The organism is Collinsella aerofaciens, from assembly GCF_015553355.1.
Taxonomy (GTDB): Bacteria; Actinomycetota; Coriobacteriia; order Coriobacteriales; family Coriobacteriaceae; genus Collinsella; species Collinsella aerofaciens_V.
On sequence record NZ_JADNGN010000013.1, the window covers coordinates 1 to 51,670 of the forward strand.

Sequence of the window (51,670 nt, forward strand, 5' to 3'; positions counted from 1 at the left end):
GATCTGGGCATTTTTGCCCCGCCGGCCCCTATTCCAGCGCTATTCCGGCTTGGTTTCTACCGTGGGAGTCTTATCCACCGCGACTGGGGTGCGGGCGGTGTCCATACTCAGGCAGTGCTTGGGGCAGCTTTCGATGCACTCGCCGCACACCACGCAGGCGTACGGGTCGATCGACCAGGTGCCGTCCTTGCGATCGACCGCGAGCGCACCCGCCGGACAGCGACGTGCGCACATGCCGCAACAGATGCATACATCCATGTCGTTAACGATATGCCCGCGCAGGCGCTCGGGCGATGCAAGCTTTTCCTGCGGATAGCACACCGTGACCGGCTGCTTGACCATAGAACCCAAGGCCGTCTTGGCAAATGTCAGTAAACTCATGCCACGCCTACCTTTCCGTGCAGCTAATGCAGGGGTCGATGGTCAGGATAATCATAGGGACGTTGGCAATGAGCACACCCTGCAGCGCATGCGTCAGGCCCGCAAGGTTTTGCGACGTCGGCGTGCGCACACGGAAGCGGTCCAGGTTCTTGGTGCCGTTGCCGCGCACATAGTAATACGCTTCGCCGCGCGGCTGCTCAATCACGACCTCGCCGCGCGCGCCGTCAGCCGGCGTAAGCTTGGTGCGCCCGCCGATACCGTCGTGCGGAATCTTGCTGACAAGCTCCTTAATGATGTCCATGGCCTGCGTGACCTCGGCACAACGCACCTGGCAGCGGGCATAGCAGTCGCCGTCGGTGGCAACGATGGGCTCAAACGCGGCCAGATCCGCATAGGCACCGTCGCCGAACATGCGCACGTCGTAATCCACGCCCGAGGCGCGCCCAAACGGGCCGACCATCGAAAGCTCCAGCGCGTCCTTCTTGCTGATCACGCCCACGCCATGCAGGCGCTCGCCGCAGCTATTGTCGTCCAAAAACGTATGCACCAGAGCCTCGTAATCGGGGCGCATGGCGTCGAGCGTCTGGACAATACCCGCCAGCTCGGAGTCCTCGATGTCGTGTTTAAGGCCGCCGATCTCGTTAATCGAAAGGATCACGCGGCCGCCGCAGGTGCTCTCGAAGATCTTGAGAATCTGCTCGCGCAGGGTCCACGAACGATAGAACAGCGCCTCGAAGCCAAAGGCATCGGCGAGCAGGCCCAGCCACAGCAGGTGCGAGTGAATGCGCGAAAGCTCATGCAAAATGGTGCGGATATACTGCACGCGGCCGGGCACCTCGATGTCGAGCATGCGCTCGCAGGCGCTGGCATAGCCGTAGCTGTGGCCCACGGCGCAGATGCCGCAGATGCGCTCGGCGATGTAGCCAAACTGGTGCATGTCGCGCTTTTCGGTGAGCTTCTCGAGTCCGCGGTGCACAAAGCCGATCTGCGGAATTGCCTCGAGAACGTGGTCGTCCTCGATCACCAGGTCCAGATGAAGCGGCTCGGGCAGCACCGGGTGCTGCGGGCCAAACGGAATAACGGAGCGATGTGCCATGGACCTTACGCCTCCTTTTTCTGCTTGTCGCGGGCGGCCTTTGCGGCAAGCGCCGCGCGGACCTTGGCCGCTTTCTCGGGATCCATGGCGGCGAGCTTTGCTTCCAGCTCGGCGGCTTTGAGCGCCGCCTTGGCAGCAGCCTCATCGTGCTGAGCATCGGAACCGGCAGCCGTAGCGGGCTGAGCGACAGCAGCACCTGCAGCGCCCTCCCCTGCAGCGGCCGCGGCAGCAGCGGCCTTCTCGGCCGCGGCCTTGCGCGCCTTGGCCTCGGCGGCGGCACGGACCTTCATGGCCTTCTCGCGCGCGGCCTTCACCTCGGGCGTGATAACGCTCATGGGCTCGGCAGTCGAAACCTGGTAGAAAAAGCCCTTAAAGTCGATCTGCATGTCGGTAATGGCAAGACCAAACAGGTCGTGCGCCTCATTTTCAAACGGGAACACCGCCGGATAATACGAGCTGATGGACGGAATCTCCTGGTACTGGTCGATGCCCTCGACTGCCAGGTTCTCAATCGCATAGTTTCCGTCCCGCGCGATCTGCTCCTGAGCAGCGCGAACGTTGATAAACGTATAGACCAGGCGATACGATCCGTCGTCCACACAGCGCTCGGCATGCATTTGCACAAAGCGCGCGCCGACGCCCTTGAGCGCCTGGACATGCGGCAGGAGCTCGTCGATCCCGACAGTGGTATAGATAGCCTTTTGCATTACTCGGCCTCCTTTGCAGCGGCGGGCGTCTCAGCAGGTGCGTCGCCAGCGGCGGGTGCGGCGGACCTGGTGGACACGTTGGCCTCGTCACCGTCACCGGCACCGTCAGCCCCGGCCCCCGCAGCCACAAACCCGTCCTCGCCCAGCTCAACGCCACCGTCCCAGGTAGCGGCGCCGCCCACGGTGAGCGGGTCACCGCCGGCACGCATCACGGCCTCCTTCTGGTCCAGGATGCCGCACGCCTCCACAATGGCATCGATCACCGTCTCGGGACGAATGGCGCACCCGGGCGCGTACACGTCCACGGGAATCGCGCGGTCCACGCCGCCGATCACGTTGTAGGCATCGCGGAACACGCCGCCCGAGCACGCGCAGATACCGCATGCCACCACGCACTTGGGCTCGAGCATCTGGTTGTAGATCTGGCGCACGACGGGCAGGTTCTGGGCATTGACCGACCCCGTCACCAAAAAGATGTCCGCATGCTTGGGGTTGCCGGTGTTGACCACGCCAAAGCGCTCCGCATCAAACAGTGGCGTGAGCGAGGCCAGCACCTCGATATCGCATCCGTTGCAGCTCGAGCCGTCGTAATGAATAACCCACGGCGAGCGCGACATTTTATGATCCATGGATGCCGCCTCCTAAATAAACACGTCGACGAGGATGGGCATAAGGTTGAGCAGGCCAAACACCAGCGCCACGCCCCAGCCGAGCTTAAAGCAGCTGCGCCAGGTGCTGCGTGCGAAGGTGTTGTCGATCAGCACCTCGACAAAGTACGTCGCAGCCATCACGACCAGGGCGACGACCCAGCTCACCGGGTTGTCCCAAACAAAGAACATGCCCACCCACATCAAAAACAACACGGTCTCGCACCAGTGCATAAGGGTCATCTTGGCCAGCGTGCCGCCGCTCATCTCGGTGGCGACGCCCTGGACGATCTCCTGATGCGCGTGATGCGAGTACGAAAGGTCAAACGGCGACTTGCGCAGCTTGATGGTAAGCACCGCGAGTAGCGCGAGGAAAATGGGCGCGCTGTACACGATGATGGGGGCCGACTGCCCCGTCACGGCGATGGAATCGAAGCTGCCGGTGGCAAGGTACAGGCCCACGCTCATCAGCAGAACGGCGGGCTCGTAACTCATGACCTGCAGCAGCTCGCGGTCGGCGCCGACCTGGGCAAACGGGCTTTGCGTCGAGGCGGACGCCAGCACCACAAAGATCGCGGCGAGCGTCACCATAAAAGCGCACAGCAGCGTATTGGAGCCCGACACAAAGATGCCGCCGCCCACGACGGTAAAGATGAGCGCGCACGCCATGTAGGTATCATCCATGGTATTCACGCTGGCGGGCGCCTTGCGCAGCAGCTTGGCAACGTCGTAGAAGGGCTGCAGCAAGCGCGGGCCCACGCGGCCCTGCATGCGAGCCGAAAGCTTACGGTCAACGCCGTCGATCAGGCCGCCCACAAGCGGCGCCAGCAAGGCAAACGCCACGGTGCCAATAAAGATGCCCACGACGCCCGAGCCTTCGAAATACTTGCCGCGCAGCACCGAGGGCGCACTCATGGCAAGTCGATCGGGCCCAATCCACGCGCAACACAGCAGCGCAAACACGATAATGCTGCAGCACACGACGCTACCCGCGGGGCCAATACGCTTCTCGCCAAGGGCGTCCTCCGAGTACCAATTGCGCTTTTCGGCCTTCACCTCGTGTCCCATCGAGCCGCGGAAATGGCGATATTTGTCGGTTCCCACGCCCGAAAGGTACACGTTGACGTGCGGCTTATTGCTCACGCGGAACGACGTCAGCAGCACCACGGCGATAAACGCCACGATAACCACCATCAGATACATAGCGTCCTTGCCAATAACATACGGCACGCGGCCAAACACCATGGCCAAGTAAGGCGACACCAGGCCGCTCGAGATAACCGGGAACGCCACGCAGCACAGAATCAGTAGCGCGGCGATGGTGTTGAGCGCCATCCATTCGGTCTTATGGACATTGACCTCAACGTTTTGAGCCGTGGGATCGACGCCCGAAAGCTTGGCAAGCCACTTGCCCCAGAAGAAGAACGTCGCGGCCGAGCCGAAGGCCAGCACCATGATCATGAGCACGTTGCCGGTCTGCGCAAACGCCACCAAGGCGCCCCACTTGGACACGAGCATGCCAAACGGCGCCACAAACATACCCATGATGCCCAGCATCATCAGACGCGTCAGGTGCGGCATGCGGCTGAACATACCGTCCATGTCCTCGATATTGCGGCTGCCGATATGATGCTCGGCGGTGCCCACACACAGGAATAGCAGCGACTTGGCCACGGTATGGAACAAGATCAGGAAGATGGCGGCCCACACGGCCTCGGGCGCGCCGACACCCAGGCAGGCACTGATGAGGCCCAAGTTGGAAATGGTGGAGTACGCGAGCACACGTTTGGCGTTGCTCTGCGAGATGGCCATGAGGGCAGCGAGCAAAAACGTGATGGCACCCACACTCGTGACCATAAAGCCAGTCACGGGATAGATGGCATAGAGCGGGCTCAGCTTGACCATCAGGAACACGCCGGCTTTAACCATGGTTGACGAGTGCAGCAGGGCGCTCGTGGGCGTGGGGGCAACCATGGCGCCCAACAGCCACGTGTGGAACGGCATCTGCGCGGCCTTGGTGAGCGCGGCGAGCGACAGCAGGATGACCGGCATCACCAGCAGCGCGGATTGCGCGGTTCCGGCGCCGGAAAGCTCGATCATGCCCGAGATGGTCAGCGGCATGCCGTTAACGTGCAGATACATGAGTCCGGCCAAAAACGCGATACCGCCCAGCATGTTGAGGATGATCTGGGTGAAGGCGTTCTTGACGGCCTCGGGCGTGCGCGTGTAGCCAATCATGAGGAACGAGCACACGGTGGTGATTTCCCAGCCGCAGAACAGCCACTCAAGGTTGTCGCTCGTCACGATGACGAACATGGCCGAGAGGAACAGGAACATAAGCGCCGGGAACTGCGGGCGACGGTCGGGCGCGGTCTGCCCGCGCAGCGCTGCCTCGTGCTCATCGTGGGCCTGGAAGTCCTTCATGTAGCCCAAGGCATACACGCAGATTAGGCTGCCGACGATGCCGACGGCGAGGACCATGATCACGCTCATGTAGTCCAGGTAGAGCGGCGTGGCGGTGACGACCTCGGCCGCGGGCAGCGTCATGACCGCAAAGGCGAGCGAGCCCACCAGCTGGGCTATGCCGAGCACCGTGGTGAGCGCGTTCCTATATTTGTACGCGTTGTACAGGATGACGGCGCACAGGATGACATCGATGGCGGAGCTGATGATCGAGAGCACATGCGAGGTGCCGGGGGCAACCTCAAAGCTCTGCGGGCCCGTGCCAAAAAACATGACGGCGACTACAGCTGTCACCGCCATAATAATGCCGGAACCTATGAGCCCCACCGCATCGCGGGCGCGGTCACCGCGCGCGACCAGCATGCCCAGCGCCGGTACCAGCGGAAACAGGGTAAGGAAATACAGTAGCGTCATACCATCACTCCCCCATGCAAAAACGCTGCAATTGTTTAACGTTATAGCTCAATTGAGGAGTAGCGGCGGCAGGTTTTCGGTCAACTGGGGAGTTTTAGGCGTACAGGGCAAGGAGTCTGTCCGCTTTGGAGCAGAGGAGTGACGTTCCCTTGCCGCAGCGACGGGCACGCGGGCCACCGCCCGCGGTTTATTGGCCACGTTGAAGGATGTCCCGATAGGCTCGCGGCGGTCCGAAAAGTTGGCGCGGCAAGAAAAATGCGCCCCTGTGGGCGCACCATCCCGTTCGCTATTCCGCCTTTTTAACGCGCGGCTTGCGACCCCGCGGCTTATCGACCAGCGCGGCCTCGCCGCCATCGCGGTACAGGCGGCACCAGGCCTTGACCGAAGACTCACTGGGAATCTTGTGCTTGATCATAGCCTCGCGAACCGTCAGGCCGTTTTCCAGACGGTCCTTAACCACGGCGAGCTTTACGTCGTACGAATATGTGTGATGGCGAGTGCCCGCATTGAGCACGGCATCGGCACCGCCCACGGCATACGCGCGGGCCCACTGACGAGCCGTGGCCTGGGGAATGCCGAGCTCCGCGGCGAGGGCACGATGACCGACCCCCTCTTGGAGGACCTCGACGGCGCGCTGCCTAACCTCGGGCGCATGCGTACGAGTCCTAGTTGCTTCCGACATACCTGCCACTTCTTAGCCTTAACCGTTAATCTGCTTTCTTACGTGCATGTTAGATAGTAGCATTTTGCTGTTTGCTCAAAACAGTTAATTAAAATAGACGCGGCGTTATCTGGGCATTTGGCACCAATTTACGACATTTCTTTATCGATTATTTACGCTGGTAGCCGACTCGCAGCTAATCGTCATTCGCTTGTCACCAAAATTGGCATCTCTTTATGTCTTTTGGTATAGAGGATATAATTATTAACCCCTCCACCAATAATTTTGAGCGGCCTGCAAGGTAGTAGATGTCCTCACTCCTCATGATTACCGCGCATTGCCATCCACCGGAGCAAACAAAAAGGGCGGGACCTGCTGCGCCGCAGACCCCGCCCCGGTTGACACCCCATGGGACGCAGTCGGGCGAGGCAGATCCGTGCTACCGCCCCGCCTGGCCGCGAAGTTAACTACAGCTCGTTGGCCGCGTGATATGCCGTGCGAATGGCACTCGCGATGTCGGCGGTGCGCTCGCCCGAGCAGTCGCCCACACAGGTCACGGGCACCGTCACGCCGTCCAGGTCAAACGCGTTGGCCTTGGAGCCCACGGCCATCACCACGTAATCGCAGGCGATCTTCACCGGCTCCTCGGTGCCGTCTTCGGCAGTACGAATAGCCTCCACGCCCTCGTCGGTAATGGCGGTTAGACGGGTCTTCACGTGCTGCTCCACGTTGTGCTCTGCAAAGTCGCTCATAATCAGCGGCAGAATGGTCTCGGACTCGCCCGCGGCAATCTTGTCGAGCATCTCGACGATCGCCACCTCGCAGCCGTGCTGCAGCAGATACTCGGCAGTCTCGGTGCCCACCAGGCCACCGCCAATGACGGCGACGCGACCGCTGAGCTCCACCTTGCCGGCCAGTACGTCCCAGCTCGAGACGACCTTCTCCGAATCGGCACCCGGAACGGGGATGACCACGTCGTGTGCGCCTACGGCCACAATCGCAGCGTCGGCGGCGTTGAGGTCCTCAGCGGTAGCGGCATGACTGAGCTCAACCTTCACGCCCAGGCTAGGCAGAATCTTCTCGTAGTACTCGACCGAGCGCATAATCTCGTCCTTGCGCGGAGGCGCAGCCGCCAGCACAATCTGGCCGCCCAGATGATCGCTCGCCTCGTAGACGGTCACGTCGTAGCCGCGCTTGGCCGCCACGCGCGCGGCCTCCAGGCCGGCGATGCCGCCGCCCACCACGGCGATCTTCTTGTCGCCCTCGCCCGGCTTGATGGCGATGGTCGCCTCGTCGCCGTTCTCGGCGTTGAGCACGCACGAGATGTACTTGCGGTTTTGAATCGCGTCGACGCAGCCCTTGTTGCAGTTGAGGCACTCGCGAATGGGCTCGCCCGTGGCGGCCTTCAGCGCAATGTCGGGGTCGCACATGAGCGAACGGCCATAGGCGATGATGTCGGCCGAGCCATCCTCCAGGATCTTCTCGCCGGCCTCGACCGAGACAACACGGCCCACGGTTGCCACCGGCACGGAGACCAGGGCCTTGACGCGCTCGGCCACGGGCAGCGTCCAGTTGTAGGGCATGGCGCCCATGGGCGGAATGGTGTCGCCCATGTTGCCGGTGTGGTTGGCCTGTGCGACCTGGATCATGTCGATGCCCGCGCCCTCGAGCAGCTTGGCGAACTCGCAGGCCTCGTCGGGTAGCAGGCCGCCCTTGCCGCGCGGCGTGCCGTCGGGGTTCTCCATGATCACGGGGAGCTTGTACTCCACCATCAGCTGCGGCGCGGCTTCCTTAATGGCAGCGACGACCTCCAGCGCATAGCGAACGCGGTTCTCGAACGAACCACCGTACTCGTCGGTGCGCTGGTTGAGGATGGCCGAGCACAGCGAACCCACCAAGCGGTCGCCGTGGACCTCGATGGCGTCGATGCCGGCCTGCTGCGCGCGAGCGGCCGAGGCAGCGATGGCCTCCTTGATCTGGGTGAGCTGCTCTACGCTCGCCTCGTTCACAAAGTGCTGCATGTCGTGATGCAGCTTGGCGTAGGCCTGGTTGCGGATCTCGTTGGACTCGGCCATCTTGGCGGCAAAGGTCTCCTCGTCGCCGGCGGCCTTGGCCTCCTGCGCGGCCTTGGCGGCGGCCATGGAACCCATGACCATGCGGCCGACACCGGGCACATCGTACTCGGGGTGGAACAGCTGCAGCGCGACCTTGGCGCCGTGCTTGTGGACGGCATCGGCCAGCGCCTTAAACGTGGGGATCTGGGCGTCGGTTGCCAGCTTGGGCGTGGGGCTTGCGGTCATGACGGGAGCGACGTCGCCGATGACGATGTAGCTCACGCCGCCACGGGCCAAGCGCTCGTAAAAAGCCAGGCTGCGCTCGCCGATGGAACCGTCGCGCTCCTCGTAGCCGGTGGTCAGCGGCGGAAACATAATGCGGTTCTTGAGCTCAAGGGGACCAACCGTAATGGGCTGGAGCAGCTTGGATGCAGGTGCGGTCATGGACATTCCTCTCTTGTAGGCGCGGCGGCGATGATGCCGCGTAGTTGTCTAGAGGATATGGCATGGGGGCACAGCGGCACAACGGAAATCGGCGAATATCAGGTGGCGGCAGGTGGATGGGGCGGGGCGGCCCGTCGGTTTGTCTCAATCTGTAACAACCACTCGGCAAAACCGGGTCTTGCTGTTACAAATCAAGATATTCCTCTCAACCCATCCTCAACAATCTAGATCTGTAACATCTAGACCTACTTTTGACCCCAACCTGTTACAGATCGAGACAAACCAAACCCGCCTGCTAGAAAAGCTCAATCTATAACAACAACTCGGCAAAATCCGTTCCTCGTGTTACAGATTTAGACAAACACGACCCAACCCACCGGTATATCTCGATCTGTAACACCTAGCCGCCCAAATCGGGTCTAGATGTTACAGATCGAGATTTTGTTTGAGAGGCCGAGAATTGGACCGAAAACACGGTCCCGAAATAACAAAAAAGCTCGCCGGCTAGGCCGACGAGCTGCAAGTTCTTGGTCGCGGGGGCAGGATTTGAACCTACGACCTCCGGGTTATGAGCCCGGCGAGCTACCAGACTGCTCCACCCCGCAATGTCTGGGCACCTCATGTGCGCAAGAAAGAATATTACGCGGGAGTTCGGTAAACGGCAAGGAAAATCTCGTAGAGCATAATTCCTTCATATTTAAACCCCTCAGCCCCTATCACCGTAAACGAATCGCAGCCGAGCGCCGTCGACGGCACGTATACAATGGTGCGCGTCCTTTTATGCCAACACTGGGAGTAGACATGCTGCTCGCTATCGATATGGGAAACACGCAGACGGCCATGGGCCTGTTTGACGGAGACGAGCTGGTGCAGTCGTGGCGCATGCCCACCGACCGCTCTTATACCGCCGACGAGATCCATGTGCGCCTGATGGGTTTCTTTAAAATGTACGGCCTTTCGCTCGACGCGGTCGACGCGATCGCCTTTGCGGGCGTGGTGCCGCAGCTCTCGCGCGAATGGCACGCCGTGGCCGACCGCATTGCCGCGGACGCCATCGTCATCGGGCCGCAGACGGCCGCGGTGACCAAGCTGCACGCGGCGCGCCCCCAGGCCGTAGGTGCCGATCGCGTCGCCAACGCCGTTGCGGCCGAGACTTTCTACGGCGCGCCGGCAATCGTGGTGGACTTTGGCACCGCGACCAATATCGACGTCATCGATGAGGACGGTTATTACATTGGCGGAGCGATCGCGCCGGGCATCCGCATCTCCATGGACGCGCTTGCCGCCCGTGCCGCCAAGCTCGCCAGCGTGCCGCTCGAGGCACCCGAGCACGCCATCGGCCGCGACACCGAGGAATGCATCAAGGTCGGCGCCGTGGTGGGCGCCGCCGCCATGGCCGAGGGCCTGGTCGCGCGCATGAAGCGCGAGCTGGGTCGTGAGGACGCCACGGTTATCGCCACAGGCGGTCTCGCCAGCATCGTCGCCGATTCGACCGATGCCTTCGACGTGGTCGACGGACAGCTCACCATCAAGGGTATCTGCGAAATCTACCGCCGCATGCAGGAGCTGGGATAGAGCAGGGGCTTAAGTCAAGCACGCCCGATGCCACAGTCCCCGCAAACGTTCGCCAAGCCCATTCCTCAAAAACGAAAATTTTTCATTTTTGAGGAATAGAGCGCTGGCAACCCCGTTCCCCAGATAGGCGAGACCCTCCCCGGCACAGGCCGAGGAGGGTCTTGTTGTCGTCGTTATCTTTGGGCGCGGGCGCTACGCGTTACAGTCCGCGAATTCGTACAGCCTCGGGCGGAAACTCCTGCTCGCCGGCATCGGTCTTGATGGTCGCGCGACCCCAGATGTCCAGGCCCGCAAACACACCGACCGCAAGCGGCAAGCCGTTGGGCGACACCGCCGCAACTTGGCGACCGAGCAGCGGCACCATATCGAAGTACTCGCCCAACACGGGGGCCAACGGCCCTGCGGCGCCTTGCGGCGTGTTGGCAACAACCGCCCAGGCGTCCACGCGGGCCAGCACGGCGGCGGCCAGCGCCTCGACCAGCGCTTCGTCAGCCACGTCCACACCAAGCTCGCTCAACGCCGAACGCTCAATATCCACCGTCACGGCACCGAACATGCCCGCGGCACCGGCACCGCCGTTCACGGCAACACGCGCGAGCGACGTCTCAAACGCAGGCGCACCGCACACGATATCGCTCGGCCACCGGATACCCACCTTGCCGGCAAGGCCCAGGCCCGGCGTCGACACTGTGCCCACAAGCGCATCCATCATGCCCATCGCGGCCACAAACGGCAGGCCGTGGAAGGCGTGCATATTCACATCCGGACGCACGACCAGCGAAAACGTCAGCGAAGCATCGCCCGCGCTCCACGCGCACCAGCCCGCGGACACGCCCTCGCGGCCCGCGTTACGCGCCGCGTCGAGCTCGGTGCCGGCGGCAACAGCATTCATCTCGATCATCTACATACGCCCCAATTCGCCAACGATATGGCCCACGCGGTCCTCGGGCTCCTTGACCTCGACACCGTTGTAGCGGAAGAACCGCGCCGGGTCGTGCATCAGGTCCTCGAGCGGCACCAGCACAAAGTCGCGCTCGCCAATGAGAGGATGCGGCAGGCGCAGCTTTTTGCCGCCGTGGGTCTCGCCATCCATCCACAGCAGGTCCAGGTCGATGGTGCGCGGGCCGTTGACCTTGGCCTTCTTGGAGCGGTCGCGTCCCAGCTCGGCCTCGATCTTCATGAGCTCGTCGAGCAGCACCAACGGCGCCAGCTCGGTCTTGATCTCGATGACGGCGTTGGCAAACGCGTCCTGGCGCGTCTCGTAGGCCGGCTCGCTCTCGTAAATCTTGGAGGAGTTGGACACGCAGGTGAGTGGAATCTCGGCGATCATCTCGCGTGCGGCGCGAATGTTGTCGCAGCGATGCCCCAGGTTGGAGCCCACGGCCACAAACGCGCGGCGCGGCTGCGGCTTGGCAACCGCCCAGTAGCCGTTCAGGAACTGCGCAAAACCCGCGGCGTCGTGCACGCGCACGATGTTGGCACCGGCCTGGATGGCGCCCAGGCACACGCCAAACGTAGCGGCATCGCGCTCGGCGGCCTCGGTCACGCCCGAGACGGCACCCACAAAGCGCTTGCGCGACACGGCGCACATGAGCGGATAGCCCAGTGACGCCATCTTGGCAGTCTCGCGCTGGATGACGATGTCCTCGTTAGCCGACTTACCAAAGCCCGGGCCAGGATCGATGCAGATGCGGTCGCGCGACACGCCGGCATGGATGAGCGTGCGGGCCTGGTCGGACAGAAAGCCCATAACGCGGCGCATGATGGGCGCCGAATCGGGCAGGGTGAAGCGGCGGAGCTGCGAGGTGGGCACGTAGGCTTCCTCGCGGCGGGCGCTGCGGCGCATCATGGTGGCCAGGCGGTCATTGGGCTCCGATGCGGCCTCGGTGGCTGCGGGCGCGGCCTCGGGCGCGAGCGCGACGGTCTCGGCGGCAGCAGCCTGCTCGGCGGCCGGCGTCTCCTGCTCGCTTGCAGGCTCGGACGTGGGCTCCGGTTCGCCAAACGGCAACGAGGGCTGCACCACGCCGCCCGGAAGCTTGGCCTCCGACTTAGGCTCACCCAGCAACTTGCCGCGACGGCGGCGAGCCGGCTTCTCGGCCTCACGCGCGGCCTCGGCAGCCGCCTCGCGCGCCTTCTCGGCAACAAACGCCGCTGCCGAGGTATCGAGCTGCACCGTTGCGTGCGTGCGGGTGGGCGCGGCGACCTCGCCGGCATGCATCACGATGATGCCGCAGGTGCTCGTCTTAACAAACTCGACCATCTTGGGATCGGTGAAGCCGGTCACGTCGTTGACGATCGAGGCGCCGCAGCGCACGGCCGCCTTGGCAACCGCCACATGACGCGTGTCGATCGAGACGATGGCGCCCTCCTTGGCCAGCGCGCGCACCACGGGCAGCACGCGGCGAGCCTCCTCGTCGGGGTTGACCGGGGTAAAGCCGGGGCGCGTGGACTCGCCGCCCACGTCGATGATGTCGGCGCCGGCGTCGAGCATCGCCAGGCCGTACTCGATGGCGGCATCCGGGTCGAAGTGCTCCCCGCCATCGCTAAACGAATCGGGCGTCACGTTGAGGACGCCCATGATGCGCGGACGGTCAAAGCTGAGCTCGTACTTTCCGCACCGCCATGTCTTGCTGTCGTTCGCCATGAACATCCTCCTAAAATGCCCACGCCGCCGAGCTTGGGGAGCTGGCGGCGGGGTCGCTTTGCAATCAGTCTTTCTATTGTATCCGCGCGCGCGGGCTAGAACGCAAACGCGGCCGCGATGTCGCAAGAAATCAGCAGGTCGGCATTTGCATCCTGATCGGTGGGAGCAAGGTTGCATATGGCCAGCGTATCGCCGGTAAAGTAACGCGTAAGGCCCGCCGCCGGATACACCACGAGCGAGGTCCCGCCTACAATGAGGGCATCGGCCGCGGCGATGGCGGCAACGGCACCGGTCAACACATGCTCGTCGAGCGGCTCTTCGTAGAGCACTACATCGGGCTTGATGCGGCCGCCGCACGCGGGGCACGCGGGCACGCCCGCGGCATCCTCGTGCTCGCGCGAGCAAATCCACTCGGCGCTATAGACCGCGCCGCACGACTGGCAAATGTTGCGATGGACCGATCCGTGCAACTCAAACACGCGCTGTGAGCCGGCCATCTGATGCAGGCCGTCGATGTTTTGCGTCACCACGGCGTCGAGCTTGCCGGCGCGCTCCAGCTCGGCCAGCTTGGTGTGGCAGCGGTTGGGCTTGGCGCCAAGCGCGATCATCTTGGTGCGGTAGAAGTCGAAGAACTCGGCCGGGTGCACCTCGTAAAAGCTATGCGAGAGCATGGTCTCGGGCGGATAGGCAAACTGTTGGTGATATAGGCCGTCCACGCTGCGGAAATCGGGGATGCCACTCGCCGTGGAAACGCCCGCGCCGCCAAAGAAGACCACGCGCTTGTGGGTGCCGAACAGCTCCGCCAGCGCGGCGGAGGCCTGTTTGGAGTCCGTTATCGCCTGCGTCATATGAGTCCTCCGTCCTTGTTGGTCGGGCAGCGTCGGGCGATGTCCCAGCATGCGGCCTTTGGGTCAGCACGCGCGGTGCCCACCACCGCCCCTGTTGCGCTAATCTTAAGCCTGCCAACCCCGTCGAAAGGACACCATGCCTCAGACTTACACTTTCGCCTCGTGGAACGTCAACGGCCTGCGCGCCGTGCTCAAAAAGGACCCGAGCTTTATCCAGATCGCGCAAGAACTCGACGTCGATATCCTGGCGTTGCAAGAGACCAAGTTGCAAGAAGGCCAGGTTGATATTGACCTGCCCGGCTATCGCCAAACCTGGAGCTACGCCGAGCGTAAAGGCTATTCGGGCACTGCGGTCTTTAGCCGCCAGGAACCGCTGCGCGTGCTGCACGCCGACGCGCTGTTACCCTACGCCGGCGAGGGCGAGGCGGCCGAGCTCGTCGCCCAAGCCGCAACCGAGGGCCGCGTCTGCGCGTTGGAGTTCGACAAGTTCTGGTTTGTGGATGTCTACACTCCCAACGCGCAAAACGAACTCGCCCGCATCGACGTGCGCATGGCCTGGGATGATGCCTATCGCGGCTTTTTGAGCGCGCTTGAGCGCGAGAGCGGCAAACCCGTCGTGACCTGCGGCGACTTTAACGTGGCGCACGAGGAGATCGACCTTAAGAACCCCAAGTCCAACCGCGGCAACGCCGGCTTTTCGGACGAAGAACGCGGCAAGTTTACCGAGCTGCTCAACGCCGGCTTTACCGATACCTGGCGCACGGCTAATCCAGACGTCGAGGGCGTCTACAGCTGGTGGAGCTATCGCTTTAATGCCCGCAAGAACAACGCAGGCTGGCGCATCGACTACTTCCTGGTAAGCGACGCAATCGCCGACAACGTACGCGACACCGGTATCCGTGGCGACATCTTCGGCAGCGACCACTGCCCCGTCACCCTCACGCTAGAGCTCTAGCCCCCAAATGATCCCCCGGGGACGAAGGAATACAGATCACTTTTGCCCGCGCAAGGGCGCCCGCGTGACCCCGTCCGCCACGAAACCAGCCCATCTACTACGTTTAAGCCACTACCCTCAACCACAGCGAACAACGCAAAAAGAAAACCGCAGGTAGAAAGCCTGCGGTTTTTCATAAAACGCGGTCATGGTCGGGGGTATCAAGCTAAACGTAGTAGATGGGCCAGTTTCGTGGCAAGCGCCGTCAACTGATTTCCTGGGGACATCTGGAGACGGAAGAAAATGGATCAATTTGGCTCTCTGGGGGCCACGATGCCCGTCGTATCAGCCGGCCATTTTAAAACTATGCCGGTTTACGGGGCTGAATCGCGAACCCCCAGCCATGCGCAATTCCGTAATAATAAAACCGCAGGTAAACGGCTTGCTCTATTTTGAAAAAAGCCGGTATGGTCGGCCTGCGCCAATCTAGCCCCGTAAACCGGCATAGTTTTAAAATGGCACTTCGGCAGTATTGATTCCCGCTCCGACGCAACCAGCCTTACAGCCCGTATTTCACGACGACACGGTTAATGCGGCGACACCAGGGCTTGTACAGGGCGACCAAGAACACGCAGGTCGCGAGGCCGTGTGTGATATCGAACGGCACCGCCGTGGCAAGACGCGCCACGGCACCCGCCCAGGTAAGCGGCTGCACAAAACCAATGATGTCATACGCGTTGATCACGACGCCATAGAGCAGGCCCGACGCAAAGCCGTACGCCAGCAGTGCTGGCATGCGCACGGTGCCGTCGGCGCGGTCGAACGCACCCGCGTACGTCAGCGCACCGCCAACGTATCCCACGAGCCCCCAGGCATACATCTGCCACGGCGTCCACATGCCCTGCCCAAAAAAGAAATTGCTGGTCAGCGCCGCCAACGCACCGACCATAAAGCCGTTACGACGACCGAGTGTCGCCCCGGCGATAATGGCGATGGCACTCACGGGTTTAAAGTCGGGAATGGGCCCAAACAGGATGCGCCCCGCCGCCGCCAGCGCCGCCAGCACCAGCGTGGGCATAATCTGGCGCAATCCCGGACGAGATGCCTCGTAACCCGCAAAGAACAGCGCGAGCACCAGCGCCACCACGACAAGCATGGCAAGCGCCGCCTGCTCAACACCCGCCAGCAACGCCGCAGCCATTACCGCCGGCACCGCCAACAACAGCGGGATCTCCAGTTTTGCAAGCAAACGCGAGAAACGACAGTCCGTCATCCCATCACGCCCTATAGAACACGTTGTCGGCAAAGAAGTCGGCCGGCGGCTCCATGCAGGCAATCTCGCCGTCAAACATCATGGCGACGTCGTCGGCTACCTGCTCGGCAAAGTCCAAATCGTGCGTAGCCATGATGACGGTGCCGCCAGCCTTCGCATGGTCACGCAGGGCGCGGGCGATGATGCGGCGGCTGAACAGGTCTAGACCCTTGGTGGGCTCATCGAGCAATAGCAGTTCGGGGCCGATTAGCAGCAGTTTTGCCAATGCAAGCAGTTGACGCTGCCCGCCCGAAAGATCGTACGGATGGCGTCCATCCAGACCCGACAACCCCAAGCTCGCCGCACGCTCCCGCGCCACGGTCTCGTCATATCCGCAGGTCGAAGCCCATTCCATCAGCTCGTCGCGAACCGTATCGGCAACCAGCAATGCTTTGGGATTCTGAGGCAGCAGCGCCGCCGAGGCCGCTCCGCGCACCATGCGGCCGCGCTGCAGCTTGGCGGTCTTCGCCAGCACCGAGAGTATCGTCGACTTACCGCATCCGTTGCCGCCCACGATCGCATGCACCGCACCGGCCGAAAACGCCACGTCGAGCCCGCGCAGCACCCAACCGCCCGCGCGATCGTAGCGAAACCAGCCTTCCGACAGGGTGGTAGCCGACCCGCCGTGCATTTTTTGGAGTATTCTGCTTCCATCCGTGCGCGGGAAGGCTTCCGAGCCATTCTCGAGTGACGTTTGCGCCACAAATTCGGACGATTTGTCCAATTCTGAACTTTTTTTCGCGCTCGATACGTCCCCGGGCGGCTCCAGAGAGCCCAAATTGTCCTCACGCCTGCTGAATACTCCGTTTTTTGCACATCGGATGGCACCCCACCCCAACATGTCATCGGAAAACAGCGATTCTCGGCGTCCCAAAGAAGCCATATCCGCCACCTCGCGCACGCGACCGTCCTCAATCCGGTACGCACGCGTCGCGTATTCGAGCATTGGGCGCGGCTGATGCGTCGCCACAACAACCGTGCAGCCCAGCTCGCGATTCACACGAAACAGCGCGTGCAGGAAATTCTTCTCAGCAACGGGATCGAGCTGAGACGTGGGCTCGTCGAGCAGCAGCACGCGCGGGCGTAATGCCAGCACAGCCGCCAGCGACAGCAGCTGTTTGCGTCCGCCCGAAAGCGTATCGGTGTCGCGGTGGAGCCAATCTTCCAGCCCAAAGAAATAGCTGGTCTCAGATACGCGACGGCGCATCTCATCACGCGCTAGCCCCAAGTTTTCCAGACCAAACGCCATCTCGTGCCACACGGTCTCGCACACAATCTGGTTCTCGGGATCCTGGAACACATAGCCCACGCGCTCCGCCGATGCCCGCGCGTCCATGTCGGCAACGTTCTCGCCCAGCACGCGCAGTTCGCCAGTGCGCTCGCCCGCCGGCGCGATCTCGGGCTTGAGCAGCGACAGCAGCGTCGACTTAGCCGATCCGGTACCGCCAACAAGCAACGCAAATGCACCTTGGGGAACAGACCAGTCGAGCCCCTCGAGCACCGCAGCATCAGCATCGGGGTAGGCAAAGCTCAGGCTCCGCACCTCAATCGCCGGCATATCCGGGCCGCACGCCGCGCCCGACACCGGGCCCCTATCCAACCGAGCCATCAGCCAAACCTCTTCTCATCAATCGCGTGCAACGCGCAAGGCAGCACCATCCAGGCAGCGTACACGACATAGCCCAGCCACGGCGCCGGCACCGAGAGCTGCGGATAAAACGAATACTGCGTCGTCGCGGTCCACGCCACTGACGCCGTGGCCACGCCAAACAGCGCAAGCCCAACCAGCGCGGCAACGTCGCTGAGTCCCAGTCGATACCGCGCATACGTCGTACGACGCGTCGCGGCACCCCACCCGCGTGAGCGCATCGCGTCCGCGCGATCCAGCGAATCTTCCATGCCCCAGCCCATCAACACGCTTGACGCCCGCAGACGCGAGCGCACGGGATCGGCCGGCGCGCGCCCCGGCACGTCAATCGCATCCTGCACCGCCAGCACCGTACGACCGCGGCGCAAAAACTGCGGGATAAGCCTCATGCACATCGAGATCATGAGCGCAATCACCGGTGCGGCATTGCCCAGCAGCGCGAGCACCTTGTCGTATTCGAGCATCGACGCCGCTGCCTCAAACCACAGCACGCTCGCCACAAACAGTCCACCCATGCACAGGCCGTAAACCATGCTCTCTAGATACACCGCGCGCATACCAATACGAAACAGCTCCGTCGAGCCCGATGCACTAAACAGCGGATTGACCAGCGCGATAATCAAAATCACCGGCAGCTGCCAGCGAAGTGCGCCCAGCGTGCGGGCAGCCCCACGCGTCGCAAATCCATACGCCAGCCCGCCCGCAAGCGACAGCGCGATCAGCACCGGTTGCATCGAGAACATGGTGAGCCCCAGCGTCAGCACTATATAGAGTGCCGGCACAGCCGGATGCGACATCGAGAATGCCGCGACGGGCCCGCCGCCAAACTCTTCTCGTATGTTGTCCACGGGCACCCCCGTCCCCTAGCTCAAACGACAGCTCCGTAGCACCGCCAACGCCGCACGCAAGCAGTACAAACGCCACACCAGCGACGCAAGCCTCAACCGCCGCAAACCAATCGTTACGCGCTCAACATATGCCTGCGGTATCATATTGCGCCGTGTATCGTTTCCAAACACACGTCTCTATAACGTAACAGGAGATCACATGGACGCAACCGCAATTATCCTCGCCGCCGGCGAGGGCACCCGCATGAAGTCGAACCACTGCAAGGTTTCGCACAAGATCCTGGGTAAGCCCATGGTCCAGTGGATCGTCGACGCCACCATCAAGGCCGGCTGCAGCCGCGTCGTGGTCGTCATCGGCAGCCACGCCGACGAGATGCGTGCCCTTATCGACGGCGCCTACGCCAACAGCGCCACCAAGGTCGAGTGCGTCGAGCAGACCGAGCGCCTGGGTACCGGCCACGCCGTAAAGGTCGCGCTCGAGGCCTGCGGCATCACGCAAGGCCCCGTCGTCGTGCTCAACGGCGACCTGCCGCTCATCACCGCCGACACCGTCGCCAAGTTCGCGCAGACCGTCGCCACCGGCGAGCTCGCCTGCACCGTCATGACCATGACCCCGCCCGACCCCTTCGGCTACGGCCGTATCAAGCTGGGCGCCGACGGCCAGATCGAGCGCATCATCGAGCAGAAGGACTGCACGCCCGAGCAGGCCGCCACGCTGCTGGAGTGCAACGCCGGCTGCTACGCCTTTGACGGCGCGCAGCTCGCCGCCCACATTAACGAGATCGGCAACGACAACGCGCAGTCCGAGTACTACCTGCCCGACATGCTCGAAATCCTCAAGGGTCACGGCCAGGCGGTCTCCATCTTCCACTGCGATGACTACCGCGACGGCCTGGGCGTCAACAGCCGCATCCAGCTCGCGCAGCTCACCGCCATTGCGCGCGACCGCATCAACGAGCACTGGATGGCCGAGGGCGTCACGTTCATCGATCCCACGCAGGCCTGGATCGGCCCCGACGCCGTTATCGGCCGCGACACCGTCGTGTGGCCGCAGACGCATCTGATCGGCCACGTCACCGTGGGCGAGGAATGCCAGCTCGGCCCCAACAGTCGCCTCACCGACACCACCGTCGGCAGCGGCTGCACCATCGATGAGACCATCGCCATCGAGGCCGTCATTGAGAACGGCGTCGACTGCGGCCCGCGCGCCTACCTGCGCCCGGGCACCCACATGCTCGACGGCTCCAAGGCCGGCACACACGTGGAAATCAAGAAGTCCACGATCGGCGAGGGCTCCAAGGTGCCGCACCTGTCCTACATCGGCGACACCACCATGGGCTCCGGCGTCAACGTGGGCGCAGGCTCCATCACCTGCAACTACGACGGCGTGCACAAGCACAAGACCGTCATCGGCAAGGACGCCTTCATCGGTTCCGACACCATGATGGTCGCGCCCGCCCAGATCGGCGACGGCGCGCTCGTGGCCGCCGGCTCCGTCATCACCGAGCCGGTCCCGGCCGACGCACTTGGCCTGGGTCGTGCCCGTCAGGTAAACATTGAGGGTTGGGCCGCCGATTACCGCCGCCGTCTGCACGAGGACGACGAGGTATAACGTTTTAACAAGCATCTAAGGAGCTGTTCCCATGGGGGCGGCTCCTTTTTCTATCGTGACCTGCGCAACCGGATGAGTGGTCGGTTCGTGTCCGTTGACGGTAAAGACGTTATCAGGACTCGATAAACCCCGTCGCGCGGTTACAATGCAAAAAGGCATCTATATGGCATTCGATATAAAGGAGAAGGGTAATGCCGATTAATGATCCCGAGAAGTCGGAGAATATGCGCAAGTCCATCCGCGTGTATTCCGGTTCCTCCAACCGTCCCCTCGCTCAGAAGATTGCTGAGTACCTTGGGGTCGAGCTTTCGGGCCTTACGCTAAAGCAGTTCGCCAACGGTGAGATTTACGCCCGCTACGACGAAACCGTCCGCGGCGCCGACGTCTTCCTGATTCAGTCCGTGGCCGGCGGCAACGTCAACGACATGCTCATGGAGCTGCTCATCGCCACCGACGCTGCCAAGCGCGCATCCGCCCGCTCCATCACCGCCGTCATCACCCACTACGGCTATGCCCGCCAGGACCGCAAGGCCGGCCCGCGTGAGCCCATCACCGCCCGCCTCGTCGCCAACCTGCTCGAGCGCGCCGGCGTCAACCGCATCATCACCCTCGACCTGCACCAGGGCCAGATCCAGGGCTTCTTCGATATCCCGGTTAACCACCTGTCCGCGCTGCCGCTGTTTGGCCAGTACTACAACGACATGCACTTCGACACCGACAACCTGGTTGTCGTCTCCCCCGATGTGGGCCGCGCCAAGGCCGCCAAGAAGCTGTCCGACATGCTCGGCTGCGACCTGGCCATCGCCCACAAGGGCCGTCCGCGCCACAACGCCGCCGAGGTCATGGGCATCATCGGTGACATCAAGGGCAAGACCTGCATCATCAACGACGACATGATCGACACCGCTGGCACCCTGTGCGCCAACGTCAAGGAGCTCAAGGCTATGGGCGCTGGCGACATCTACGTCTGCGCCACCCACGGCATCTTCTCCGGTCCGGCCATCGAGCGTCTGAACGACGCCCCGATCGTCGAGTGCCTCGTCACCGACGCCATTCCCGTCGAGGTCGGCGGCAAGATCAAGACCATCTCGGTCGCCGAGGAGTTCGCTCAGGCCATCTCCGCCGTTTACCACGAGGAGCCCGTCTCCACGCTCGTCGGCGGCGACTTCGCGCTGTAATCCAGCGTGCATCTCATCATCTTTGGTGTTTTTAAAGGGTCGGAAGCTCGCTTCCGACCCTTTTTCTACCCCTCGACAACCTTCCCTGGACAATTAGTTCAGATACGTATTTTTTAAAGCTCCAAAGGCCGTTCTGAGCCTTCTGAGCTCCCCGGCGAACGCCATACTGCCCAAAGCTCATCGCTTTCGAGTACGACCGCCGCATATTTACCCTCAAATCGCCCTCGAAAGCCCTTAGAAACGCCTCGAACGCCCGCCGTCTTATACGTATCTGAACTAACTGTCCAGTAGCTATCGTCAACCTTCGCGGCAGAGCTCAATTTCCTGCAATCCCCTCAACCGATTCCACCGATTTCATAACACCCAGCCGTTCATGGCGCGCAGCGCCCCGCTGAGCGAAAAGAACGGTATGGCGGTCGCATTCTGCCGCCAACTTAGTACGTTATAGCTATGACGACCGTGATTTCACATCTCTCCGCCCTCCGCGCAATTCGTCGCGCACGACGGGCGTACTCTGCCCTACCCTGGGACTCCGTTGATAGCGAACAGCAAGCACAGGCCTTGGCTGGCTGCATTCCCAACAATGACGCGATAGACTTTGGCGCACTTTCGATACTCGACGCCTGGAATGAAGATGATTCCGAACTGCTCGATCTTCTCGTTTCAAACGAAGACAACAGGCGCCCCGACAAGCGACTTCTTCAGCATATTCTCTCCACTCCTCTTCCTGAAGGTGCAATTATGCACGTCGAGGCCGACATCTACGCAACGTCTCCTGCCATGACAGCCATGCTTTGTTCCAAAAATGAATCAGTCGCCAAAACCTTGATGCTCCTTATGGAGCTGCTCGGAACCTACTCCCTTCCTCCCGGGGCAACATACCCCATTGCCTATGACGACATCTGGCCCAAGGGCGATGACTACGAAGCGATGGACGACCTCGATTGCCGGGGCGACCAGTCGGCGACCGAACAGCAGAACGAAACCCGCTACGAACAGGCACACTACAAATGCGAGCCCGCCACGACCATCGAAGAGCTCGAGGCGGTCGCACGCTTCGCCAAAAGTAGCTCATACACCTCGTTTCGCACGGCAGTCAAGCTCGCCCGACCCGGATCTGCATCCCCAGCCGAATCCCTAATGTTTGCCGTTCTCGGAGCGCCCATGCGCTTTGGCGGATTCGGATGTTGCAGCCTGCCCATGGGAGGCCTGCTACTCAACTATCGAATCGACTTCGACACCCTTGCGGTCAACATGTCCTCGGGCATCCCCTATGCCATCTGTGACCTATATTGCCCGGCAGCCGGAATCGACAACGAATACAACGGAATTGGGCACGAGCTTCAAAACGCTCGCATCCACGATGGCAATCGAAATAATGGCCTCAAGGCAATGGGCATCCACGTCCTGGTTATCAATCGCGACCAAATGAAAGACCTTGTTGCACTCGAAGCCTTCGCCCAAACGATGCATCGACTCGCGGGAGTCCGATTCCGATACCGTATCAAGGGCTATCGCAAGCGTCAGGCCGCTTGGCTCAACGCCCTGCGGGCCGGAATCGGCCTTGCGCCGGTCTAAACGGCGAATCACCCGTGCACCGTCGAGCAGGGCTGGACAGTTAGTTCAAATACGTATAAATGGACACATTGAATTAGGCTGTTTTGCAGTTATCTCTATACCATTCGCCCGATTTGAAGGCAGGGTAGACTTCAAAACAGCGTCATATGGACTAACTAAAGCTCCAAAACAACGTATCGGCATTGAATCGAGCAATTCGAGTTCTCAGAACTTATACGTATCCGAACTAACTGTCCACCTCGATTTCGACGGCCGTCCAAACGCCCTCAAATAACCTCAATTGCCCTCCATTTGACAGCGGCAACAGGGTCGCTCACCATAGCAGGCGACAAATCAACGAAAGGATGAACATGGCAGCTACACAGCCGCTTAAGATTCGCATGGTTGCCGGACTTGGCAACCCTGGCGAGGAATATGCCGAGACCCGTCACAACGCTGGTTTCAAAGCAATCGACGAGCTGGCCCGTCAGGCCGGCGTCACGTACTGGAAAAACCAAGCAGGCGCCGAGATCGCGCTCATCAACATCAACGATCCCGAGGAAGAGGGCGGCAAGCGCCAGATTGTACTGGTCAAGCCGCAGTCGTACATGAACACCTCGGGCGGGCCCATCTCCAAGCTCTGCCGCGAGTACAAGATCAAGGCCGAGGAACTGCTCGTGATTCACGACGAGCTCGACATTCCCGCCGGCGACGTACGTGTTAAGGTGGGCGGTGGCCACGCCGGCCACAACGGCCTGCGTTCCATCATCGACAAGATGGGCAGCCGCGACTTCAGCCGCATCCGCACCGGCATCGGCAACCCTCCCGGCAAGATGGCCGTCGCCGACTACGTGCTTAAGCAGCTGCGCGCCCGCGAGACCGAGGATTTCCAGGACACCTGCGCCCGCGCGGCCGACGCCGCCGGCCTGGCGATCGTGCACGGCGTGGTCTATGCCCGCGACCATGTTAACGGCGCCGCCTCCGCCAACGGCAAGCACTAAAACCTATCATTTAGGGATAGGTTTATTTTGGCAGGTTTTACCTGCGGAAACGCCCCAGTTGCGGCATCGCAATCAACCGCGCGCCGACATACATGCATAGCACCCCAAAGGGGGCCGGCCTCATCACAACCCGAGGCCGGCCCCATTTGCCGTTTTACCTGATAAAACCGACCAAAATAAACCTCTCCCCCTTTGGTAGGCCAAAGTGGATAAACCCTGCTCCCAACAGCCGAAGACACACGTAAGTGACATGTCCATGAGGGTATAATTTGCACCGTATGTCTGCACAACGCCTGTGCGCGTACGGTTTTATTCGGGCTACCGTCCATTTCCGTGGAGGCACGGTTCGGCGGCCCTAACAAGAGAGGGGTTCTATGTATAAGATCCTGGAGAAGACGCAGTTCTCGGAGAAGGTGTTCAAGTTCCGCATCGAGGCGCCCGCAATCGCCAAGCATGCGCACGCTGGACAGTTCCTCATGGTCCGCGCCAACGAGACGGGCGAGCGCGTCCCGTTTACCCTGGCCGGCTGGAACGGTGACGAGGGCTGGGTCGAGTTCATCTTCATGGTGATCGGCAAGACCACCGAGATGCTTTCCACCTACGAGGCCGGCGAGTCGCTGCGCGACGTCGTGGGCCCGCTGGGCGTTCCCACCGAGATGGCCGAGGGCCCCTGCGCCGTCATTGGCGGCGGCGTTGGCCTGGCAATTGCCTTCCCGGTCGCCAAGCACCTGGTCGAGACCGGCCACGAGGTGCACGCCATCATGGGCGCCCGCACCAAGGACCTCCTGCTCATGGAGGACCAGTTCCGCGAGCTCCTCGACGAGGACCACATCCACATCACCACCGACGACGGCTCCTACGGCGAGCAGGGCGTTGTCACCGCTCCGCTGGAGCGTCTGCTGCAGGACAAGGCCGTGAGCCAGGTCTTCTGCGTCGGCCCCGTTCCGATGATGAAGTTCTCGACCCTCACCGCCCAGAAGTACGACACCCCCATCACCGCGTCCCTCAACCCCATCATGGTTGACGGCACCGGCATGTGCGGCTGCTGCCGCGTCGAGGTGGGCGGCGTGACCAAGTTCGCTTGCGTCGACGGCCCCGACTTCGATGCCACCCTGGTCGACTGGGATGACCTTCGTGCCCGCCAGGCCGCTTACCGTTCCGAAGAGGGCGAGTCCCTCAAGGCCTATGAGGAAAAGAGCTGCGCATGCCACTAGTTAACGGTCGTTTCGTTGCCGATATGAAGTCGCCCCGCACCCCCGATAACGAGGAGCCGGCTGCCGAGCGCGCCTGCGACTTCCGCCCCGTCGACAAGGGCTTCACCGAGGAGATGGCGCTGGCCGAGGCCGAGCGCTGCCTCAACTGCAAGAAGCCGTTCTGTGTTGAGGGCTGCCCTGTCAACATCAACATCCCCCGCTTTATCGAGCAGATCCGCGAGAAGGACTTCGGCGGCGCTCTCGATACCATCCGCGAGGACTCCATGCTTCCCGCCATCTGCGGCCGCGTCTGCCCGCAGGAGAACCAGTGCGAGGGCAAGTGCATCCGTGGCAAGAAGTCCGAGCCCGTGGCCATCGGCCAGCTCGAGCGCTTCCTGGGTGATCGCCCCGAGCTCGCCTCCACGCCCAAGATGGCTCCCAAGAACGGCAAGAAGGTCGCCGTCGTCGGCTCCGGCCCGTCCGGCATCACCTGCGCCGGCGAGCTCGCCCGTAACGGCTTTGACGTTACCGTCTTTGAGGCCTTCTTCACCGGCGGCGGCGTGCTGGTCTACGGCATCCCCGAGTTCCGTCTGCCCAAGGCGGTCGTCAAGCGCGAGATTGACGGCCTGGAGGACATGGGCGTCAAGTTTGAGTACAACTCCGTCGTGGGCAACATGGCCACGGCCGAGGAGCTGTTCGAGCAGGGCTTCGACGCCATCTACGTGGCGACCGGCGCTGGCCTGCCCAAGTTCCTCAACGTCCCCGGCGAGAATCTGCCCAACGTCTTCTTCGCGAACGAGTACCTCACCCGCGTGAACCTGATGAAGGCCAACAAGTTCCCCGAGTACGACACCCCCACCAAGCACGGCAAGAACGTCGTCGTCTTTGGTGGCGGCAACGTGGCTATGGACGCCGTCCGTACCGCCAAGCGCCTGGGCGCCGAGCACGCCATCATCGCCTACCGTCGTACCGAGGACGAGATGCCCTGCCGTCGCGCTGAGCTGCACCATGCCAAGGCCGAGGGCGTCGAGGTTCTGCCGCTCGTCTCCCCGCTCGAGTTTGTCGCTGGCGAGGACGGCTCCGTGTGCGCCGTCAAGGTCCAGAAGATGGAGCTCGGCGAGCCCGACGAGTCCGGCCGCCGTCGCCCGGTGCCCATCGAGGGCGCCATCGAGGAGATCCCTTGCGACGTCGCGATCTCGGCTATCGGCACCAACGCCAACCCCTTCGCTGCCAAGATCGGCGGCAAGATGGAGCTCAACAAGTGGGGCTACATCGTCGCTGACGAGGAGACCGGCCAGACCACCGATCCCCGCATCTGGGCTGGCGGCGACATCGTCACCGGTGCCGCTACGGTCATTCTGGCGATGGGCGCCGGCAAGAAGGCCGCCGCTTCCATCACCAAGAGCCTGCTGGGCGAGTAATCACCTACAGCGCTAGCCATCAAACGGCAAAGTCCCCGTCGAGCACGCGCCCGGCGGGGACTTTTTTATACCGGCCGCCCGACCACCATAAAGGGGCGGCGCCTTCGTGGCGGTTTTGGTCGGTTAGCCTTCGAACTGCGCTACTTTGTAGCGGTAGGCCGCGGCGATGACGTCCTTGCAGCCTTCGCGGCCCAGCTTGGCGCGGTTGACGACGATGTCCTTGCCGCTCGTCATCTTCCACTTTCCGGCACTGTAGCGCTTATAGAACGCCTCGCGCGCCTTCTGCTGCTGCTTGACCAGCTTGGCGCCCTTCTTTTTGTTGAGGCCGCGCTTCTTGCGCACGATCTCGACGCGGTCCTCAAAGGGCGCAGTCACCAGCACGGCGATGTGGTTGGGGTTGTTGCGCAGCAGATAATCGGACAGACGGCCTTCGATAATGCAGCTCTCGGTCTCACCCAGATCCAAAATCACCTGGCTCATCTTTTGGAACAACTTGTCCGAGTACGAACGCGCATCGTAGCGGTCGGGCAGAAACGCCATGTTCTCCACGGCCAGACGCTCATCATAGGCAGCCATCTTGTCGAGCGACTCGCCCGCGCGCAGCGAAGCACGCACCAGCAACTCGTTATCGTACAGCGGAATCCCCAGCTCATCGGCGAGGATACGACCAATCTCGTGGCCCTCGGCGCCAAAGTCGCGCGCGATGGTAATGACCACAGGACTCTTCTTATTCTCCAGATCGCTCATCGCGATTCCTTTCTCTATGTGACAAAGGGGCTGTCCCTTTGCCACATTCTACGCTGCCACCATTCGCCTCTGATATGCGCGAACCAGCAACGAGATACCAAAGTTGAGCACAAAGTACATCGCAAATACCAGGCCGTAGAGCATAAGCACCTGCGATAGGTCGATCGCGTGGGCCATCACGACGTTTGCCGTGTACATGAGCTCGGCCACGTTAATGCCCGAAAGATACGAACTGTCCTTGATGACAGTCGTGCACTGGCTAAACAGCGCCGGAATGATCGTCTTAAACGTCTGAGGCAGAATGATGTAGCGCATGGTGGCAAAGAAGCCGAAGCCCTGGCTCTGCGCTGCCTCAAACTGGCCGCGCGGAATCGAGTTGAGGCCACCGCGCACAATCTCGGCCATAACAGCGCTGGTAAACAGCGTAAAGGCGATGGTCGAAATCACAATGTCCAAACCCTGCACCGTAAAATAGATAAACAGGATCCACAGCAGGTTCGGCGTGCAGCGGAACAGCTCGATATAGGCGCTCACCAAAATACGGAACGGGCGGGGCGCATAGCTTTTAACGAGTGCCAGCACCGTGCCAAAGATGAGCGAGAAAAAGATCGACAGCGCCGAGATCTCGATCGTCTTAACAAAGCCGCCCCAAATGTAGAGCAGGTTGGTCGCGTTGAAGATTTCCATGCGCTAGGCCTCCTCTACGTTGTCGAGCCCCAGCTCGGCCAAGCTCACACCGCGCGGACGCTCCTTTGAGCGGCGCTCGAGCCACTGCACCAGCATGGCGAGCGGAAAGCAGATGATGAAGTACATAAGGCAGCAGACGATGTATCCCTGCAGGTAACCGTACAGACTCACAAAGTTGTCGGAACGGTACATAAGGTCGCCGCCGGCCACAAGCGCCAGCACCGACGTGTTCTTGACCAGGTTGAGCGCCTGGTTACACAGCGGCGGCAGAATGATCTTGAACGTCTGGGGCAGCACGATGTACCAGTAGGCCTGCGCACGGGTGAAGCCCTGGCTCTGGGCCGCCTCCATCTGACCGCGCGGAACCGCCTCGATACCGGTGCGGATGACCTCCGAAATGTAGGCCGCGTGATACAGGCCCACACCCAAGAAGCCCAGCACGAACGGAGCGATGCGCACCGGCTGGTCGGCACCGGTTATGGCCTGCAAAAACTGCGGACCGGCCATGTACATAAAGAGCACCTGTACGGGCAACGGGGTGTTCTGGTAAAACTCCACGTACACGCGGCTTATGGCGCGCAGCACGCGCGAACGAGTGGTAGAGAACACGCCCAGCAGCGTGCCCAGCACCAGCGACAACAGCAGACCGGCAACGACCACCTGCAGCGTCACGCCAAAGCCCTCCCAGAAGGGCCCCATGTTTTGAAATGTCGTCGACCAACGGTCGGCGTCAAATAATCCTTCGAGCATTTGATTCCTTCCCTGGACGATGCGCCTATACAAGACCCCAGGTCTTGACCTCTTGGTCGAGCCAGCCGTCGGCCAGGCGATTGCAAATCACCTGATCGACCACGGCCGAAAGGTCGCAGCCTTTCTTGGTCGCCACGCCGTAGCCCTGCTCGCCAAACTTGACCTCGGGCTGCAGCAGCTCAACGGTCTCGTTCATGTAACCGGCCAGCGTGGAGCGGTCCATGGCAAAGACGTCGATATTGCCGGCATCGAGCGAACTCTTGATGATGGGATAGCCGCTAAAGGCCCTAAACTCGGGCTTACAGCTAAAGCCGTTGTCCTTGATCATCTGCTCGATGAGGCCCTGTGTGGTGGCACCCTGGCTCACGCCAATGACCTTGCCATCCAGATCCTCAATCGAGGTAAAGCCCGAACGCTTCTTGACCATGAGTCCCACGTAGTCGGTGCGGTACGGCGTCGAGAAATCCCAGCTCTTCTTGCGCTCGTCGGTGATGGTGTAGGTCGCCGCGACCACGTCAAGCTGGCCGTTATCGATCAGCGGGCCGCGCGTCTTGGGTGTTACGTCGGTAAACTCGACAAGCTCCTGGGCACGGGCCTCCTTGTAGCTCACGCCAAAGACGGCAGCGGCGATCTGATAGCACAAATCGACTTCCATGCCCTCAAAGCGGCCCTTGGCGGTGTCGTAATAGCCATAGCCGGGAACGTCCTTCTTAACGCCGGCATTCAGATGGCCGCGCGACTTGATGGCCGCAAGCTTGGACCCCTTGTCGGAGCCCTCGCCGCTGGTGGAGTTGCCGCAACCGGTAAGCGCGGTCCCCGTCAGCGCGAGCATGCCGGCGCCCGCCAGCTGCAAAAAATGACGGCGCGACACGGCCGCCCTCGTCATATCCGTCATGTCCATCACCGCGCCTAGTGCAGAATCTTGGACAGGAACTCGCGGCAGCGCGGGTTCTCGGGGTTATCGAAGAAGTGCTCGGGCGTGCCCTCCTCCAGAATGCGGCCGTCCTCCATAAAGATGACGCGGTCGGCCACCTGGCGCGCAAAGCCCATCTCGTGCGTCACGCAGATCATGGTGATATCCTCCTGCGCGAGCTCAATCATAACGTCCAGAACCTCCTGGACCATCTCGGGGTCGAGCGCCGAGGTCGGCTCGTCAAACAGGATGATGGGCTGCTTGGTGCACAGGGCACGGGCGATGGCGATGCGTTGCTGCTGACCGCCCGAGAGATTCTGCGGATACTCGCCGGCCTTATGCGCCATGCCGACACGCTTGAGCGCGGCGATAGCGATCTCGGTCGCCTCCTCCTTGCTCTTCTTTTGCAGTTTGATGGGCGCGAGCGTCAGGTTGCCCAGCACCGTCATGTTGGGATACAGGTTGAACTGCTGAAACACCATGGAGCTATACTTGCGAGCCATCTCCAGGTGGTTCTTTTTGGTGAGCGGCGTACCGTCGATGACTACCTCGCCCGACGTGGGCTCCTCCAGATAATCGACGCAACGGATGAGCGTCGACTTACCCGAACCGGAAGGCCCGATCATTACGAGCTTCTCGCCGCGCTTGACGGTGAGGTTGATATCTTTGAGCACATGCAGGTCGCCAAAGTACTTGTTGAGATGCTTGATCTCGATCATGTCTGCCATGAATGTCCCTTCCCTGCGTTTACACGAGTTGAACTATTGTACGGAAAGAACCACGTTTTCGCAGCCCACACTACATTCCCGTAAAGAACCCGCAACCTTCCACCCACTCATTTAAGTCTGTCCCCAATGAGCGCCGAAAATAATACAACCGCCCTTGTTGAGCATAAGTCAGCGAAAACCCGTACACGCGAGCAAGGTGACGTGAAATGAAAGGGCGCAGACCTTATGGTCGCGCCCTTGAAATTGAACGTCAGATTGCCGCGTGTACGGGTTTGCAGCGTCGAGCCGTTACGCGGTTTGGTAAAACCGCGTAACAAATTACGCAAGCTTGGCGCCGACGATCTTTGCCGCGGCCGGCTTATCGAAGTTGCCGCCGGTGGCCTTGCCGAGTGCACCCATAACCTGGCCCATCTGCTTCTTGGACGTGGCACCCAGCTCGGCGATAACCTGCTCGATCAGGGCCTCGAGCTCCTCACCCGAAACCTGCGCGGGCAGCAGGCTCTCCAGAATCTTGACCTGCTCGGTCAGGTTGTCGGTACGCTCCTGGTCGGTGCCGGCCTTGATGGACATCTCCAGCGTCTCGCTCGTCTGCTTAATCAGACGCTTGATCATGCTGTTGACGTCTTCCTCGGTCACGTCGCGGCGCTCGTTAACCTCGATATTCTTCACCTCGGCCTTGACCTGGCGAATGATGGACAGGCGAACCTTGTCCTTGGCCTTCATGGCCGCGATCATTTCCTTCTGCAGCTCTTCGTTGGTCATCTGCAAATCCTCCTCAATAGCGTGGGCGGCACTCGCACGGGTACCGCCCCATGATTACTCAGTTGTCGACGCGTCATCGGTCGAACTCTTGGTGACACCCTTCAGGCTCACGTTGTACGGCACGTCCTTGGGCATGGGGTTAACGGTGATGTCGGCGTCCTTCTTGTACTGCTCCAGCCACTCGCTGTACGCAGTGCTTGCCGCCTGCGTCTTCACCACGTTGGAGACGTACTTCTTGATGTCCTTGGGCACCTGCTTAATGTCATCGACCTGATTATCGACATGGAAGTAGTCGGTGCACTTGATGATGTGGTAACCATAGGTCGACTCGACGACGTCGCTCACATCGCCCTTGTTGAGCCCCTCGAGCGCCGCCTGGTAGCTGTCGACGAAGGTGGTGAGCTTGTCCCAGCCCACATCGCCCTTCTTATCCTTGGAGCCGGTATCGTCGGAGTACTGCTTCACGGCGTCCTCAAAGCTCAGCTCGCCGGAGTTGATCTTGTCCAGGCACTCCTGCGCCTTGGCCTTGGCGGCGGCCTTGTCCTCGTCGGAAGCGTCGGAATCGACCTTGATCAGAATATTCGACGAGCGACGAGCGTCATTGTAGTTGGACAGGTTCTCGTTGATGTAATCGACAATCTCGCTGTCCTTGGGCTTGCTCGTGGGTGCTACCGCATCCTTGAGTTTCTGCTGCGCCAGGCTCTCCTTGAGCGAGTCCTTGTAGGTGTCCTCGGTATAGCCGTAGGTCTTGAGGGTCTTCTTAAAGGCCTTGGCACCGCCCGCGCTCTTGCACGCGTCCTTCCAAGCCTTCTCGACCTCCTCGTCCGACACCGTCACGCCGTTCTCCTTCTGTGCCTGCTGAAGCAGAATCTGCTGCGTGTAGGAGCCGATGAGCTGCTTGCGGTACTTCTTGGGCGTGAGGTCGTTGTCAACCAGATACTGTGCCCAGTCCTTGTCCTTGGTGTAGCCGTAGGACGTACGCATGCTCATGATCTGCTTGGTCACGGTGTCCTCGGTGAGGTTGGTGCCGTTGATAGTAGCAGCGACACCGCCGGTCAGCTTGTAGCCCGAGGTGTCCTCGGCCTGCGACATAAGGCCGGAGCACGCCATCGCCGAGACGGAAAGCAGCATCGCCAGCACGCCGATGACCACCAGAACGATCTTGACGGTCTTAGACACGTACGTCTTGCGCTGCTTCTTGCGAGAGCTGGAGGCAGCGCGGGCCTGCTGCTCGGGCGTCGGCGCGGCCTCGGAGTTCTTTTTCTTATTTGCCATAGTTGGCCTTTCGCATAACGAATCGAACAAACGCCATTGTGTCACAACGCAGCCCCCGCGGCACGCTTGGTGCATTGGGGACAGGTTAATCTGCACCATTTTGGTGCAAAGGGGACAGCTCTGGCAGCCGGCAGTTAGGGACAGTCCCCAAGTGCCGACTCAGCCCCACCTTAGAAGTGACGGCGGATGGCGTCGACCATGCCCTGGGACGTGGTCTGGCCGAGCACGTCGGCTGCGGCATCGGCATCCATAAAGATGTTCATGAGCGCCTGTAGGGCCTCGACCTGGCCGCCTGGCTCGGCGATGCCCAGATTGATGACGATCTGCGCCGGCACCGGAGCGCCCATGCCAGCCATAGCGTTAAATGTCACGGGCGCGGCGGGCTTCACCACCGCGATATAGGGCTTGGCCACAAACCCCGGATCGGTATGCGGAATGGCAATGCTTGCCGCCGGCATGGCAAGACCCGTGGGATAGGCATCCTCGCGCATGCGAACGGCGTCGAGCCAACCGTCGGCAATGTAGCCACGTGGTGCAAGCTCGCCCTCAAGCCGCGCAAACACCTCATCCGGCGTTGCACACTCCCAATCAAAAAACACCAGCTCAGGCGTAAACAGCGCTTCGTTATCCGCCATGCGCTCACCTCTCTCATCTAGTCACCTGCGACGTTCTTGAATGACCAGTCGTTAAAGCCCGTTCCCGATGACTACCCAAAACAAAAGGTGGCCACGCGCGCCTTGGCGCCAATGACCACCCTGACTACTCGGCTAAATTGTACTGTGCGCCGCTAGCCGCGAGGCGCGTCAATTGCGACCTTGCCGCTCTCCAGCACGTGGACGCGGCCGTCGGCGAGCATCTGCACGACCTCGGGATACAGCACGTGCTCAATCGCGTGGATGTGCTCCTCGAGCGTGTCGACGTCCCAGCCCTCCTCAACAGCCAGCGCACGCTGGGCGATGATGGGGCCGTTGTCGTAGATCTCGTTGGCAAAGTGCACGGTCACGCCGGTCACCTTGACACCGCGCGCAAAGGCATCGTCAATCGCATGCGCACCGGTAAAGCTCGGCAGCAGTGCCGGATGCAAGTTGACCACGCGGTTGGGAAACGCCGCCAGCAGCGGCGTGTGCACCATGCGCATGTAGCCGGCCATGACCACATACTCGCAGCCGCGTTCGAGCAGCTCGTGTGCGATGATCTCGTCGGCGGCAATAGGGTCGGCGTAGACATCCTTGGACAGCGTGAGCGTCTGGATGCCCGCGCGCTCAGCGCGCTGCAAACCCTTAGCCGAAGGACGGCTCGACACCACAAGCTCAATCGAAGCGTTGAGCTTGCCGGCGGCGATCAGGTCGATCAACGCCTGCAGGTTGGTACCCGAACCGCTGATGAGCACGCCGATCTTGAGCGGCTCGGCCGTATCGGTGCCGGTCGGACGGGTATAGGACACAAAGTCCAGGCCCTTGGCGGCAGCCATCTGCTCGTTAGCGCTCATCGGAGTACACGACCTTACCGGAACCCTCGACGCACTCGCCCACGCGGAACGGCTTCTCGCCCAGCGCGACCAGGGCCTCGGTAACCGCAGCCTCGTCCTCGGGGGCGACGATCAGGCACAGGCCAACACCCATGTTGAAGGTCTTGCATGCCTCGTTGGGCGCAAGCTCGGCCTGGCGCGACACATAGGTGATGACGGGCGGAACGTCCCAACCCATCTCGGCACCGTTGCGGGTGACCACGGCGTCGACGTCGTCGGCGAGCGCGCGGTTGAGGTTCTCGGTAATACCGCCGCCAGTGATGTGGGCGATGGCGTGCACCGGAGCGCCGCCGCGGAGCAGCTCAAGAACCGGCTTGACGTAGATGCGCGTGGGGGCCAGCAGAGCGTCTGCCAGCGATGCACCACCAAGCTCCTCGAGCGGGCGGCTCAGCTCCTCGGCCTTAGCGGCGGCCTCGGGCGTACCCGGCTTAATACCGTCGACGCCGATGACCTTACGCACGAGCGAGTAGCCGTTGGAGTGCACACCGGTGGAAGGCAGGCCCAGAATCACGTCGCCGGGGCGGACGTTCGCGGGGTCGAGCATCTTGGGACGATCGACGACACCCACGGTAAAGCCGGCGAGGTCGTAGTCGGCAGGCGCCATGACGCCGGGGTGCTCGGCCATCTCGCCGCCCACGAGCGCGCAGCCCGCGAGCTTGCAGCCATCGGCCACGCCCTTGATGATCTTTGCCATGTGCTCGGCCTCGATGTGACCGATGGCAACGTAGTCCAGGAAAAACAGCGGCTCGGCGCCCGAAGCCAGAATGTCGTTGACGCACATAGCGACCAGGTCCTGGCCCACCGTCTCGTGACGGTCCATGATCTGGGCGAGCACGAGCTTGGTGCCCACGCCGTCGGTACCGCTAATCAGAATCGGGTCTTCCATATCCTTAAGCGCGGCGGCCGAGAACAGGCCACCAAAGCCACCGATACCGCCGATAACCTCGGGGCGATTGGTGTCCTTGACCATCTGCTTAATAGCGTCGACGGCGCGGCCGCCCTCAGCGGTATCGACGCCGGCATCCTCATACGTCACATGCTTGCTGTCGCTCATCTGAGCCTTCCTCTCCCACTACCGTCCGCCGCGCGGGCGCCAAACGGTGCTCATAGTTGCGTTCATTTCGGCGTGTGCCATAACAGCACACGCCGTCATATCAACAAAACAGCAGGTAAAACCTACCAGAATAAACCTGTCCCTACATGGCAGGCTTTAGGCCTCGCCGTGCTCCTCTTCCCAGCTGCGGTCGTCGTATTTCTCGACCACGGCGTCGTCGTCAAAGTGCAGCGGCTTATCCAGGTTGCGGGGCTTAAAGCCCTCCATAAACTTATCGCGGCCAAAGCTCTCGGGAATCGCCACGGGGTAGCGGCCGGTAAAGCACGCATCGCAGTAGCCGCCCTTGGGCATGACCTTCAGCAGGCCCTCGACCGAAAGGAAAGCCAGCGAATCGGCGCCGATGTACTCGCAAATCTCGTCGACCGTCTTGTTGGCGCTGATAAGCTGCGACTGCACGTCGGTATCGATGCCGTAGAAGCACGGCCAGATGACCTCGGGCGAGTTGATGCGGATGTGAATCTCCTTGGCACCAGCGTTGCGCAGCATCTTGACGAGCTGCACCATGGTGGTGCCGCGCACGATGGAGTCGTCGATGACGACCAGGCGCTTGCCCTCGATGTTGTCGCGCAGCGGGTTGAGTTTCATACGCACGCCCATGGCGCGCAACTCCTGCGTAGGCTCGATAAACGTACGGCCCACGTAGCGGTTCTTGATGAGGCCCTCGCCAAAGGGAATACCGCTCTCGTGCGAATACCCCTCCGCGGGCGGCAGGCCGGAGTCGGGCACGCCGATGACCAGGTCGGCCTCGACGGGCTCCTCGTGTGCCAGCTGACGGCCCATGTCGTAACGGCAGGCATAGACGCTCTTGCCGTTCATGATGGAGTCGGGACGGGCGAAGTAGACCTGCTCAAAGATGCAGTTGGCGGGCTCTTCGGCTGCAGGCACGCCCTGCTCGGATACCAGACCCTCGGCGCTGATGCGCAAGATCTCGCCGGGACGGACGTCACGGACGTACTCGGCACCCACGATGTCGAGTGCGCAGGTCTCGGAGGCAACGACCCAGCCGCCGGCGCGCGTGACATGGACGGCGGAGTCGACCGTCGCGGCGCCGTCCTGCGACGGCAGCTGCGAAACGGATGCGGCATCGGCCTGGTCCAAACCCTCGTCCACCAGCTTGCCCAGCACGAGCGGGCGAATGCCGTGCGGATCGCGGAATGCGTAGAGCGCCTGCTCGTTGATGAGCGTCATGGCGTAGCCGCCGCGCACGAGCTCCATGGTCTTGCGAATGCCCTCGCGCAGGTGGCCCGTACGCTGAGTAAAGTAGCCGATAAGCTTAGTCGCGACCTCGGAATCCGAATTGGAGAGGAACGGCACGCCCAGCTCGATCAGCTGGCGGCGCAGCTCGTCGGTGTTGACCAGAGTGCCGTTGTGAGCAAGCGCGATGATGACGCTGTTGATGGTAGAAAGATGCGGCTGAGAGGCTTCCCAGCTCTTGGCGCCGGCGGTGCCATAGCGCACGTGGCCCACGGCCAGCTGGCCGGAGAGCGTCGACAGGTCGGCGTTGGAGAACACGCGATCGAGCAGTCCCAGGTCTTTGCGAACCATAACCGTGCCGCCATCACCCACGGCGATTCCCGCCGATTCCTGGCCGCGATGCTGCAGCGCGCGCAGACCAAAGTACGTCAGTCGAGCCACATCGCGATCGGGTGCCCACACACCAAAAATGCCGCATTCCTCATGCAGCTGGTCGGAGTCCGGATCATACGTCGACATGGTCTTCACCTGTCCCGCGGCGTGCTCGGCCGCGTGGATGGTTTCTTGAGACATGGCATCCCCTCAGAGCCTCGTTATTTGGCGTTACCTGCCCTATTATACGCACGGCAAGACAAGCACTCCCGCGCATGAACAGCGCTTTTTAAAAGCCCACCGAGCTTATAATCCGTTTTGCAGCCAAACATTTTATTGGGTAGTCCACTCTCAGGGGCAACGGCCTCGAAGACTTCCCGTGCGCCGTGTCTCGCCCGCGCTAGGGGCTACATTGTTGCAATTGGGACGTTCGTCCTGTCTTTTAGCTGGTCGTCGGCGTATCCTTGTAGGCTACTACAAGACGAGAAAGGTAGCGTATGGATCGAAATCAACTCGACCCCAGTGTCCCCAGCACCACGGAGGCCAAGAAGACCCCCCTTATCATCAAGGTCTACGCAGTCCTGTGCACCCTATCTGGCGTGGGCACGCTCCCGTCAGTCGCCGTCTTTATGTGGCAGGTCATCACCGCACTCATTAACGGCAACGTCGCCGCTAAGCTCGGTGATAACACCCTAGTCGCGGTTGGCCTTATCGTCGCCGGCATTATGCTCTCGGCGGCAAGCGCGATCATCTTGATCGTCTTTGGCCTGGACCTCATCAAGGACCAGCGGCGCAATGCCGCCCGCCTGTCTTACGTCCTCATCGCATTTACCGTCGTGGAGCTTTTAGTTGACGTGATGCTCCAGGGCATCGGACCCTTCCTGCTGCGCCCCGCCGTCCAGCTTGTCATCCTCATTGCGCTGTCGGCCACCGTCGACCCCACGCTACGCCAGGAGCGCGAACTGCAGCGCCGTCTGCAAGAGATGCTCGACCGCGATGCCGCCGCCGAGGGGATGCTCGGCCGCGACGAAACCGGCGAGGGCTACATCAAGCTCAACTACTTCAACCTGTTCTGGGTATTCTTCGTCTGCAGCGTGTTAGGTCTCATTCTCGAGGAAGTCTGGCATATGGTCGTCGTCGATCCCGGCGTCTATCAGGACCGTGCCGGTATGCTATTTGGCCCCTTTAGCCCCATCTACGGATTTGGCGTGGTGCTCATGACCATGGCGCTCAACCGCTTCTATAAAAAGAATCCTCTGATCATTTTCCTGGTAAGTGCCCTGATCGGCGGCGCTTTCGAGGTGTTTGTAGGCTGGTTTATGCAGACCTCATTTGGCGTGGTGTCGTGGAGCTATTCACACATTAGGCTATTCGGCATGCCCGATCCCATCGCGGTATTGACCGGGGGACGCACATGCACGCCGTTTGCCTGCATGTGGGGCCTGGGTGGCCCCATCTGGATCAAGGTCTTGCTGCCGCGCCTGCTTAAGCTCATCAATATGATTCCATGGAAACGCCGCTACTCTGCTACCGTCATCCTGACCGCCGTCATGTTGATCGACGGCGTCATGACGTTGCAATCGCTCGACTATTGGTATCAGCGCGTCAACGGAACCGTTCGAAATATTCCCGTCGCACAGTTCTATGACAAGCATTTCGATAACGAATATATGGAGAACCGTTTTCAGAGTATGACCATGAGCCCCAAGGACGCCACACGCGTGTAGCAAACGCCAGAGCAAAATAGCTCCAACACATCAAAGCCCGCTGGCAGATCTACATGAACTGCCGGCGGGCTTTCGCTATAGACAGACTCGGATTGCCGACGAGGCCTTACGCCTCGCGCTCGACCTCGCTCACGCACTCGTTCTTGATGGTGCCGACGAGCGACTGCAGCGCATCGACCACATGCGGGCGAATGTCCCCGCCAATGAGCACGAGCATGATGTCGTCACCTACGGCAAGCTCGCCGCTTGCCAGCCACACGCGCACATAGCCGATACCCGGCATCGCGCGCGTGGCCTCGATAGCAGCCTGCACTTTCTGAGCATCGAAGCCGAACACCATGCCGCCCACCCTGCGCCCGGGAGCTACGCCATCGGTTTCGATCCCGCGGACCTCGGACTTGGGCGTCGCGCGCACCACACCGTTATGTGTCAGATACATACCGCACGCAGGTGCCGACGAATCGGCCTTGGCCTCGCGCAGCCAAGCATCAACCGAAGGCATCGTTTTGCCATTCTCAAGCATCATTTCTCCCTTACCGTCATCGAGTAGCCAATTTGGAACGGGGCTTTTTTAGCTACTCTCGAACAACTTATTCCTCGACCGGCGTGAGCACCATGACGGCACGCGTGTTGCTCAGCGATAACGAACGACAGGTCACAAGCGTTGCCACCTTGGTTGCCGAAGCGGCACGATCGATGGCATCGCTCGCCACGGCAGAGGCACCGTCGAGCATCTCGGACAGGTAGTTCTTGAGCCCGTCGTCGCCCTCAAAATTGGGCGTGCGCGCCTTGGCATACGTGTCCTCGACAACTTTGGTCGCCAGTGGTCGCAGTTTATAGGTGGCGTCGCGCGTGATGTAATACACGTACTCTATGCTGTCGAACGTCGCCTGATCGGTCGTATCCGAGATCACATTGAACATCGATCCGTCGTTCATGTGGTGGCCGTAGATCGTGGTCTGCTGGTCAACCATTCCCGGCGCGGTATCGTCACTGTCCAAGAAAATCGCACCCGATGCATTGGACGTACCGTCAAACAGCGTGTTGAGGTATTTGGATTTGTTATTGGACTGCACCACGGGATAGTTGATGTTGGTTCCCGGCGCGTAAATCCAACCCACAATCTCGGGGTTTGTCTGAGCAAGCGCATCGAAGTCGATAATCGGCACGCCGCTGGCGTCCTTATCGCTTACATATTGCTTCTCGATTTTCTGATACGACTCGCTCGCCTGCTTATAGCCAATCTGAGCATTAATAAAGATAGCGGCGGCGGCGACAATCAGACCGATGCCGATGATGATGAGCAGAATGGGAATAATGGAGCGGCGCTTTTTGCGCGGCGGCTCGGTGTAATCCGACGGCGCGGCATGCGATGAAGACCGGGGCGGCTTCTTAGCGTTGCTATAAGATGAAGGTCGATATGCGGCTGGCGCGTCCTGTCGACGATGCGTCGCCGGTGTCACGGGGCGCGGCGCGCGCGGCTGCTGAGGAGAGGATGCCCGACCCTGCTGCGCCGCATGGGCAGCACCCGGCTTCGATGGATCGGGAATCTGAGAAGCCTTGAATCGTTTTCCCTGATAGTCGGACATGGCTCTCCTTATACTGCGGTGAAACGGCAGAACGCCTAGGCGTCGGCCATCTCCTGCTTCATCTTCTCGATAACCTTGCGGTACTCGGGGTCGCAAGCGCCTAGAATCTGCGTGGCGTAGATGGCGGCGTTCTTGGCGCCGTTGATGGCAACGCAGGCCACGGGCACGCCCGAAGGCATCTGCACCATCGACAGCAGCGAATCCATACCGCCCAGGTCACTCGTCTTCATAGGCACGCCGATGACCGGCAGCGGCGTAAAGGCAGCCACGACACCACCCAGGTGAGCGGCCTTGCCGGCGGCGGCGATAATCACTTTGATACCGCGATCGGCAGCAGTCGAAGCCCACTCGTGGACCTTCGCCGGCGTGCGGTGTGCGCTCGCAATGACGAGCTCATAGGGCACGCCCAGCGCCTCGAGCTCGGCGGTGCAGCCTTCCATAACGCCCAGATCGGACTTGGAACCCATGATGATCCCGACAACCGGCTTTTGATCTGCCATAAACAAAGACCTCCTGTTGAGAGCGGTGACGCGGCGGATCCGCGACCCTTAACTACTGAGAGTAGTATAGCCGCTCCCGTCCCTGCGGTCTTTGTGGTGGCGGCTGAGCCTTTCCCTCGGGAACTGGGCTTCGCGAAGTTTCCCGAGGGAAAGGCTCAGCCGCCACCCTGCGACCTACCGGGGATTGCCATGACGTACGTTGGCTGATGAATTGGAAAGAAAGGTTAACGGAGGCTGAAAGGCAATTGGTCCAGAAAAAACCCTGACGAATCTAATTCGTCAGGGCCCTACCAACGCTCACTCGTCGTTCATCGTTAAAGCTAGATATTCTCTTCCGCCCATTTCTCGAAATCGAGTGTTCGTCTCTGAGCAGTTCGGTAGACTTCCATGTCTTCGCGAGCGCCTACCACTACGATGGCCATTTTTTCTTTAATTCTGATGAGACGGTACACGATTCGAATGCCACTTCCCCTGAGCTTGATTTTCATAAAGCCAGTCAAATCCGTACCCGCCTTGTTTCCAAGAGGCTTGCCAAATCCACCCTCGTTCTGCGGCAATGGGTTCGTTCTGATTTTTTCTATAGCCTTAAGGACAATCTTTCGTTGGGAGCCGTCCAGACGCTTAATATCCTTGAGAGCATCTGGGTAGAAAGCGACTTCGTACCCACTCATTCAAACTCGACCTCATCCATCTGATCGAGTTCGTCCTGGCTCACACCCAGCTCTTCCATAACATCAGACAGGGAAACAAGCGCATCGTCACCTGTCGCAGCCACTCTCTTAAGCGCCAACGTTAACAAGGCGAGGTCCTCCTCCGCTTGCTTCGCTTCCCTGTATTCATCGGGTGTCACAATCACAAATGCTGGCTTGTTGTGTTTGAGGACCACAACAGGATTGTCGTCCCCAACCTTCGAAAAGGCAGCCGAGCCCTTACCGTGGCTGAAATCGCTAATTGGAACAAGGTTGTCGAGCATCTGCAAGGCAGGCATACATACCTCCTAAAAATGAATTCTTTTTCGAATTCATTTTATCATTCTTTTTTGCTATATTGTGCCGCGCAACAGAAACAACCTTTTAGGATACGAATCCGAGCTTAGAATGACTGTTGGCCCTCGCACCGCCCTTGCCTCTTTTATTATGTCAAGTGGTATACAGCGAAGCAAAATGGCAATCTAAAGCACGCGGCATTCGCCTCGCATCGCTACAAAAAACAAACTGCTCCCCACCCACTCGGGCAAGGAGCAAGCCTCATTTTTATAATCAGACCGAGAACCACAAACGCAGAAACACAGGCGACTTCAGTCCCTTATCGCCGAGAGACGTTATTGTGCAGCCATTTCTTTAAGCTTCTCGGCCATCAACAAACACACGTCTTCCGATTGCGGGTACACGCCAAAATGATCGAAAAAACCATGGTCACACCCGGCATATTCGATGACCTCAACATCGATTCCTGAAGACCGTAATTTTGTAGCCCATTTTTCATCGGGGATACGAAGCGGATCGTATTCGGATGTCACGATAGTCACCGGGGAGAAATCAGTGCAGTCCTCAAGCATTAGCGCAGAAATCAACGGGTCATGAGGAGACATTTTTCCGTGTGCGCAAAGTTCGACCATCGGACCGTCCGAATCGCGAAGATGGTCGATGCGAAAACGCGCAACGTCCTCCTGATCGGCTATCGCAGGAAAATCCTCATATCCCTCGCCCTGTTCGCCCGCAAGGTCGACTTCAGGATAGATTTCGAAGGCATGGGCTACAGCTCCAGCACCCCTGAGCTGAACACACGCATTAGTAAGGCTTCCTCCCGCGGAGTCGCCGGCGACCATTATTTTATGAGGATCGATTCCGAGATCCGCGGCATGCTCGCGCACATAATCAAGAGCAAGAACGCAATCCTCGATCTGCCCCGGAAATGCCGTCTCCGGCGCCAAGCGGTATTCCGGATAAACCACCACTGCACCAGACTTTTCGGCGATGAACTCGAGCTGATGTTCAAATTGCAGAACATTCCCCGCCATAAACGCGCCGCCGTGCAGGTAAACAAGCGCCGGACTTGCCTCCTTATGATTTGGTGGCGTCCAGACGAATAAATCTATATAGCGATCGGCCGCCTCCATGAGGATCTCATCGCGCTGAACCTCACCATCGAGTAGGCGGTATGTCGGCTTATCCGGGCGATGACGCATTCCAATAAGGCTCGTCCAGCTCGGAGACATGCTAACATTCCGCATCTTCTTGCGGGATACCTCGAGAATTCGTGGGTCAAGCACATGCTCTCTTTCATCATCAGGAACCGGACGAATTTGAACCTCGAGCCCTCTCTTCTCGGTTATAAACGAGCGACTGGAAATGGCACCAATCAACGCCTCGTCGTATTGTCTACCCATCTTAAATCCCCTCTCGGCAATAACGCCAAATCGATATTTCCATAACTTTTGAGATAACGGCTTATGATGTCCTCAGTTGTCGTATATCTATGTACTAAAGAAACTGAAAACCAAGGGGTCCACCATGCCTGCAGCAAAAGACGAGTTCACTCAGCCAGAACTTCTCTATCAGACCGTTGAAAACGACATCCTCAAGAAAATAGTTTCTGGCGAACTCCCCGGCGGCAGTCAGATTCCCACCGAAACCGAGCTTTGCAAGCAATACAAAGTAAGCAGGATCACCGTAAGACGCGCCGTACAGAATCTCATTGACCAAAGCTTGCTCTACCGCCTGCGAGGCAAGGGAACATTCGTAAACCCATCGAAGCTCACCCTGAAACGAGGAACAAGCACCATTTTCAATTTGAGCGCCGACCCCCAATACGGCGATAAAACAACCAAGTCCATCTTGGAAACAGGCTTAATCAAGGCTGATGCCCACATTGCACGGGAGCTCAAAATTGACAACGGAACCGTAGTGCAACGAGTTGCGCGCTTGGTTTATATCGAAAATGCCCCCTGCGCCATCGACACCGTTTATGCAACGCAGAGCACTCTACCCGGACTGCTGGAGCTTCTCACAGACAATGCCAGTCTTTTCGACCTGATCGCCAACCATTACAGCATCGCAACCGGTATTGAGAAGCTCAAAATCACCGCAGGAATAGCGGGGCTCCAAGAAGCAAGCCTTCTCGGTTATATCGTTGGAGCCCCCGTGAGCGTTGTCGAGCACGTCACATATGCCTGCGATGAGATGCCGCTCCACTATTCAAAAACCGTTTGGCGAGCAGACGCATCGTCCTTCGAGTTCAGCATCTCAAAAGATGGACGCCTTCTCTAGCCCAAAATCCCCAGGACGCCGAGCACAATACCAGCAGCGAGAATGCCCACAATCTGCCAAATTATTTTGACCTGTTTCTTATTGCAAAGACACATGATTCCGAACGCGCAGAGCGGCAAAAGAGCCGGGAATATCCCGTCGAGCGTTTCCTGCAACTTAAACGCGGTGTCGCCGAAGTTAAGAGCGAGCGGAGTGGTAACTGCAACAGTGGTCGCTACCATTCCACCAACTACCATTAGTCCCACAATCGCCAGGCCGGACGTAACTTTGCGCATTACATCAGAATCGTTCAGCTTTGAAATCATGCCACTGCCAAGCGAATAACCATACTGAAGCCCAAACCAGCGGATCAGGATCGTTGGGACATTATAAAGAAGCAGGAACAGGATTGGGCCGAGCAGACTGCCCGAAAGGCAAAGTCCCGTCACAACGCCCGTCGCAATCATGCGAAGCGTACTGGCGATCAGCGAATCTCCAATACCGGAAAGCGGAGCCATAAGCGATGCTTTCATGGCGTTAATTGAGGCGGCGTCAAAGTCCTGATTGTTGGCGTTCTCCTCCTCCATGGAGGCCACAATGCCGGCGACCAGAGGATTAAACGTAACTTGAATATTGTAGAACTCAAGATGACGCTTATATGCCTCGATCCGATCTTCGGGCTTATCGTATAACCGCTTGATTACCGGAATCATGTCGTAGCAGAAACCAACGTTCATTTGTCGGTCAAAGCTCCACATGATGTTGAGTGGAAAGCTACGCCAAAATAACGCCTTTAAGTCTTTCTTGGTTATTCTCTTATCGGTCGATTTATTTGACTCCGGCGAGAGCTCAAGAACATCATTAGAATTCGTTGTCATCGTCAACCTCCTTAGCGACCGCCGCACTGGCAGGCATAAAAATGTGAGCCATATTGAGGATCCCAATCAGGATCAGCGAAAACGCCACGATACCGATCGTCGGAATATTTAGATAGGCACTCAGCAAGAAGCCTCCAAAGAATAGGAAGCTCAGCTCCTTGGTGGACAGGATTGACATAAGCTGCGCAAATCCAAGCGCGGGCAGAATACCCGTTGCGATCGTAAGCCCATTCGTAAGCCAATCAGGGATGGCGTCAATCAGCGCCTGAACAGCATCATTTCCAACGTAAAAAGCCACGCCGCAAATCAAGCCAAGCGCAATGATGTAGAGAATTCCATTGGTCCACATAGCGGCTGCAATCGTTTTGGGGTCGTCCTTTTCGGCACCACGATCAGCCCAGACAGCCATAGGAGGCGTAACAACGCTATACATAAGGCTGTCAAACATGCCGGCAAGCACCGCAGTGGGCATAGCAATAGTCAGAGCGGTCTCGGGACCCGCACCCATAGTAATCGCAAAGGCTGTTCCCAAAACTGAACCAACAATTACGTTGGGCGGCACGGCAGCACCAACCTGCCAGACCCCCATAAACGCGAGTTCGAGCTGGAAACCAACAATAACGCCAGTCGGAATATCACCCAAAAAAATACCGACAATCGCTCCGAGGACAATCGGACGCTCGACCATCGCGGTACCGAGCAAATAATCCGATTGACCTATAGCAGCAGCAAGACCAACCAGAAAAGCCTGAAGCAGTATATTTCTCTCTCTTCCTACAAATCAAAACTTGTTACGATGCGTTTTTTCTCACTAGCAACCTGCCTTACCTCGAACTCGATTCCATCAGCCATGGCTTTCTTAATTTCATTAATATCGGATTGGGAAAGGCGCACAGCAGGGCCAAGCTCCTTTACGCTATCCCCCAACGGTCGAGCGCCGCCTAAATTCACAGACGTTATTTTTGGACACGCACGCGCAACTTCACAGGCGTCATGTACATTTCCCGTAACAACAATTAGCTCGTATTTATCCACCGCGCTTCCGTTAAGGGCCACGATGGAATCTTCTACACTTTTGACAACCAATTTGGCATCAGCGGGTTTTGCAATTCGCAGCGCTTGAATTCGCTCTTTGCTTGCGGCGTACTCATCTGAAACCACAAGAATAGCGTTTGCTTTAAGCGCTGGATACCAAGAGAACACGGTCTGCCCATGCACTAACCGGCTATCGACGCGGCACAGTTTAATCATTTTGCCCCTTTCTCGACTTGAACGCAGACAATCATCCTTGACTGCTTATGGCATATTACGTCATATGACGTAATATGCCATTACACAATATCTTGAACGGTTGAATATCACCGCTAAATGGTATTTATCTCTAGAAACAGGGGAAGGTGCAATCCGTCTAGACACAGTGCGTCGGGGGCGGGCTGGGTTTTTATCTTCGCTCCCCTTGCTTCGCAAAGTCGCTCAGCTAAATAACCCAGCCCGCCGCGGGACACCCTGCGACCTACCGGATATTGCCATGACGTACGTTGGCTGATTTGGTTTGGAATGGGAGGTTGACGAGGCTGAAAGTCCCTCCTATATAACGTGGGCGCCGTCGTTCGAATGAACGACGGCGCCCGCACTCATTTTCTATTCAGCCCTAGTCATCGCGCAAAGCCCCTTCGGCAGCACACGGTGCTATTGAATCACCGCAGGCCGGGGCGGGAGGCGGTCCTTTCTCTCGGAAAACTTCGCGAAGCCCAGTTTCCGAGAGAAAGTGTCCGGCTGCCGCCCCGGCCGGCCAGGTCAACTACACCGTGTGCTGCGGCAGGTCCTGCAGGGCGATGACGTCCATGCCCATGTCGTTGGCGCTGCCGTGACCCTGCTGGTCCTCGCGCACGGCCTCGATGGCACTCACGTACGTGTTGGCGGCAGACATCGCGGTCACGCAGGTCACGCCGCGGCGCACGGCCTCGGTGCGCAGCAGATAACCGTCGCCGCGCGAGCCCGGGCCGTATGGCGTATTAATGATCACCGCAATCTTGCCATCGGCGATGAGGTCGCCGATGTTGGGACGCTCGCCGTCGTGCGGGCCGCTGATCTTCTCCACAACCTCGCAGGTCACGTTGCCGCCGCGCAGCACGCGCGCCGTGCCCTCGGTGGAGCAGATGTCAAAGCCCAGGTAACGCAGGATACGCGCGACCGAAAGGATATGACGCTTGTCGCGGTCGCACACGCTAATGAACACCTTGCCGGCGCTCGGGTCGGGCAGCTTGTAGTCAATCGCCAGCTGCGTCTTGGCATATGCCTCGGGATAGCTCTTGGCGATACCCATGACCTCGCCCGTAGACTTCATCTCGGGCCCCAGGATAACGTCGGCGCCCGGGAAACGGCCCCAGGGCATAACGGCTTCCTTCATGCAGAACCAGTCCAGCTGACGCTCGTCGCTCGGCAGGCCCAGGCTCGCGATGGAATCGCCTGCCATGATACGCGCCGCGCACTTGGCCAGCGGCACGCCGGTGGCCTTGGAGATAAACGGCACGGTACGGCTGGCACGCGGGTTGGCCTCGATCACATAGACGGTCTCGCCCTTAATGGCGTACTGCACGTTGACCAGGCCGCGTACGCCCAGCGCCATCGCGATGCGGCGCGTAGTCTCGCGAAGCTTTGCCTGCAGGCTCTCGCTAAAGCTGAACGGCGGAATGCAGGTCGCAGAGTCGCCGGAGTGAATACCGGCCTCCTCGATATGCTCCAGAATGCCGCCGATGTAGACCTCTTTGCCATCGCACAGGGCGTCGACATCGGACTCGATCGCGCCCTCCAAGAAGCGGTCCAGATACACCGGGTAGTCGGGGCTAATGCGCGCAGCCTCGGCCATGTAATCGCGCAGATGCTCGGCATCGTAGGCGATCATCATGCCGCGGCCGCCCAGCACGTAGCTCGGACGCACCAGCAGCGGGTAGCCAATATGCGCGGCCACGGCCTCGGCCTCCTCAAACGAGGTTGCCTGGCCCGCCGGCGGATACATAATGCCCAGCTTGTCGAGCAGGGCGGCAAAGCGCTCGCGGTCCTCGGCAAAGTCGATGGCATCGGGCTTGGTGCCCATGATGTTCACGCCGCTCTCCTCGAGCATGCGCGCCAGCTTAAGCGGAGTCTGGCCGCCGAGCGTCACCACGACGCCGTCGGGTCGCTCAACATCGATGACATCCATGACGTCCTCGTAGGTGAGCGGCTCAAAGTACAGACGGTCGGACGTGTCGTAGTCGGTCGAAACGGTCTCGGGATTGCAGTTGACCATGATGGTCTCGAAGCCGCGGGCCGCCAGCGCATAGCTCGCGTGCACGCAGCAGTAATCGAACTCGATACCCTGGCCAATGCGGTTGGGGCCGGCGCCCAGGATCATCGCCTTGGGCTTGTCCGCCGGCGTGGTCTCGTCGGGAGCCACGCACTTCTTGGCATCCGGGCTCGTGCGGTAGATGTTCTCGTACGTCTTGTAGTGGTACTCCGTGGCGCTCGAGAACTCCGCAGCGCAGGTATCGACCGTCTTCATGCTGGGAACCACGCCCAGACCCTTGCGATAGGCGCGCACAAAGCGCTCGTCCGAGCCGGTCAGCGCAGCGATCTCGGCATCGCTCGTGCCGTACTGCTTGAGCAGGCGCATCGCGTCGGCGTCGATATCCTCCACACGCAGGTCGCGGATGCTCTCCTGGACCTGCACCATATCGTTGATACGGTTGAGGTACCACGGATCGATACCGCAGATGGCATGGATGCGAGCGATGTCCCAGCCACGACGCAGGGCCTCGACCACAAAGAAGATGCGATGCTCGGTCGGGGTTGCCACGGCCTGAGCAAGCTCGTCGTCGCTCAGCTTATCGGCACCCTCTTTGCCACCGGCGCAAATGCCCTGGTGGCCATCCTCCAGCGAGCGCATAGCCTTGCCAAAGGCCTCCTCAAAGGTGCGGCCGATCGCCATAATCTCGCCCACGGCCTTCATGCGCGTGGTGAGCGTGGGGTCGGTACCCTTGAACTTCTCGAAGGCAAAGCGCGGCACCTTGACCACACAGTAGTCGATCGTGGGCTCAAAGCAGGCGGGCGTAGCCTTGGTGATGTCGTTGACGATCTCGTCGAGCGTGTAGCCCACGGCAAGGCGCGCGGCGGCCTTGGCGATGGGGAAACCCGTGGCCTTGGAGGCCAGCGCGGACGAACGGCTCACGCGCGGGTTCATCTCGATGACGATCAGGCGGCCGGTGTTGGAGTTCACGGCAAACTGCACGTTGGAGCCGCCGGTCTCGACGCCGATCTTCTCCAGAACGGCGAGCGAGGCCACGCGCATGCGCTGATACTCAAGGTCGGAGAGGGTCTGCGCCGGCGCCACGGTGATGGAGTCGCCGGTATGCACGCCCATGGGGTCGAGATTCTCGATGGAGCACACGATGATGCCGTTGCCGGCGTGATCACGCATGACCTCCATCTCATACTCTTTCCAGCCCTCGATGGACTCCTCGACCAGCACCTCGTGGGCGGGCGAGAGCTCCAGGCCCTGGCTCACGATGGAGACGAGCTCCTCGTGGGTATGCGCGATGCCGCCGCCGGCGCCACCGAGGGTAAAGCTCGGGCGCAGTACGCAGGGATAACCCACGCGCTCGGCGATGGCCTCGGCGTCGGCCACGCTGTAGGCATAGCCCGAGCGCGCGACCTCCAGGCCAATCTCGGCCATGGCCTCGTTAAAGAGCTTGCGGTCCTCGCCGCGCTCGATAGCGGCCAGGTCGCAGCCGATCATTTCGACGCCGTACTTGTCGAGCGTACCGTCCTTTGCCAGCTCGACGGCGGCGTTCAGACCGGTCTGGCCGCCCAGCGTGGGCAGCAGCGCGTCCGGGCGCTCTTTCTTGATTACGCGCTCGATAAATTCTGCGGTGATGGGCTCGACATAGGTGCGGTCGGCAAGACCCGGGTCGGTCATGATGGTCGCCGGGTTGGAGTTGACCAGGATGACCTCAAAGCCATCCTCCTTGAGCACCTTGCAGGCCTGGGCGCCGGAGTAGTCAAACTCGCAGGCCTGGCCGATAACGATGGGGCCCGAGCCAATGACGAGGATGCGCTTGATGTCAGTACGTTTAGGCATGTTTAAAACCTCCTAGAGAGGCTGACTCAATGTTTTGGAAAAGTCAGCGAGGGTGCAGCTGGTGCATCAGGTTGCCGTGATGCGAGGGCGCGCTGGGCTTATGCCCGCGCGACCGAAGCAGAGCGGCAAGATGATGTGCCAGATGCAGCCGCAGCGTCGACCGGTCCGCCGTTCGGTAGAACGGCGGAACCATCGTCGGCAAAATTCCAGCCGGCAAGGCGGTCCTTCGCGGTGTCGATGTCCAGGTAGTTCTCCTCGCCGTCCATGAGTCGCGTAAAGGCGGTAAAGAGATAGTGGGCATCGGTGGGGCCGGGCGAGGCCTCGGGGTGGTACTGGACCGAGAAGCACGGGGCATCGAGCAGCTGGATGCCCTCGGCGGTGCCGTCGTTGAGGTTCACGTGCGTCAGGCGAATGCGGCCGAAGCGCTCGTTCATCACGACCGGCGCGATGCCGCGACGCACCCAGGCGCGCAGGTCGCCGTCGGCCTCATGCTCGGTCTCGCCGCCGGAAAGCTCCGGGATCAGTTTGCCCAGACTTGGGAACAGCAGGCCAAAGCCGTGGTTTTGCGCGGTGATCTCCACGCGACGGCTCACCAGGTTCATAACCGGCTGGTTACCGCCACGGTGACCGAATTTAAGCTTTTCCATTTGGGCACCGCATGCCAGGCTGATCATCTGGTGACCAAGGCAAATACCAAAGACCGGCACCTTGCCGATCAGCTGCTGCACCTGCTCGTAGGTCTCCACCACAGCATCGGGGTCGCCGGGGCCGTTGGACAAAAAGACGCCGTCGGGATTCATGTCGAGCACCTCACTCGCGGGCATATCCCACGGCACGACAGTAAGGTCGCAGCCGGCACGGACGAGACCCTCCAAAATGCCGCGCTTGACGCCGCAGTCGTAGGCGACCACGTTGTGGCGGGCAGGAGCGGCAGGAGCAAGCGCAAAGTCATGCGTAGCGGGCAGGTCGCACGCGGCAAAAGCGTGGGGCTCAGGGCAGCTCACGGTCTTGACCAGGTTCTCGCCCACCAGCGTCGGCGCTGCGGCCAGACGCTCGGCAAGCTCGGCGACGTCAAAGATCTCGGTCGAGATAATGCCCATCTTGGAGCCGTTGTCGCGCAGGTGGCGCACAAGAGCGCGGGTGTCGACGCCCTCGATAGCGACGATGCCGTGGGCACGCAGGTACTCCGGCACGCTGACGGCCGAGCGCCAGTTGGAAGGCGTGACGCACATGTCGCGGACGATCATGCCGCGCATGGCGGGAGCGCTCGCAGGGCGAGCGGTATCGCCGGGGAAGGCCGACTGGACGTCGGTCCCGTCGATGCCGTAGTTACCGATCTGCGGATAGGTCATGGTTACAATTTGGCCGGCATAGCTCGGGTCGGTCATGACCTCAAAATAGCCCTCAAGCGAGGTGTTGAAGCACACCTCGCCGGTCGCGGTACCCTCGGCACCGCATGCACGGCCATAAAAAATGGTCCCATCCTCAAGGTACAGGATGCAGGGACCGCAGGTGCCCTTGCTGGTTTTGGCCAGCATGCGCTGACAAAGCTCGCTGGGCGCGAAGGTGCGGGCAGCGGTGCCCGCAGTATGGTTGTTCGCCATAATTCTCCTTCCCGGTCTCTCCGGACCGGCTTAAAGGTTGGTAGTTAGGCCTTGCGGTATTTTAACCGCAAGTATGCGCCAAGGCGTTAATTTCATCGAAATGTTTACGAAATGATAATTATGACTTTCTATGCATAATGATTTTTCTGGGACGGGGATTAAAAAATCATTCTGAGAGCAGGGCTTTGTCGTCAACTGCATACATAACAGAATGATTATTTAAGGCTCTGTTAGACCAGGATTGACATTCCGCCCCGTCATCTTCTTGCGATTGCACAATGGTCGCCCCTTGTCGAATCT

General features: G+C 60.3%; 45 protein-coding genes and 1 tRNA gene. 10 read left to right on the forward strand and 36 right to left on the reverse strand.

The features are described from left to right. Positions 1 to 39: 39 nt before the first annotated feature. The 8 genes from I2D57_RS04675 to I2D57_RS04710 all read right to left on the reverse strand — a co-directional run bounded on the left by I2D57_RS04675 (position 40) and on the right by I2D57_RS04710 (position 9,472). Positions 40 to 381, reverse strand: a complete 342-nt coding sequence (locus tag I2D57_RS04675; RefSeq protein WP_195361651.1) for a 4Fe-4S dicluster domain-containing protein — start codon at positions 379 to 381, stop codon at positions 40 to 42. Between the two features lie 7 nt (positions 382 to 388). Then, a complete protein-coding gene (locus tag I2D57_RS04680) occupies positions 389 to 1,477 on the reverse strand; it encodes a hydrogenase large subunit (protein ID WP_195361652.1) in 1,089 nt (362 codons plus the stop codon). A gap of 5 nt (positions 1,478 to 1,482) precedes the next feature. Then, positions 1,483 to 2,184 carry an NADH-quinone oxidoreductase subunit C gene (locus tag I2D57_RS04685; protein ID WP_195361653.1) on the reverse strand — a complete coding sequence of 234 codons (702 nt, stop codon included), beginning with the start codon at positions 2,182 to 2,184 and terminating at the stop codon, positions 1,483 to 1,485. Next, positions 2,184 to 2,813, reverse strand: coding sequence for an NADH-quinone oxidoreductase subunit B family protein (locus I2D57_RS04690; protein WP_195361654.1), 630 nt, complete (start codon positions 2,811 to 2,813; stop codon positions 2,184 to 2,186). Before I2D57_RS04690 ends, I2D57_RS04685 begins: the two co-directional genes overlap by 1 nt. Positions 2,814 to 2,825: 12 nt before the next feature. Beyond that, complete coding sequence (locus I2D57_RS04695) at positions 2,826 to 5,708, reverse strand: proton-conducting transporter transmembrane domain-containing protein (RefSeq protein WP_195361655.1); 2,883 nt, start codon at positions 5,706 to 5,708, stop codon at positions 2,826 to 2,828. Between the two features lie 286 nt (positions 5,709 to 5,994). Continuing rightward, positions 5,995 to 6,390, reverse strand: a complete 396-nt coding sequence (locus tag I2D57_RS04700) for a helix-turn-helix domain-containing protein (protein WP_195361656.1) — start codon at positions 6,388 to 6,390, stop codon at positions 5,995 to 5,997. 446 nt (positions 6,391 to 6,836) lie between these two features. Beyond that, positions 6,837 to 8,867: a bilirubin reductase, long form gene (gene bilR, locus I2D57_RS04705; RefSeq protein ID WP_229055631.1), complete on the reverse strand. Its 2,031-nt coding sequence runs from the start codon at positions 8,865 to 8,867 to the stop codon at positions 6,837 to 6,839. Between the two features lie 528 nt (positions 8,868 to 9,395). Beyond that, a tRNA-Met gene (locus I2D57_RS04710) sits at positions 9,396 to 9,472 on the reverse strand. 196 nt (positions 9,473 to 9,668) lie between these two features. Here I2D57_RS04710 and I2D57_RS04715 point away from each other — a divergent pair. After that, the gene (locus tag I2D57_RS04715) at positions 9,669 to 10,442 is read left to right on the forward strand and encodes a type III pantothenate kinase (RefSeq protein WP_195361658.1); all 774 of its coding nucleotides are present in this window, start codon (positions 9,669 to 9,671) and stop codon (positions 10,440 to 10,442) included. A 199-nt stretch (positions 10,443 to 10,641) separates the two neighbouring features. Here the strand turns inward: I2D57_RS04715 and I2D57_RS04720 are convergent, their stop codons facing one another. The 3 genes from I2D57_RS04720 to I2D57_RS04730 form a co-directional block, all read right to left on the reverse strand. Next, complete coding sequence (locus I2D57_RS04720) at positions 10,642 to 11,343, reverse strand: hypothetical protein (RefSeq protein WP_195361659.1); 702 nt, start codon at positions 11,341 to 11,343, stop codon at positions 10,642 to 10,644. Next, positions 11,344 to 13,086: a dihydropteroate synthase gene (folP, locus tag I2D57_RS04725; RefSeq protein ID WP_195361660.1), complete on the reverse strand. Its 1,743-nt coding sequence runs from the start codon at positions 13,084 to 13,086 to the stop codon at positions 11,344 to 11,346. It lies immediately after the preceding gene. Between the two features lie 95 nt (positions 13,087 to 13,181). Next, positions 13,182 to 13,934, reverse strand: a complete 753-nt coding sequence (locus I2D57_RS04730; protein ID WP_195361661.1) for an NAD-dependent protein deacylase — start codon at positions 13,932 to 13,934, stop codon at positions 13,182 to 13,184. Between the two features lie 136 nt (positions 13,935 to 14,070). Here I2D57_RS04730 and I2D57_RS04735 point away from each other — a divergent pair, with 136 nt between their 5' ends. Next, entirely contained in the window at positions 14,071 to 14,889 is an 819-nt protein-coding gene (locus tag I2D57_RS04735; protein WP_195361662.1) for an exodeoxyribonuclease III, read from the forward strand. A 538-nt stretch (positions 14,890 to 15,427) separates the two neighbouring features. Here I2D57_RS04735 and I2D57_RS04740 read toward each other — a convergent pair. Genes I2D57_RS04740 through I2D57_RS04750 form a run of 3 tightly spaced genes read right to left on the reverse strand, consistent with a single transcriptional unit; the run spans position 15,428 to position 18,676 of the window. Continuing rightward, positions 15,428 to 16,141 carry a DUF6580 family putative transport protein gene (locus I2D57_RS04740; protein WP_195361663.1) on the reverse strand — a complete coding sequence of 238 codons (714 nt, stop codon included), beginning with the start codon at positions 16,139 to 16,141 and terminating at the stop codon, positions 15,428 to 15,430. A 4-nt stretch (positions 16,142 to 16,145) separates the two neighbouring features. Next, the gene (locus tag I2D57_RS04745; protein ID WP_195361664.1) at positions 16,146 to 17,789 is read right to left on the reverse strand and encodes an ABC transporter ATP-binding protein; all 1,644 of its coding nucleotides are present in this window, start codon (positions 17,787 to 17,789) and stop codon (positions 16,146 to 16,148) included. Continuing rightward, a complete protein-coding gene (locus I2D57_RS04750) occupies positions 17,789 to 18,676 on the reverse strand; it encodes an energy-coupling factor transporter transmembrane component T (RefSeq protein ID WP_324249202.1) in 888 nt (295 codons plus the stop codon). Before I2D57_RS04750 ends, I2D57_RS04745 begins: the two co-directional genes overlap by 1 nt. 199 nt (positions 18,677 to 18,875) lie before the next feature. Between I2D57_RS04750 and glmU the strand changes: the two genes are divergently transcribed. The 6 genes from glmU (at position 18,876) to gltA (ending at position 26,638) form a co-directional block, all read left to right on the forward strand. Beyond that, the gene (glmU, locus tag I2D57_RS04755; protein WP_118226284.1) at positions 18,876 to 20,288 is read left to right on the forward strand and encodes a bifunctional UDP-N-acetylglucosamine diphosphorylase/glucosamine-1-phosphate N-acetyltransferase GlmU; all 1,413 of its coding nucleotides are present in this window, start codon (positions 18,876 to 18,878) and stop codon (positions 20,286 to 20,288) included. Between the two features lie 191 nt (positions 20,289 to 20,479). Next, the gene (locus I2D57_RS04760) at positions 20,480 to 21,466 is read left to right on the forward strand and encodes a ribose-phosphate diphosphokinase (RefSeq protein ID WP_022094252.1); all 987 of its coding nucleotides are present in this window, start codon (positions 20,480 to 20,482) and stop codon (positions 21,464 to 21,466) included. 450 nt (positions 21,467 to 21,916) lie between these two features. Beyond that, the gene (locus I2D57_RS04765; RefSeq protein ID WP_195361665.1) at positions 21,917 to 23,044 is read left to right on the forward strand and encodes a PDDEXK family nuclease; all 1,128 of its coding nucleotides are present in this window, start codon (positions 21,917 to 21,919) and stop codon (positions 23,042 to 23,044) included. Positions 23,045 to 23,394: 350 nt separating this feature from the next. Beyond that, positions 23,395 to 24,024, forward strand: a complete 630-nt coding sequence (gene pth, locus I2D57_RS04770; RefSeq protein WP_195361666.1) for an aminoacyl-tRNA hydrolase — start codon at positions 23,395 to 23,397, stop codon at positions 24,022 to 24,024. 374 nt (positions 24,025 to 24,398) lie between these two features. Beyond that, on the forward strand, positions 24,399 to 25,238 hold the full coding sequence (locus tag I2D57_RS04775; RefSeq protein ID WP_006235793.1) for a sulfide/dihydroorotate dehydrogenase-like FAD/NAD-binding protein: 840 nt from the start codon (positions 24,399 to 24,401) through the stop codon (positions 25,236 to 25,238). Next, the gene (gene gltA / locus I2D57_RS04780) at positions 25,229 to 26,638 is read left to right on the forward strand and encodes an NADPH-dependent glutamate synthase (protein ID WP_117647774.1); all 1,410 of its coding nucleotides are present in this window, start codon (positions 25,229 to 25,231) and stop codon (positions 26,636 to 26,638) included. The genes I2D57_RS04775 and gltA overlap by 10 nt, the downstream gene beginning before the upstream one ends. Positions 26,639 to 26,761: 123 nt before the next feature. On the opposite strand, the gene I2D57_RS04785 is transcribed toward gltA, so the two are convergent. From I2D57_RS04785 to purF, 11 genes are all read right to left on the reverse strand, one after another. After that, complete coding sequence (locus I2D57_RS04785) at positions 26,762 to 27,385, reverse strand: cytidylate kinase-like family protein (protein WP_195361667.1); 624 nt, start codon at positions 27,383 to 27,385, stop codon at positions 26,762 to 26,764. Between the two features lie 48 nt (positions 27,386 to 27,433). Continuing rightward, positions 27,434 to 28,072 carry an amino acid ABC transporter permease gene (locus tag I2D57_RS04790; protein WP_006235796.1) on the reverse strand — a complete coding sequence of 213 codons (639 nt, stop codon included), beginning with the start codon at positions 28,070 to 28,072 and terminating at the stop codon, positions 27,434 to 27,436. 3 nt (positions 28,073 to 28,075) lie between these two features. Then, on the reverse strand, positions 28,076 to 28,822 hold the full coding sequence (locus I2D57_RS04795) for an amino acid ABC transporter permease (protein WP_035136546.1): 747 nt from the start codon (positions 28,820 to 28,822) through the stop codon (positions 28,076 to 28,078). Positions 28,823 to 28,847: 25 nt separating this feature from the next. Beyond that, positions 28,848 to 29,723, reverse strand: coding sequence for a transporter substrate-binding domain-containing protein (locus tag I2D57_RS04800; RefSeq protein WP_195361668.1), 876 nt, complete (start codon positions 29,721 to 29,723; stop codon positions 28,848 to 28,850). 8 nt (positions 29,724 to 29,731) lie between these two features. Continuing rightward, positions 29,732 to 30,463, reverse strand: coding sequence for an amino acid ABC transporter ATP-binding protein (locus tag I2D57_RS04805; RefSeq protein ID WP_022094215.1), 732 nt, complete (start codon positions 30,461 to 30,463; stop codon positions 29,732 to 29,734). Positions 30,464 to 30,781: 318 nt separating this feature from the next. Further along, positions 30,782 to 31,225 (reverse strand): GatB/YqeY domain-containing protein, encoded by a 444-nt coding sequence (locus I2D57_RS04810; RefSeq protein ID WP_006235801.1) that lies wholly within the window; start codon positions 31,223 to 31,225, stop codon positions 30,782 to 30,784. 54 nt (positions 31,226 to 31,279) lie between these two features. Continuing rightward, the gene (locus I2D57_RS04815) at positions 31,280 to 32,500 is read right to left on the reverse strand and encodes a peptidylprolyl isomerase (RefSeq protein ID WP_195361669.1); all 1,221 of its coding nucleotides are present in this window, start codon (positions 32,498 to 32,500) and stop codon (positions 31,280 to 31,282) included. Positions 32,501 to 32,670: 170 nt separating this feature from the next. Then, positions 32,671 to 33,135, reverse strand: coding sequence for a PTS sugar transporter subunit IIA (locus I2D57_RS04820; RefSeq protein WP_195361670.1), 465 nt, complete (start codon positions 33,133 to 33,135; stop codon positions 32,671 to 32,673). Between the two features lie 152 nt (positions 33,136 to 33,287). Further along, positions 33,288 to 33,989, reverse strand: coding sequence for a phosphoribosylglycinamide formyltransferase (purN, locus tag I2D57_RS04825; RefSeq protein ID WP_195361671.1), 702 nt, complete (start codon positions 33,987 to 33,989; stop codon positions 33,288 to 33,290). Then, positions 33,979 to 35,082 carry a phosphoribosylformylglycinamidine cyclo-ligase gene (gene purM, locus I2D57_RS04830; protein WP_195361672.1) on the reverse strand — a complete coding sequence of 368 codons (1,104 nt, stop codon included), beginning with the start codon at positions 35,080 to 35,082 and terminating at the stop codon, positions 33,979 to 33,981. The genes purN and purM overlap by 11 nt, the downstream gene beginning before the upstream one ends. A gap of 156 nt (positions 35,083 to 35,238) precedes the next feature. After that, on the reverse strand, positions 35,239 to 36,855 hold the full coding sequence (gene purF / locus I2D57_RS04835) for an amidophosphoribosyltransferase (protein ID WP_195361679.1): 1,617 nt from the start codon (positions 36,853 to 36,855) through the stop codon (positions 35,239 to 35,241). Positions 36,856 to 37,205: 350 nt separating this feature from the next. On the opposite strand from purF, the gene I2D57_RS04840 reads away from it, so the two are divergent. Further along, positions 37,206 to 38,435 (forward strand): putative ABC transporter permease, encoded by a 1,230-nt coding sequence (locus tag I2D57_RS04840; RefSeq protein WP_195361673.1) that lies wholly within the window; start codon positions 37,206 to 37,208, stop codon positions 38,433 to 38,435. Between the two features lie 106 nt (positions 38,436 to 38,541). Here I2D57_RS04840 and I2D57_RS04845 read toward each other — a convergent pair whose 3' ends face one another. From I2D57_RS04845 to I2D57_RS04870, 6 genes are all read right to left on the reverse strand, one after another. Continuing rightward, positions 38,542 to 38,958 (reverse strand): molybdenum cofactor biosynthesis protein MoaE, encoded by a 417-nt coding sequence (locus I2D57_RS04845; protein ID WP_229055632.1) that lies wholly within the window; start codon positions 38,956 to 38,958, stop codon positions 38,542 to 38,544. A 67-nt stretch (positions 38,959 to 39,025) separates the two neighbouring features. Beyond that, on the reverse strand, positions 39,026 to 40,024 hold the full coding sequence (locus I2D57_RS04850) for a class B sortase (protein ID WP_195361674.1): 999 nt from the start codon (positions 40,022 to 40,024) through the stop codon (positions 39,026 to 39,028). Between the two features lie 35 nt (positions 40,025 to 40,059). Further along, positions 40,060 to 40,524 carry a 5-(carboxyamino)imidazole ribonucleotide mutase gene (gene purE / locus I2D57_RS04855; protein WP_006235810.1) on the reverse strand — a complete coding sequence of 155 codons (465 nt, stop codon included), beginning with the start codon at positions 40,522 to 40,524 and terminating at the stop codon, positions 40,060 to 40,062. A 320-nt stretch (positions 40,525 to 40,844) separates the two neighbouring features. Then, positions 40,845 to 41,195 (reverse strand): type II toxin-antitoxin system RelE family toxin, encoded by a 351-nt coding sequence (locus I2D57_RS04860; protein WP_195361675.1) that lies wholly within the window; start codon positions 41,193 to 41,195, stop codon positions 40,845 to 40,847. Next, a complete protein-coding gene (locus tag I2D57_RS04865) occupies positions 41,192 to 41,512 on the reverse strand; it encodes a type II toxin-antitoxin system prevent-host-death family antitoxin (RefSeq protein WP_195239955.1) in 321 nt (106 codons plus the stop codon). Before I2D57_RS04865 ends, I2D57_RS04860 begins: the two co-directional genes overlap by 4 nt. A 333-nt stretch (positions 41,513 to 41,845) precedes the next feature. Then, on the reverse strand, positions 41,846 to 42,913 hold the full coding sequence (locus I2D57_RS04870) for an alpha/beta hydrolase (RefSeq protein ID WP_195239957.1): 1,068 nt from the start codon (positions 42,911 to 42,913) through the stop codon (positions 41,846 to 41,848). A gap of 124 nt (positions 42,914 to 43,037) precedes the next feature. Between I2D57_RS04870 and I2D57_RS04875 the strand changes: the two genes are divergently transcribed. Beyond that, the gene (locus tag I2D57_RS04875; RefSeq protein ID WP_195239959.1) at positions 43,038 to 43,793 is read left to right on the forward strand and encodes a GntR family transcriptional regulator; all 756 of its coding nucleotides are present in this window, start codon (positions 43,038 to 43,040) and stop codon (positions 43,791 to 43,793) included. Here the strand turns inward: I2D57_RS04875 and I2D57_RS04880 are convergent. The 5 genes from I2D57_RS04880 to carA all read right to left on the reverse strand — a co-directional run bounded on the left by I2D57_RS04880 (position 43,790) and on the right by carA (position 51,370). Then, on the reverse strand, positions 43,790 to 44,650 hold the full coding sequence (locus I2D57_RS04880) for a PTS system mannose/fructose/sorbose family transporter subunit IID (protein ID WP_195239961.1): 861 nt from the start codon (positions 44,648 to 44,650) through the stop codon (positions 43,790 to 43,792). The genes I2D57_RS04875 and I2D57_RS04880 overlap by 4 nt on opposite strands. Next, positions 44,634 to 45,410, reverse strand: coding sequence for a PTS mannose/fructose/sorbose/N-acetylgalactosamine transporter subunit IIC (locus I2D57_RS04885; protein WP_006235817.1), 777 nt, complete (start codon positions 45,408 to 45,410; stop codon positions 44,634 to 44,636). The genes I2D57_RS04880 and I2D57_RS04885 overlap by 17 nt, the downstream gene beginning before the upstream one ends. 14 nt (positions 45,411 to 45,424) lie before the next feature. Next, complete coding sequence (locus I2D57_RS04890; protein WP_195361676.1) at positions 45,425 to 45,901, reverse strand: PTS sugar transporter subunit IIB; 477 nt, start codon at positions 45,899 to 45,901, stop codon at positions 45,425 to 45,427. 550 nt (positions 45,902 to 46,451) lie between these two features. Continuing rightward, the gene (carB, locus tag I2D57_RS04895; RefSeq protein ID WP_195361677.1) at positions 46,452 to 49,766 is read right to left on the reverse strand and encodes a carbamoyl-phosphate synthase large subunit; all 3,315 of its coding nucleotides are present in this window, start codon (positions 49,764 to 49,766) and stop codon (positions 46,452 to 46,454) included. Positions 49,767 to 49,864: 98 nt separating this feature from the next. Then, positions 49,865 to 51,370, reverse strand: coding sequence for a glutamine-hydrolyzing carbamoyl-phosphate synthase small subunit (gene carA, locus I2D57_RS04900; RefSeq protein WP_229055634.1), 1,506 nt, complete (start codon positions 51,368 to 51,370; stop codon positions 49,865 to 49,867). Positions 51,371 to 51,670: the final 300 nt, after the last annotated feature.

Bases quoted from the DNA above. Each gene is read 5' to 3' on its own strand.
- I2D57_RS04840 (WP_195361673.1), top strand. From the start codon at position 37,206: ATGGATCGAAATCAACTCGACCCCAGTGTCCCCAGCACCACGGAGGCC.
- I2D57_RS04720 (WP_195361659.1), bottom strand. From the start codon at position 11,343: ATGATCGAGATGAATGCTGTTGCCGCCGGCACCGAGCTCGACGCGGCG.
- I2D57_RS04700 (WP_195361656.1), bottom strand. From the start codon at position 6,390: ATGTCGGAAGCAACTAGGACTCGTACGCATGCGCCCGAGGTTAGGCAG.
- I2D57_RS04690 (WP_195361654.1), bottom strand. From the start codon at position 2,813: ATGGATCATAAAATGTCGCGCTCGCCGTGGGTTATTCATTACGACGGC.
- I2D57_RS04675 (WP_195361651.1), bottom strand. From the start codon at position 381: ATGAGTTTACTGACATTTGCCAAGACGGCCTTGGGTTCTATGGTCAAG.
- I2D57_RS04790 (WP_006235796.1), bottom strand. From the start codon at position 28,072: ATGGAAATCTTCAACGCGACCAACCTGCTCTACATTTGGGGCGGCTTT.
- I2D57_RS04860 (WP_195361675.1), bottom strand. From the start codon at position 41,195: ATGAGTGGGTACGAAGTCGCTTTCTACCCAGATGCTCTCAAGGATATT.
- I2D57_RS04820 (WP_195361670.1), bottom strand. From the start codon at position 33,135: ATGGCGGATAACGAAGCGCTGTTTACGCCTGAGCTGGTGTTTTTTGAT.
- purE (WP_006235810.1), bottom strand. From the start codon at position 40,524: ATGGCAGATCAAAAGCCGGTTGTCGGGATCATCATGGGTTCCAAGTCC.
- folP (WP_195361660.1), bottom strand. From the start codon at position 13,086: ATGGCGAACGACAGCAAGACATGGCGGTGCGGAAAGTACGAGCTCAGC.
- carA (WP_229055634.1), bottom strand. From the start codon at position 51,370: ATGGCGAACAACCATACTGCGGGCACCGCTGCCCGCACCTTCGCGCCC.
- I2D57_RS04890 (WP_195361676.1), bottom strand. From the start codon at position 45,901: ATGATTAAACTGTGCCGCGTCGATAGCCGGTTAGTGCATGGGCAGACC.
- I2D57_RS04800 (WP_195361668.1), bottom strand. From the start codon at position 29,723: ATGGACATGACGGATATGACGAGGGCGGCCGTGTCGCGCCGTCATTTT.
- purM (WP_195361672.1), bottom strand. From the start codon at position 35,082: ATGAGCGACAGCAAGCATGTGACGTATGAGGATGCCGGCGTCGATACC.
- carB (WP_195361677.1), bottom strand. From the start codon at position 49,766: ATGCCTAAACGTACTGACATCAAGCGCATCCTCGTCATTGGCTCGGGC.
- I2D57_RS04685 (WP_195361653.1), bottom strand. From the start codon at position 2,184: ATGCAAAAGGCTATCTATACCACTGTCGGGATCGACGAGCTCCTGCCG.
- I2D57_RS04850 (WP_195361674.1), bottom strand. From the start codon at position 40,024: ATGTCCGACTATCAGGGAAAACGATTCAAGGCTTCTCAGATTCCCGAT.
- I2D57_RS04795 (WP_035136546.1), bottom strand. From the start codon at position 28,822: ATGCTCGAAGGATTATTTGACGCCGACCGTTGGTCGACGACATTTCAA.
- I2D57_RS04875 (WP_195239959.1), top strand. From the start codon at position 43,038: ATGCCTGCAGCAAAAGACGAGTTCACTCAGCCAGAACTTCTCTATCAG.
- I2D57_RS04785 (WP_195361667.1), bottom strand. From the start codon at position 27,385: ATGAGCGATCTGGAGAATAAGAAGAGTCCTGTGGTCATTACCATCGCG.
- I2D57_RS04805 (WP_022094215.1), bottom strand. From the start codon at position 30,463: ATGGCAGACATGATCGAGATCAAGCATCTCAACAAGTACTTTGGCGAC.
- I2D57_RS04680 (WP_195361652.1), bottom strand. From the start codon at position 1,477: ATGGCACATCGCTCCGTTATTCCGTTTGGCCCGCAGCACCCGGTGCTG.
- I2D57_RS04880 (WP_195239961.1), bottom strand. From the start codon at position 44,650: ATGACAACGAATTCTAATGATGTTCTTGAGCTCTCGCCGGAGTCAAAT.
- gltA (WP_117647774.1), top strand. From the start codon at position 25,229: ATGCCACTAGTTAACGGTCGTTTCGTTGCCGATATGAAGTCGCCCCGC.
- I2D57_RS04760 (WP_022094252.1), top strand. From the start codon at position 20,480: ATGCCGATTAATGATCCCGAGAAGTCGGAGAATATGCGCAAGTCCATC.
- I2D57_RS04695 (WP_195361655.1), bottom strand. From the start codon at position 5,708: ATGACGCTACTGTATTTCCTTACCCTGTTTCCGCTGGTACCGGCGCTG.
- bilR (WP_229055631.1), bottom strand. From the start codon at position 8,867: ATGACCGCACCTGCATCCAAGCTGCTCCAGCCCATTACGGTTGGTCCC.
- I2D57_RS04715 (WP_195361658.1), top strand. From the start codon at position 9,669: ATGCTGCTCGCTATCGATATGGGAAACACGCAGACGGCCATGGGCCTG.
- purF (WP_195361679.1), bottom strand. From the start codon at position 36,855: ATGTCGACGTATGATCCGGACTCCGACCAGCTGCATGAGGAATGCGGC.
- I2D57_RS04730 (WP_195361661.1), bottom strand. From the start codon at position 13,934: ATGACGCAGGCGATAACGGACTCCAAACAGGCCTCCGCCGCGCTGGCG.
- I2D57_RS04845 (WP_229055632.1), bottom strand. From the start codon at position 38,958: ATGCTTGAGAATGGCAAAACGATGCCTTCGGTTGATGCTTGGCTGCGC.
- pth (WP_195361666.1), top strand. From the start codon at position 23,395: ATGGCAGCTACACAGCCGCTTAAGATTCGCATGGTTGCCGGACTTGGC.
- glmU (WP_118226284.1), top strand. From the start codon at position 18,876: ATGGACGCAACCGCAATTATCCTCGCCGCCGGCGAGGGCACCCGCATG.
- I2D57_RS04735 (WP_195361662.1), top strand. From the start codon at position 14,071: ATGCCTCAGACTTACACTTTCGCCTCGTGGAACGTCAACGGCCTGCGC.
- I2D57_RS04815 (WP_195361669.1), bottom strand. From the start codon at position 32,500: ATGGCAAATAAGAAAAAGAACTCCGAGGCCGCGCCGACGCCCGAGCAG.
- I2D57_RS04765 (WP_195361665.1), top strand. From the start codon at position 21,917: ATGACGACCGTGATTTCACATCTCTCCGCCCTCCGCGCAATTCGTCGC.
- I2D57_RS04775 (WP_006235793.1), top strand. From the start codon at position 24,399: ATGTATAAGATCCTGGAGAAGACGCAGTTCTCGGAGAAGGTGTTCAAG.
- I2D57_RS04870 (WP_195239957.1), bottom strand. From the start codon at position 42,913: ATGGGTAGACAATACGACGAGGCGTTGATTGGTGCCATTTCCAGTCGC.
- I2D57_RS04740 (WP_195361663.1), bottom strand. From the start codon at position 16,141: ATGACGGACTGTCGTTTCTCGCGTTTGCTTGCAAAACTGGAGATCCCG.
- I2D57_RS04810 (WP_006235801.1), bottom strand. From the start codon at position 31,225: ATGACCAACGAAGAGCTGCAGAAGGAAATGATCGCGGCCATGAAGGCC.
- I2D57_RS04865 (WP_195239955.1), bottom strand. From the start codon at position 41,512: ATGCCTGCCTTGCAGATGCTCGACAACCTTGTTCCAATTAGCGATTTC.
- purN (WP_195361671.1), bottom strand. From the start codon at position 33,989: ATGAGCGCTAACGAGCAGATGGCTGCCGCCAAGGGCCTGGACTTTGTG.
- I2D57_RS04745 (WP_195361664.1), bottom strand. From the start codon at position 17,789: ATGGCTCGGTTGGATAGGGGCCCGGTGTCGGGCGCGGCGTGCGGCCCG.